The organism is Chitinivorax tropicus (genome assembly GCF_014202905.1).
GTDB classification, from domain to species: domain Bacteria; phylum Pseudomonadota; class Gammaproteobacteria; order Burkholderiales; family SCOH01; genus Chitinivorax; species Chitinivorax tropicus.
In genome coordinates, this window is sequence record NZ_JACHHY010000016.1 from 57,672 (window position 1) to 115,342 (window position 57,671).

The following is a 57,671-nucleotide window of genomic DNA, read 5'->3' on the forward strand; positions in this document are numbered from 1 at the left end:
CTCCAGCACCTCGAAAGAGTGTTTTTCCAGAGATTGGATGGAGATACGGTAGCGACGCTCCAGCCCTTGCGTAACCAAGCTTGGGGCGCTTGTCTTGGCTGGTGTACTGGGTTGGGCACCCGTTGGGGACGAGCCATCCAGGGCGTGCAATTCCGCGCAGATCGCCTGCTGGGACGCCACCTCCGGCTCACCACCCACTCGATGCGTTTCCAACATGTGCCTCAGCACATCGATTGCCTTGAGAAAGACATCCACCATCAATGCAGTCAACTGCACCTTACCATGGCGGATACGATCCAGCTGATTCTCAAGGATGTGGGTGACGTCAGCGAGGTCTTTGAAGCCAAAAGTACCGCTACCACCTTTGATGGAGTGCGCTGCACGAAAGATGGAATTCAATTCCTCGGCAGTGGGGTTGGACAGATCAATGGAAACCAGTTGCTGTTCCATGGTGTCCAGGTGTTCCGCTGATTCCTCAAAGAACACCTGGTGAAATTGACTGAGATCGATGCTCATATCGAATCAGCCATTCAGCCGAGAACACGTTTGACCACATCTACCAATTTTTGCGGATCAAACGGCTTGACCAGCCAACCCGTTGCGCCAGCCGCCCTACCCTGCGCCTTCATGCTGTCGCTGGATTCCGTTGTCAGCATCAAGATCGGCGTTGTACGGTATTCAGGCATTGCCCGAAGTGTTTTGATCAGGGTCAGGCCATCCATTTTCGGCATGTTCTGATCCGTCAGAATCAGGTCGAATTTTCCGGATTTTGCTTTGGCCACACCTTCCGCTCCATCTGATGCATCCACGACTTCATAGCCAACAGCTTTCAGCGAAAAAATGACCATCTGGCGAATCGAGGCAGAATCATCAACCGTCAATATGCGCTTGCTCATGATTAGGCATCATCTCATGTTGAATGTTTGAATTCAGAATAGCTCCACAGACCCAGAGTCCATGCTCACTTGTGCTACAGGTGATAACTTGGTGGTACTGAGCTCCATATGACGCTCATCAGATAGCTGGGCGGCTTTGTCCACCTCCTCGATCACCATCGGCAGCGACATATTGGGAACTCCTTGTAGGTGTTTGACTGGCTCCAACAAGTGCTCGACATGGATTTGGGCATGCCCCAGAAGCTGGCCCGCCAGATCCTGAAACTGCAGATTGGTCACCGCCTTGCCGACCAATATGTCAAACTGGGCTGCCGTGTCCGCCAGCTCGCGCGCCATCGCATCATTCTGCTCATTGATCTGTTTGATCACTTCCATCATATAGAACACATGTTGTTGTGCTCTCAATGAGCCGGTCATGTCATTGGAGGCAATCTTGGTCATCGATGCTTCCGCATTGCTGACCGCTTTATGCATACGATCCATCTGCTCTCGGATCTGGTGGCTGAAACCCGCTGTCCGTACAGACAAGTTCCGCACCTCGTCAGCCACCACCACAAACCCTCTCCCCGCCTCGCCAGCCCGGGCAGCTTCAATGGCCGCATTCAACGCCAGGAAATTGGTCTGCCTGGCAATGCCCTCAATCTCACCCAGAATCCCCCCAACCTGCTCGACCATTTTCCAGATCTCATCCATCTGATCGACCAAACTGACCGCCATCTTTGATGTTTCAGTGATCTGCGTCACAAAGGATTTCAAGGTGGTGCCCACTTCAGACAGAAACGCCGAAAAATTCACACCTTCAGAATTGTCAGCGGTCTTCGATTGCTGCCTTGTCCGGTCATTGGTATCCAGCAGGTCGCGTGTCAGTTGTTGTTGTCGCGACGACACGCCATTCATCTCGTGAAAGACAGAGATCAGTTGCACCCCTGCATCCGAGATCAAAGAGGCCAAGCGGCTCATCTCCTGCCCGGCGAGATCCCCTTGCTTGGCGCAATTGTTGCCCAATTCACCCAGCTTCTGGATCAACTCGTTGATCTGGTTGGGCAACAGGTCACGCTGTTGAGCGTGCTCCACAGGTTGAGCACCCGAGTGATTGAGTAGAAATGACTTTGCGGAAAAAGCGATTCCACCCGTCATCAAGACTGAAATGAGCAGGCCCACCCCCTCAAGCCACCAACCAAGACCTGCCGACAGCCCCGAAAAGAGCAATACAGACATGAATAGCCGAGGCACCGACACCACGTGTCTCCTCCTGTTTTTGGACCTGCGAATGAACAAACCCTTCCACGGGTACAGATACAGCCCGCAGTCTCTTCCGTTTTAGTTGGCACCCGATCATGGTGCAAGGCATTTCACTGGCGTATCAAACCGGCCCTGTCGTCATTTCCAGCAGGGCCGTCAGGTTCTACTTATAGTTAAATTCTGATCACTCTGCTGAATGTCTTTGTTACGAGGTGACTCCATGATCAAGAAAATCGATGCCAGTCAGCTGAAGGTTGGCATGTATATTCACGATCTGAGTTGTGATTGGATGTCACACCCGTTCGTGCGCAACCGCTTCAAGCTCAGCTCCGATACTGAAATCGAGAAAATCATCCAGGCCGGCATCCACGATGTATACATTGATACCGACCGAGGCTTGGATGTCAGTGATGCCCCAACCCAGAACGAAGTCGAAACCGCACTACAGCAGGAGATGCTGGAAATCGTCAGCCGCGCAGATCCCGTAATCATCAGGGTCAGTGCTGCGGAGGAAAGCCAACGCGCCAAGCAGATCAAGAATCAGGCGGCATCGCTGGTGCGCAATGTCATGCAGGATGTCCGGTTGGGCAAGGCCATCCAGCTCGAACAAGTCGAGCCGGTGGTCACCAACATCACCGAGTCGATTCTGAGGAATTCCGGGGCATTGATTGGGCTGATGCGAATCAAAAACAAAGACGACTATACCTTTTTACACTCTGTCAGCGTGTGCACCCTGCTGGTGGCATTCTGTCGCTCGGTCGGCATGAATGAAGAGCAGACCCGGCAAGCGGGGCTGGGCGGTCTGTTGCATGACACAGGTAAGGCATTGGTACCAGACGACATTTTGAACAAACCTGGTCGTTTGACCGATCAGGAATTTGATGTGATCAGGCGACACCCCAAGGATGGCTTTGACATATTGCTGAAAACACCGGGTGTCGGTGAAGTTCCGCTGGATATCACCCTGCACCACCACGAGCGTGTCGATGGCAGCGGCTATCCAGACAAGCAGGCAGGAGAAGGCATCAGCACCTTGGCCAAAATGGCCGCCATTGTCGACGTCTATGACGCCATCACCGCAGATCGCTGCTACCACAAGGGCATGCCCGCCACCGACGCGCTACGCAAACTGCTTGAATGGAGCAAACACCACTTTGAACCGAGACTGGTGCAGGCGTTCATGCGCTGCGTCGGTATCTATCCTGTTGGCACCCTGGTGCTGCTCAAAAGTGGCAGATTAGGGGTCGTGATGGAACAGAATGACGGTAATCTGGTATCCCCGAAAGTGAAGATTTTCTTCAGCTCAAAATCGAACACCTATATCCCGCCGCAGGAGATTGACTTATCCAAACCTATGGGAAAAGGTGGTGCCGACAAGATCGTCAGCCACGAAAACCCCACCAAATGGGGCATTGACCCCAACCGCTTCCTCACCACATGACCTGCTCCAGCCCCTCTGCCGACCTCAGACTTGATAAATCAATAGCTTCAACAGCTGGCTGACCTTCCATTCCGCATAGAAATCGACACGCGGCGTGCCGACTGGGGTTTGGCCTGTCATTTTTTTATCAGAAATTGTTCTTCGAAATAACAAAATAATCTGTTATATCAGAAATGGCAAATATATAGCCTCATTTCGCGCAATAGAGCTGTTTTTACATATTTTATCAACACGCTCAGCACCAGCCACCTAGCCGATCGTCAGGTATTCCATTGACAATAAATATTACTTATGGCAAAAAACTGTAAGAAAATTTTATTAATTGCTACATATCAAACATTACTGCTTTGTCATATTATTGACGCGAAGCACAAATCCATGTGCATAATTCGCCTTGGGAGTCATACCCAATTCAGAAAGGAGTTTCCCAATGCAAGTGTTGAAGAAGACCCTGACCGGTGCGGCCCTGGCTACCAGCTTGGTGCTCATGTCCGGTATCACCAATGCGGCCACTTACAATGTAGGCGAACTGACCAAGTACACCAACGTTGTGATCAAACCTGGTATCAACGGCGACGACACGTTTGCTGATACCTTCAAGTTCTCTGTCGGCGAAAAATTCAAGCTGGGTGCATCACTGGCTGAAATCAATGCAGCTGGCCTGCCCAACATCCTGAATCTGGATGCGCTGAGCGGCAATCTGTACAAGTTGGTGAATGGTAGCTGGACTGCCATGAACCTGGGCACCTCGCTGTCCGGCAGTGGTGTTCTGTCTGGCTCGTTCTCTTCCGGCGTGCTGGAAGCTGGTCAATACCGTCTGAACATCAGCGGCATCCTGTCTGGCGTGTTTGGTGGCGGCTATGGCCTGAGCCTGCATGCCAATGCAGTACCAGAGCCTTCCGAATACCTGATGATGCTGGCAGGTCTGGGCGTGATTGGTTACGCTGTACGCCGCAAGCGCGCGCAGTAATCGATACTGACCACATCAGGCGTTTTCAGCCTGGCGTGGTCTGGCCTTGTAGAAAGCAAACGGGCACAGCAATGTGCCCGTCTTTGCGTGGTGCTGCCCAGTACCCAGGCTTTCCAGCAGCCTAGGCAGTCGCCTGCTCAAGCCTTGTCAACCAGATCATCGCAGCCGCATCGGTTGATCCACACATGTCTGCACTTGGACGTAAGCTGCCGCATACCGCAGGGCGGCGCGGGTCACCAAACAGCTGGCATCGATTGTCCATGGTCAGTTGGGCACAACGTACACCAGCTGGCTTACCAGATGGCATGCCTGGAATGGAACTTGAAATCGATGGCGCAATACAACACGCGCCACAGCCTGGGCGACATTCCATCACGCTACCCGGTGCCATCAACTACATGCCTTTTGTTTTTTCAACCAGCTCAGACCACCGCTGTTTTTCCATAAAGCATGGTACTGCTGGCGATAGGCAGCTCCTTCCTCCGCTTGAGAATCGCCAGGCTGTGCCCGTTTGGCGCGACTTTGTATCAACATGGCGGCCAGTTGCGGGTTGGTCTGTATGCCCCGCTCCAGCACGGTGGTTGCCTGTTCTTCATTGCCCACCAGGAACAAGGCCAGCGCATGGTTGAAACACATTTCTGCATTGTCCTCGGAAAAAGCTTCTCCCAATGCAATCATCTTATCCAGCTGATTTGTTGTCAGATACTGATAACCCAAGTGGTAACGTAGCTGCTGTTCATCCGTAGGATTCAACCCCAGCACCAAGCGCTCCAGGTGCTGAAGTTGCACGTCGCCAGATTGTGTCAATGCCATGACCCCCAGCATGCGTAGCAGTGGCCGGTTTTCTGGCTTGCGCCAAGGCAATTGCACTGTCCCTTGCTGTTCACTGCTCAATAGCAAATCTGTAATGGCTTCAATCCGCACACTCAGTTGCTCCAGCACAGGCAGAACGGACTCGTCTTTTTCTTCATCCAGCATTGAAGCGAGGAAATACAACTGATCCAGAATCGTCACATTGTCAAATGCTGTTGGATTTGCCTTCAGCCAGGTCAACCATTTATCACGCTGTGCCAACACGTCCCACAATGCCTCTTCCTGCTCAGATGTGTCCCCCTGTATCGATCTCAGCACCTCTTCCCAGGTCGATTCCAGCGTCGCCAGCTCTGGTAGCGCCTGCAGCACCATCCCACCATCTTCAGCAGGTTGAAGGGTGTAGCGGGCCTGCGCAACGGGTAGCGTATCCAACAGTTGCCCCAATGGTGCAAACCAACGGTATTCCTCTTCACTGGCCATGCCCATTTCACGCTGTATTGCAGCAGGGTCAGTAATCACCTCTTCCATGAACGATAGTGGCTGTGCATACAGATGTGGGCTGATCTTTTTGTAATGCGCCCGCCAAAACGCCGCTCGCTCGACAGCTCGGGCAACATCATGGCCTGCCAGCCACAGCGTAACCTCCAAAGGGCCCAACGCTGGGTGATCCGGCGCCAGATGCTGGGCCTTGCTGAACGCCTCCATGGCCAGATCGTGTTCGCCGGCATCGGCATGGATTGCAGCCAAGCGCCGCCAAGCCACCGCTTGCAGAAACTGGCTCTGGCAGGACAACACCGCTTCCAATAATTGTGTGCGCTTCTTGGGCTTATTGAGTGCCAGATAGCTATCCATCAACACATCAAAGGCCAACTCAGCACGCTCATCCAGCAAAGCAGATTGTTTGAAAATCGGCTCAAGCAATAGCACTGCGCGCTCGTGCTGATTGCGCTCAGCCCACCCTATCGCAACGTCCGCGAGCGCCTCCAGATCCATCCGCCCCAGCGGCAGGCGCTGTAAATGGGCTTTGGGCACTGCGGCAAGCACATAGGGCAGAAGATCCTGTACTGACAACACGGGCAGCCCCGCCTCAAGCGCGGCGCAGCAGTGTTTATACTTGAGCCCCGAGCCGCAATCACAAGCTGCATTCCGCTCTGTCTTTGGCCATTTGACCGGGCGATAATCATTTTCTGGTCGTGGCAGTACATTGCAGATTGCTTTGGCCAACAGTCGCATCAGCCTGGGTGCGTGCTCCGCTGTGATGGGGCGATTGAACACTTCCGAGGCCTTGGGTGCCCAAACAGCTACCATCCATTCACTCAATCCAGCAGGATCGGGTTGCTTGATCGCATTGGCCACGGTTTCGCTCAACAATTCATCCAATGCGTCCCGCTTGGGCTCCATATTCATCTACGTCCTCATTCAATTTCATTCAGCCCAGCAGCCATCCAGCCGTGGGCAACTAATAATATTTTCACCCCACAGAGGATGAGCTTTCTATATTGGTGTTTCACGTGAAACACTCAAGCTGTCGAATCAACCTTGATGAGGGCGCTTACGGTGAAAAGTCATGGGAATTGCCTGAGCGGTTGAGGGTGGGGGGCTATTCAGAATGTGCTTTTTCATCTTACCGATGACATGCATCTCGCAAGGCTTGCAATCAAAGCGCAAGGTCAGTCGCTCGTTTCCATTGACCAGCGTCATTGGCTCAGCCCTCACCTGCCCTTGTACGCCTTTCACTCCTTTGGCCTGCTTGGGGCATAGGTTGAACGAGAAACGCAAGCAATGCTTGGTGATCATCAAGCTGACCTCGCCCCCCTCCTCATGTGCTTCGTATGCTGCATCGATCAAGCTGACGCCATGCTTTTCATAAAATGCTCTGGCCTTTTCGTTGTAGACATTGGCCAGATAGCTCAGCGACGTTTCAGGATATTGCGCAGGTGGATCGCCTTCAGCTTTACGTTGTGGACGCTGCCACGCCGCCAGCCGCACTCGCTCCAGCTCCGCAACTGCATCACGCCTTAGCTGGTTCAGCACCGAAGTCGGCACAAACCAGGGCTGGCTGATGGTCAATTGAACATCGTGAGCACGAAACAAGGTGTTACCGAGTTTTGCCAAGCCATCACGCAACGCACCTTCAGCCTTGTCAGCCTGCTGTGCAATCTGCAATGGCGCATCCAGGCTGACCTTGGCAACACAGCCATCGGCATCAGTCATATTCAGTGTCAAGCCGGTCGGGGTTTCGCCAAGCTGCATCCAAACATCGATCTTGCGCTCGGCAGATTTCTTCAGCAGCGCTTGCTCCCAGGCTTGATCACGGTTACGGCTGATTTCCGTCCCCACCTTCAAACCCAGCAGATTCGCCATCGGCTCATTCGGAAACACTCGCCATACTTGGCCGCCTTCACCCTGTCCGACCAGTTTCACCACATTGGCCTGGATACCGACCACCTCCCGCTTGCGCATGAAGTTGAGCCCATCACCATTGGCCATCGGCTCTATCGTGTCCAGCTCAAACCAATCCGGCCCGAGCTTGGTTACTGTGCCAAGGTGTACGCCAACAAACGTCGGGGAATCAAATGCGCCGATATTGTCTAGCCGCCCATTTGAAAAATAATCGGTATGGCCCCGATGGAAGCTTTTATCCACATTGGGCGTGAACAGAATCTCGGTGTGGCCGCTAGAGGCCGGTGCCAGCTCTGGCCTGCGGCTCAGGATCTCATCCAACAACAGGCGATAGTGGGCTGTGATGTTCTTCACATAACCCATCTCCTTGTAACGGCCTTCAATTTTGAACGAGCGCACACCCGCATCGATCAATGCCTCCAGGTTGGTACTCTGGTCGTTGTCCTTCATCGACAGCAGATGCTTTTCAAACGCCACTACCCGGCCTTGTGAGTCATTCAAGGTATAGGGCAGACGGCAGGCTTGTGAACAATCGCCACGGTTGGCGCTACGTCCTGTCTGCGCGTGGCTGATGTAACACTGCCCGGAATAGGCCACGCACAGTGCGCCATGGATGAAATGCTCGATGGTGGCACTGTCACCCACTGCGTCATGGATGGCACGAATCTGTTGGATTGTCAGCTCCCGCGCCAGCACGATCTGCGAGAACCCCACGTCTGCCATGAATTTGGCTTTGGCTACGCTACGGATATCACATTGAGTCGAGGCGTGCAGCTGGATGGGTGGAATATCCAGCTCCAGAATGCCCATATCCTGCACGATCAATGCATCCACACCTGCATCGTACAACTGATGGATCAACTTACGCGCTGGCTCCAGCTCTGCGTCGTGCAAAATGGTATTGAGTGTGACGAAGATACGCGCATGATAGCGGTGCGCGAATGACACCAACTCAGCGATTTCATGGATTTCATTACAGGCGTTGTGGCGTGCACCAAACGATGGGCCACCAATATAGACTGCATCCGCACCGTGCAGGATCGCCTCTCGACCAATCTCGGCAGTCTTGGCGGGCGACAATAATTCTAGCTGGTGGGGCAACAGGCTCATGCGGATCTCTCGGTGATTCAGTCAAACGGGCGGACATCGCCAACCCTCGGAAAACTCGACATTTTACCGAATTTTACTACCGACCCGCTGATGAATTCATTGCAACCAGCTACCAACCAAGTCAATTCCATGCATAGGAAACACACAACATGGCAGATTGGTCATTGTTGCCCGTCGGCGTCAGATCGCTGCCGATGATCAGCAGCACCAACCCATTCGGAAACCGGTCAGTTGCTCCCTGCATTCCATTTCCACCAACAAAGGGGCATCAGGTAGGCAATGGTGCCAGTAGCGCGGCAATGTCTTCTTCGGTGAATTTAACACTGCCACCATGATCCTCTGACAAGATCCCTGCAGCCAGCTCTGCTTTCTTGTCCTGCAGTGCCAGGATCTTGTCTTCAATACTGCCTTCCACGATCAGCTTGTAGACAAACACGGGTTTATCCTGCCCGATACGGTGCGCACGGTCAGTCGCCTGGTTTTCCACAGCTGGGTTCCACCAGGGGTCGAAGTGGATCACTGTGTCAGCAGCGGTCAGATTCAGCCCAACGCCACCCGCTTTCAAGCTGATCAGGAAGATCGGCACCTCCCCAGACTGGAAACGTCTGATCGGGGTTTCACGATCATGGGTATCGCCTTGCAACACTACATAATCGAGCTTGGCGGCTTTCAGCTCTGTTTCGATCAAGCCCAACATGGATGTAAACTGCGAGAACAACAACACCTTGCGTCCCTCGTCGATCAACTCCGGCAAGATCTGCATCAGCAGCGCAAGCTTGGCTCGCTCGGTCACCTGCTTACTGCTGTCTATTTTCACCAGACGCGGGTCGCAACATACCTGCCGCAATTTGAGCAACGCATCCAGAATCACAATCTGACTACGCGCCAATCCTTTGCTGGCGATCTCTTCGCGGATTCGGCCATCCATTGCCGTGCGTACGGTTTCGTACAGATCGCGCTGCTTACCCTCCAACACCACCTTACGCACAATCACTGTCTTGGGTGGCAATTCCTTGGCTACCTGATCCTTGCTGCGGCGGAGAATGAAGGGCTTGATGCGACGAGCCAGCAATTTGCGCCGTTCGCTGTCTCCCTGTTTTTCGATCGGCGTCCGCCAGAGTTTGGTGAAGGTTTTGCTGTCGCCAAGGAAACGCGGCATCAAGAAATCAAACAAGGCCCACAACTCGCCAAGATGGTTTTCCAATGGGGTGCCAGTGATACACAATCGATGGCGGGCTGTGATCTGACGCACGGCTTCAGCCGTCTTGCTACCTGCGTTCTTCACTGATTGCGCCTCGTCCAGCACCAGCAGGTGATAGTGGTACTGGCTGAGCGTGTCGATGTCGCGCCAAAGCAGTGGGTAGGTGGTCAGCACCACATCATGCATGGAAATCTGCTCGAATGCCTGCTTGCGTGCCATGCCCTGCAATGACAACACCCGCAGACCGGGGGTGAAGCGGCGGGCCTCGCTCTTCCAGTTGTGGACCAGTGAGGTTGGCAACACAATCAACGCAGGCTGGTCGAGCCGGCCTGCCTCTTTTTCGAGCAACAGGTGGGCCAAGGTCTGCGCTGTCTTTCCAAGCCCCATGTCATCCGCCAGAATGCCGGCCAGCGCTTGTTCACGCAAAAACTGCAACCAATTCAAACCTTCCAGCTGATAGGGACGTAGCGCCAAACCTAAGCCTTTGGGTGGCCGCATCGCCTTACGAGGTTTCGTCATTATCAACCGTTTGGCCAGCGTAGCAGCCATCTCTACGCCATCGCCAGACCAACCCGCCAGCGCCTCTGCCACACGCGGGGCATCCAGCCGGGAGACAGCCAACCCAGCTGCGTGTCCGCTGTCAAACAGGTCGATCAGTGTTCTCATCAGCGGCTTGATCCGACCTGCCGGTGCCGTCGCTCTGCCGCCATCAGGCAACACAAGCGTCACGACTTCATCATCTGGGATGAGCTTTTGTTGATTGAGATCCAGCCAACGCTTGTCATGGCGCATCAATTCGGTCAGTAATGGCGGCAGATCAATACGCTGGCCATCGATTTCGATTTGCATCGCCACATCGAACCAGCCGGCGTCACGCTCCTGCAGGGTTGCATACCAATCAGTGATCGTGCTGGCATGGTGGCGAAAATCGGTGCTGAATTCGATCAGCCAGCCTTGCTCCTTGAGCAGTGGCACACACTCCAGCATGAATACCGGCCAATCAGCTTCTTTGTCCAGCCCATACAACGGGTAGTCATGCGGCAGGCTCGGTGATGCTATCGCATAGGGTGGCACGGTCGCCAAACCCACCTCGCTCAGCGTCTTGATCCATTGTCGTTCCTTGCTGGCATTGCGCTTGAGGCACACCACTGTACCATCGGGCTGGCTCCAGTATGTCTGATCATCTTCCGGTTTCAGGCGATGACCGGCGTATTCCATTTCCACCTGTGCGGCATCGAAATAGTGCAGTGAGCGGCCTGCGCTGGTATAGACCTGCTGGTAATTGCGGTGGCGATAGATCGCCGCCACCGGATAGCTTTCCAGCACCAATACTGGCGTGGGTGAACAATCGATGGTACGAATTGCCGTTGCGTTGCTGGTCGGCACGGGCAGGTCGGGCGCCAACTCAGTCAAGGTCTGGGCGACGACCGCAGCTTCCTGTTTGGTAATCGGCGGCAACATGAGCAAATATCCCAGCAGTGCAGCATCAAATTCAAACTGCAGTGGCCCGATCAGCTTGGCAGCAAGATCCAGATACCAGGGCGTAGCCGCCAGCAATAGCTGTCCATTGTCGATCACCACCGCAGGTATGATTTTCCCATGCCCATCCAACGTCCAATGCAACGTTGCAGCTCGTGGCATACCCACCGCCAGCGGTACATAGCCGCATTTCTGACGGCTAATCAGCCTGCCGGTGGCTGCCATCTGCTTCAACATGTCATCACCTGTGCTCTGCTGTAGCGAAAATGTCCCCGGCTCGCTTGGCAGGGACGCATACAACAAGCGGATCACAGACAAGTCATCCTTGCACACGAACTTGGGCGGTTTGGAAATGGCCCGATCAATACCGCTCCATCGATCCATTATCTGAGGCAAGCCATGTGTGTCAGGTCGGCCTTTGTATAAAGTGATGCAATGCCCGTCCTCATCCAGGCAATAGAACAGCCGCTCCGTGGCCTTTTGTATAACCCCTTCTTTTTGATGTTTGCCTACCGCTTCGCGGAAACCACGCAACCAGTCATGAACTCGTTCCCGAATAGCGGGGGAGGGCTCCACCTGCTGATTGATATACGCCAACATGGTCGCGGCACCATGCTTGCACTGATAGTGCACTGGGCAGCTGCAATAGGAAACCATCTCGACATCGGCCTTCGCATATGCATTGACATGGACCATGATTCGGTAAGGCGTCTTGCTCGACCCTTTGACCTGAGCCGAGACAATGTGGTCCATTACCACCAGGCTTTTGATTTTCTGGATATATGACTGGGCTTTTTCAACTTCGTAAAAGCCAAATTCATCAATCACTTGATTGACTGTCAGTAATGGGAGCGTATCGGTTGCCATCTGGTCGGTCGTCAAACACTGCTGAAGATGCGGGCAGTGGAAGGTAGAAAAAGCAATTATACGCAAGGCCCGCCAGACGATCGTCATCCATCCAGGCCCTCTCCGCTGATCATGGCTTGTTTTGTCAGACTAGGTAAGGTGGCATTCCGTACGATTGCGGCAGGCCGAAACAAAAGCGGCCCGGGCTCAATGAGCCCAGGCCACCCTGCTTCACGTCAGATCACTCAACCACCACGGGATGAATTACACCTTGTGGTACACCTCAGCGCCTTGCTTCACGAATTCGATGGATTTGACTTCCATCCCCTTCTGCAATGCTTCGTTTTCGCTGATACCTTGTTTCTCGGCAAAGTCGCGCACATCCTGAGTGATTTTCATCGAACAGAAATGGGGGCCGCACATCGAACAGAAATGGGCCACTTTTGCACCTTGCTGCGGCAGGGTTTCGTCGTGATATTCACGCGCCCGGTCTGGGTCCAGTCCCAGGTTGAATTGATCCTCCCAGCGGAACTCGAAGCGGGCTTTCGACAAGGCATTGTCGCGAATCTGCGCACCAGGGTGGCCCTTGGCCAAGTCAGCGGCATGAGCGGCAATCTTGTAGGCAATGATGCCTTCCTTGACATCATCTTTATTCGGCAAGCCCAGATGTTCTTTGGGGGTGACATAGCACAACATCGCACAGCCATACCAACCGATCTGCGCAGCTCCGATCGCGCTGGTCAAATGGTCATAACCGGGTGCAATGTCTGTGGTCAACGGCCCCAGTGTGTAGAAAGGCGCCTCGTTGCAATGGTGCAGCTGCTCATCCATGTTTTCCTTGATCATCTGCATCGGCACGTGGCCAGGGCCTTCGATCATGGTCTGCACATCATGCTTCCAGGCAATCTGGGTCAATTCACCCAACGTGCGCAACTCACCGAACTGAGCATCGTCATTGGCATCCCACACAGAGCCGGGACGTAAGCCATCACCCAAGCTGAAGCTCACATCATAGGCCTTCATGATTTCGCAGATTTCCTCGAAGTGGGTGTAGAGGAAATTCTCCTTGTGGTGCGCCAGACACCACTTGGCCATGATGGAACCACCACGGGACACGATGCCGGTCATCCGCTTGGCAGTCAGCGGCACATAGCGCAGCAATACGCCCGCATGGATGGTGAAATAGTCCACCCCCTGCTCGGCCTGTTCGATCAAGGTATCCTTGAAAATCTCCCAGGTCAGCTCTTCTGCCTTGCCATCCACCTTTTCCAGTGCCTGATAGATCGGCACGGTGCCAATAGGTACCGGGCTGTTACGCAATATCCATTCACGGGTTTCGTGGATATTCTTACCGGTGGACAGATCCATGATAGTGTCCGCACCCCAGCGGATACCCCAGGTCATCTTGTCCACTTCCTCACTGATCGAGGAAGTCACCGCGCTGTTGCCAATATTGCCATTGATCTTCACCAGGAAGTTGCGACCAATGATCATCGGCTCCAGCTCAGGGTGATTGATGTTGGCAGGGATGATCGCCCGCCCGCGGGCCACCTCCTGGCGCACGAATTCCGGTGTGATGTCGTCAGGAATCGCCGCGCCAAATGATTGGCCCCGATGCTGGCGTAACATCAGTTCTGCCATGCGTTTACCCTTGTCGCCCATGGCTTGCAACGATGCTACATATTCCTGGCGACGCAGGCTTTCACGGATGGCAATGTACTCCATCTCAGGCGTGATGATGCCCTGACGCGCATAATGCATCTGCGACACGTTCTTGCCAGTCACCGCGCGACGCGGTTTGCGCTGCAGGTTGAAGCGCAGATGTTCAAGCTTGGGGTCTGCCTCGCGCGCTCGCCCATACTCGGAGCTCAACGCACCCAACAACTCAGTATCGTTACGCTCTTCAATCCACTTGCCACGAATGGCTGGCAAACCAGACCGCACATCGATACGCGCTGCTGGATCGGTGTAGATACCGGAGGTGTCATATACATAGATCGGCGGGTTGTTTTCACCGCCAAATGCCGTCGGTGTATCAGTTTGGCTGATTTCACGCATCGGCACCTGGATATCGGGCCGACTGCCCTCTACATAGACCTTGCGCGAGGCAGGAAAGGGTTGAATGGCGGCCTCGTCGACATGGGCCGTTTCGCGCAGGAATTGTGGGGCATTCATCAGGGAGTTCTCCAGTGCAATAAAAACGGGTAGGAGAACGCTGGAATGGCAATCCGCTTCCCTACGCCGGCATGATCCGTACAGGTTCGAAGGGTATGTCTCACTGATGCCAGTAATTGACTCGACACGGTCAATCAGACCATCAACGCAGGTACTGGCAACAGACCCCTAGCGGTCCGAATACCTGGATTCCGTTGACGTGGTTTCGTGTCAATGGAACCTGGCGGGTATCGGGACTAATTGTGTGAAGCTAAAGTAATTATGGGATAATTGCAAGTTAGACAAAATCCGGTGCCCGCCACGGGCTCAATCGTTTTCTGGAGCAAGAGCAATGAATTGGGAAGAAGCGCGTTTCAATATGGTTGAACAGCAGATCCGCCCTTGGGATGTGTTGGATCAGGAAATCTTGAGCCTGTTGTTCGAGGTGAAGCGTGAAGAATTCGTGCCCACCAACATGCACAACTTGGCCTTTGTCGATATGGAGTTACCGCTCGCCAACGGCCAGAAGATGTGGCAACCGAAACTGGAAGCGCGGGTGGTGCAAGAGTTGGCGATCAAACGCACAGACAAGGTGTTGGAGATCGGCAGTGGCAGCGGCTACCTGACCGCCCTGCTCGCCAAGCGCGCCCAGCACGTCTACAGCGTGGAGATCGATGCAGAACAAGCTGCAATCGCCAAATCCAATCTGTTGAAGGCCGGTCTCGGTAACGTCACCTTTGAGGTGGGCGATGGCGCACGTGGTTGGACCAAGCATGCACCGTATGACGTGATCGTGATCACAGGCTCCGTACCGGTGTTACCCGATGAATTCAAACAACAGCTTGCCGTGGGCGGTCGCTTGTTTGCTGTCATCGGTGATGCCCCTGTGATGTCTGGCACCTTGATCACCCATGAAAGCAGTGCTGCCTACAACACCACTAAGCTGTTCGAAACAGTTGTCACCCCGCTGATGAATGCGGTACAACCGGCACGCTTCAGCTTCTGATCATGCAGCAGATCACCGCAGTGGCGCTGGCAGAATGGCTGGCAGATCGCACCCGGCCTACACCGGTGCTGTTGGATGTTCGTGAGGATTGGGAATTCAGGCTGTGCCATATTCCCGGCTCAGTGCACATTCCCATGCACGAGATCCCGACCCGGCTGAACGACATTGAAGACGACATGGAAACCGTGGTGATCTGTCATCACGGCATGCGTTCAATGCAGGTTGCCTTGTTCCTGCAAAGAGCTGGCTTCAACCACGTCATCAATCTACAAGGAGGGGTCGATGCCTGGGCACGGGAAGTCGATCCCAATATGGCAACCTACTGAGCCAAATAGCCTGTCGAGCCAAACGCCCGTTTTCATGCGGGCGTTTTATTTTGTCGGCAAGCCAATCATTGTGGCATTGGCCATATCCCCGACCTCGACCCGGTTCCGCCCACCGCGCTTAGCCCGATACAGCGCATCATCCGCAGCACGCAGCATGGTTTCATAACGTTGGGTTTCCAGAGGGACCGCCGTACACAAGCCAATACTGATCGTGACCTGGATAGCGTGTTGTTTGAACGTGATTTTCTTATCTGCTATCCGTTTTCTGATCACCTCACACAGCTGTTGTGCGCCACGCCCTTCTGTCAAAGGCAGAATCACGACGAACTCCTCACCACCATAACGGGCCAGGAAGTCGCATGGGCGTTTCAAGCAAGATTGAACAGCTGCGGCCACCTCTTTCAGAACCTGATCACCCGCTTGATGCCCATAGGTGTCGTTGATCTTTTTGAAATGGTCGATATCCAAGATCGCCAAGGTCAAGTTATACGTCCCACGCCGCGCCCGTGACCATTCCTTGACAACACGGGCATCAAAGAATTTACGGTTACGAACCCCCGTCAATCCATCCGTGAAGTTCAAAGCTTTCAGCTGATGATTGGCCTCAGACAGCTTCCGCATTGCTTCATCCAGCGCTTTGGTCCGTTCCTGAACACGGATTTCCAGCACCGTATTCTGTTCAAGGCTGTTGCGCTTGTGGTCTTCGCTAAGCGATTTGTAACGGTGTGCCAGGGCAAATGACAGCAAGATGGCCTGCAGGCCAATACCCAATTGCAAGGCTGGGAACTGTGTCAGCCATTGTGGAAAAACGCCAATGATCTGCATAGCGTGGGTCAACATGGCCACCGAGAACACCAACCAACCCAGCAAGAAAAGCCGCGCGGGATATGCGATCTGTAATCGTGCCTTCACAGCGGCCAATACTGCCAATACAGTGGTCAACGACGTCAAGGTGAACCCAATCGACATGGTGACCGTTTGCTCACCAGTCAGGGCAATCAATGCCAGCGCTGCCGCAGACCACCATACAACCCGTGCCAACTGATCAAGTAACGGTTGGTGTTCATCCAGCAATAAAAATCGACGAATGAAATTTACTGCACCGGTCAGAGCAAGCCCTAGCAACGCTGGCACCAGTATCGGTTGCCACGGCTTGCTCTCCCAGCCGGTCAGCGTGGTCAAGACACCACTGGCGACCAGCAGCATCAACCCTGATGCACCGGTAAAGGAGACAAAGTACAAGTAACTGGTATCACGGATCGACGCAAAAATGAACAGGTTATACAGCACCAGCACCAGTAGCCCACCAAAGAGCATGCCCGCCAGAACAGAGTGATAGCGGGTTTTCTCCAGGTAGGTTTCATACGCTCTGATGTGCAATGTCCCGACATCTGATTTGCTCGGATCAAGCAAGAGATAGAACGTGGTCCGTTGCCCCGGTGGCAGAGAGACCGTGATGAAAGCTTCGTCTCGAGACAGATTTGCAGCGGAAAAAGGCATCGGTGGGGCATACTGCCAATGGCCAACCAGGTCGTCTGCCCGCATGACATATCCGTCGATCTCGCCCTTGGTAGGCAAACCAATTAGCCATTGCTGTGTATCTGATTGATTGAACACAACAAACCGATGCCACTGTCTGCCAGATACACTCGGTTGATCTACAAGGGGTCTGAATTGGGTATGGACGTCTGGGTGAGCAGCTTGTTTGATGTTGATCTGTGCGGGCAGATCAGGATGCACCATCAGGTGGTCAGCCAATGGGACAATCCACTGGGCCTGCCGTAATACCAGATCAGCATGTGCGGGCTTGGCCAATACCAAGCAGCACAATATCAACCCGACCATGCAGGCCAGCAGATGGCTCATGGCGGAATATGAACGGGCGGATGATAGCCGCATGGAACGCAAGACAAAATCAATATTCGATATTGTCAATATAGTGTATGGACCTGGCACTGTCTGACACTGCTCTATATAGGGAAAGCCATATTATATAAAGCAGTTCCGTTTTATGACATAGAAATAATATGTCGCCCGCGATCAATGTACTGTTGTTACCAGTAAAGCCAATGTACGCTGTGTGGCGCCAGCATGCAACTGAGCAAATTGCAGCGCCGATTCACGCACATCTTTCAGCAAAACCACATCATTGAGCCACTGCCGGATTTGCACCACGGCTTGTTGCATATCTGCAACTTGGCAAGCAGCGCCGGCTTCTATCGCCAAGCGGGTCACATCGGTAAAGTTGAACATATGAGGGCCTACGATCGCCGGACAGCCGGTTGCACAGGCTTCAATCAGATTCTGCCCACCAAGCGGCATGAAGCCACCGCCAATCAACGCGCAATCTGCCATGGCATAGTATGCATACAACTCCCCCATGCTATCCCCCAACCAGACCTGGAGGGATGATGAGACAGGTTGTTCACTACGCTTGGCCCATTGCATGCCGCTGGCTTCCAAAATGCCAGCCACTTCATCGAATCGTTGCGGGTGGCGCGGCACAATCACCAATAATGCATCAGGCGGGTTGTCTTGCCACGCTTTCAACAGCAATGCTTCTTCACCATCACGACTGCTGCCAAACACGACAACAGGCCTGCGCCCTAGCTGCGCCCGCCAATGCTGGCCCAGCTCCAGCTGAGCTGGTGGTAGTTGTACATCGAATTTGATATTGCCACACACCTGGACCTCACAATTGCCCAGCAAGCGTAAGCGTGCTGCATCCGCATCACTCTGCGCAGCAATGCCTCGCAGCGATTGCAATGCCGGGCGTACAAGCGATTCGATGCGTCCATATCCACGAGCAGAGCGAGCGGATAGCCGTGCATTGACCAAATACAACGGCACACCGTGTTGGCGAGCAGCATGGATCAGATTGGGCCAGATCTCGGTTTCCATCAACAAACCCAAAACCGGCTTGAAATGACGTAGAAAACGATCCACCGCACCAGGCAGATCATACGGCAGAAAGACCGCCTCCACTTTTTGACCATACATTGCCGACGCAGTATCCCGACCAGTCGGTGTCATCTGGGTCAACACGATCCGATGGCCAGGATAGGCTTCATACAACGCGTTGATCAATGGCTGTGCCGCCCGTGTTTCCCCAACTGAGACTGCGTGTAGCCAGATCACCGGCTGAGTGGGTTTCTGCTGATAAATACCAAAACGCTCTGCCCAATGCTGCCGATACCCCCGCTGCTTACGGCCTCGCCACCACAGACGAAGCAAGATCATCGGCACCAATAAGCGGAAAAGCTGGGTATACCACCACCTCATGGCGCCAAGACCTGCATGACATGCCGCCAGACATCATCAACCGAGGGGGGCATACCATTGTGCCCCAGATTCCAGCAAAGACTATCTGCCATCACACCCGTCAAACCCGGCTCGGAAGCACAAAACAACGCAATCGTCGGACACGCCACCGCCGCTGCCAGATGACTCAAACCGGTATCGACGCCTACTGTCAATCGAGCACCCGCCAACACACCCGCCGCATCGGCAAGACTCATTTGTGGAGCAACAACCGCATTGGGCATACCCCTTGCCAAGGTTGCTGCCGCCTGCTGCTCTGCTTGGCTCCCCCATGGCAAGACACAAGCCAAACCCAACTCATGCAAGCGAACTGCCAACGATTGCCATGCCGCTACCGACCATTGTTTGTCTGCTCGACTTGTCGCATGCAGCAATACAGCATAGGGCTTGTGTGGCAACCAGGAAAAAGCAACTGGCGATGGTGCCAAACCATAATCCAACGACGACGGAATCGTGTACCCCAACGCCTCAGCAGCCAATTGACGATTCCGCGTCACAGCATGTGATGTTCGGGATACGGCAAACCGGCGATCATAAAAATAACTGGCGATCGGCTCACGGATACTATGGCTATCGTAGCCAGCAACCGGTCCATTCGCCTTTGACGCAAGCCATGCACTCTTCAACAAGCCTTGCAGATCCAACACCAAATCATAGTGAGATGAAGCAAGACGATGTTTGAACGCACGCCACTCTGCTTGCACGCTACCCTTCCACCAAGCCTTACGCCACCTCCGAACTGCAACAGGGATGACATTACATACTCGTGGATGCATTTGCGGAATCCCGGCAAACGACTCTTCCACCATCCAATCTACCTGCCAAGATGGGTTCGAACCAGCAACGTCTGCCAACACCGGCAAGGCATGGATCACGTCTCCCATCGAGGACGTTTTGACAATCAATAATTTCGACATAACGGAAATTGTATCAGTGCCTTGCTACATCGTAGCGAAAAGGCGACTACCCACAACCACCCTGTCCAGTGCAAACAACATTCCCCCGGACACAAGTAGTTGAAATAAATAGAGCTATATAAGTTATCCACAGCCTACCGAAAACTAACATGCACTGTATGCCAACAATAAGCAGAAGCATGGATCTCATGAGTAATGTGGATAAAAACCAGCAGACAGGCTCAAAAAAACGGGCAAAGCCCCGTCACAAAAAGACTTTGACGCAGCATTTCGTGACATGGAAAACGTGAGGACAGATTGTGTAGTTTCCCCTGTTTCAAGCCAACACGAAATTCGTCACACATTTGTCACACATCAGAAGAACGAGTTACCCCTAGCAAAAAAATTGACGCAACATACTGAGAAACAAAGCAGAAAGTGGGTTATCCACAGAACACTGGCAACTCTATTATTTTCTTATCTATCTTCTTTATCTTATTCACATAATTGATATAGAAAAGAATACAGATGCCAAAGGAAGGTCAGCAGGTCTGGTATCCTACAAACACCTGTCATCTTTCTCTGACCACCACATGTCCACCAAGCTTTCAGCGGTGCTGATCACCCAAAATGCAGCAGAACAACTCCCTGCTTGCTTGCAATCACTACACTTCGCTGACGAAATCATTGTTGTAGACAGCGGCAGCAACGACCACACATTGGCAGTTGCTCATAAAGCAGGCGCAAAAGTGATCCATCAGGAATGGTTGGGTTTCGGCAGACAAAAGCAATTTGCGATCACACAGGCCAGCTACGATTGGGTACTGTGTATCGATAGTGATGAAAGGGTCTCCGACGAGCTGAAAAGCAGCATCCAACAAACGTTGAACAACCCAAAGCACACTGCATACCGCATGCCACGCAGCAATCGCTTCATGGGACGTTTCCTGAAGCATGGTGAAGGCTACCCAGACTGGAGCCTCAGACTATTCAACAGACGCCACGCAAAATGGTCAGATGACGCAGTACACGAGAAAGTGATTCATGAAGACAGTGTCGGTACACTGACCGGCGACCTCCTGCACGAATCAGGAGAAGACATCGCACGTTACTTCGACAAACAAAACCGATACACTACTTTACAAGCACAACAATTGTTCAAACGGGGCAAACAGTGTAGTCTCGCGCAACTTGTACTGAGCCCACTTTTCCGTTTCATACGTTTCTATCTGTTCAAACGCGGCTTTATGGATGGGGTACCTGGTTTGGTCCACATCCTGATTGGCTGTTTCAACAGTTTCAGCAAATATGCCAAACTGATAGAACTCCACCGACTACATAAACAGCCATGACCATTCTTGTCACCGGTGCAGCCGGATTCATCGGAATGCACGTCTGTCGTGCTTTATTACTACAGGGTAGACACGTTGTTGGCCTGGACAATTTCAACGATTACTACTCGCCATCACTGAAATTCGACCGCATCAAAGCACTGAATGAATGTTCACCTACTTTTGTATGTGAACAAGTCGACATCGCCAATGCAGTGCAGCTCGATGAGGTATTCAAAAAACATCAGGTTCAATATGTCATACACTTGGCAGCCCAGGCTGGTGTCAGATATTCACTGAAGAACCCAAGGGCGTACAGCAACAGCAACCTGACCGGGTTTACCAATATTCTGGAGTCATGCCGACAACACCAGATCAAGCACTTGGTCTTTGCCAGCAGCTCAAGTGTCTACGGCTCCAATGTCAAAATTCCATTTGACGAAAGTGACAACGTAGACCACCCCATCAGCTTGTATGCGGCCACCAAAAAGGCTAACGAGGTGATGGCTCATAGCTATGCGCATCTGTTCGATCTACCATGTACTGGGCTGAGATTCTTTACCGTATATGGGCCATGGGGCCGTCCCGATATGGCGACATGGTTGTTCACTGATGCCATTTTGCAGGGTAAGCCAATCAACGTATTCAACAATGGCGATCTGAAACGGGATTTCACTTATGTTGATGATATCGTTGAAGGTGTCATCAGGGTGCTTGACCATATTCCAGCCACCAACCCAGACTTCGACAAGTGGCATCCAGATCCTGCATCCAGCTTTGCGCCCTATCGTCTTTACAATATCGGCAACCATCAGCCTGTGGCGCTGGAAACCTTCATATCAACACTTGAAGCAGCACTGGGAAAGCCGGCGATCAGAAACAATATGCCGATGCAGGATGGAGACGTGTATGCGACCTATGCGAACACCGACCGTCTACGACAAGCGGTCGGGTTCTCGCCAAATACAGAGTTGAAGGTGGGGTTACAACACTTCGTCGATTGGTATCTTGCATACCATCGACTCTCATAATGGAAATTATCTAAATAAATCAGATAATTGATGAGAATTTGCCAATGGATCGATTGCATCGAACAATGCGGAGATCATGGCAATGGCATCTGCGCCTGCTTGGATAACCTGCAGTGCATTTACAGATGTGATTCCCCCAATGGCAACAACTGGCACAGGGATGATCTTTGCCTGCTGGAACAGGCTGAGTGGTGCATTTACAGCATCGGGTTTGGTAGATGAACTGAAAACAGCACCAAACGCAACGTAGCTTGCACCTTCATCAGCAGCTTTTCGCGCCAAGGACAGCTGGTTGTAACACGATATGCCGACAACTGCAGTGGAACCTAGCTCAGATCGGGCGTTGGCCAGGGCCCGATCATCTTTACCAAGATGCACACCAGCTGCGCCAACTTCCGCTGCCAGTGAAATATCGTCATTAATGATCAATGGAATGGAAAATTCATCACACAAGGCTTTGAGTGATGAAGCCTGTTCAAGACGTAATGCTTGATCACGATGTTTGTTTCGGTATTGCAAAACAGAAACCCCGCCGGTTAGCACCAAGCGGGATTTGTTTATCAACGTTTCTGTATCCATCGTGTCCGGTGTGATGGCATATACACCGCGGATCTCATGTTTCATCATTGTTCTCGGTATTACGAGCCCAGAACAGACGATCAGGAATGTATTGCCCCATGCCAGGTCGGATGGCGTTTTTCAAGGTCTGCCAAGTGTATTCCTGCGCTTCTTTGACGGCTTCCGGTACATCCAGCCCAGTTGCAATCAAGCCAGCAATGGCGGATGCCAATGTGCAACCGGACCCATGATAGCTTCCTGGCAAACGAGCCCAACTATCAGCACGCACTTTGCCACCACGGTTGTACAAGGTATTGACGACATTGGGTGTATTTTCATGGGTGCCCGTGATCAGCACATATTCACAACCCATGGCACGGATACGCTTGGCACACTCCTCAAGCGAATAGTCATCATCTGGATCATCCACCAATCGACGGGCTTCGATGCTGTTTGGCGTGATGACAACTGTGTGTGGAATCAACAGTTCCCGCATTGCGGAAATCAAATCCTCCGTTGCAAATTCATCGCCTGCACCGGATGCCAGGACTGGGTCCAGTACCAGCGGGATATCGGGGTAATCTGCTGCGATTTCAGCAATGGCGGCAACATTTTCAGTGCTGCCGATCACGCCAACCTTGAACGCAGCGACCTGCATGTCTTCAAGAATGAAACGGGCTTGATCAATCACCAGCTCAGGGTCCATAGCCTGTAGATCATCCACACCAGCACTATCTTGCACGGTAATGCCTGTCACGACGGACAGTGGATGGCAACCCAGACTGGCCAATGTCAAAATGTCGGCTTGTAAACCTGCACCGCTGGAAGGGTCTGTTGCGGCAAAGGTCAAGACGATAGGAAGCGGATTTGCATGCATGAAAAGAGAGGCTTTCTGAATTGCGTTAGAATAGTCGTTTTCTGAGTGTGCGCCGGAAATGGGCGGCTGCACATGATTTCATTGTAACTGAATCATGGAAACTCGCATGAACCGCTATATGTGCCTGATTTGTGGATTTATTTATGACGAAGCTGAAGGTCGTCCTGAAGACGGGATCGCTGCAGGCACCCGTTGGAACGATGTTCCAATGAATTGGACCTGCCCAGATTGCGGAGCCCGTAAAGAAGACTTCGAGATGGTTCAACTCTAAACCTGGAACTGCCGATAGGCTGTCTGGTTCCAAGTGGATGATTCGGTCAAACAGGAGGTTGATGATGCGAAAGTTATTAGGTACAGCAGCCCTGTCTGCATTACTCCTGGTCACAGGTTGTGAAACGGTTCAAACCACACGTGGTGGGGTGGTTGGAGTCGAGCGCAAGCAAAGCATGCTGATGGGCATCAGCACCAACGAAGCCAATCAGATGGCGGCAAAGCAATATGCCGCAGAGCTCAATGCTGCGAAGCAAAAAGGTAAGCTCAATACAGATGCCAAGACGCTGGAACGGTTACGCATGATTGCGAACCGGCTGATTCCTCAGACTGGCGAATTCAGACCCGATGCACTGAAGTGGGACTGGGAAGTCAATCTGGAATCATCCGACGAGTTGAACGCCTACTGTGCGCCTGGTGGGAAGATCATGTTCTATTCAGGGCTGATCAACCGCTTGAAACTGAACAACGATGAAATTGCTGCGATCATGGGCCATGAAATGGCGCATGCTCTGCGCGAACATGGTCGCGAAGCAATGTCCCGTGCCTACACTCAGCAACTGGGGCTGAGCGTGGTTGCCTTGACTGGTAAAGTCAGTGATCAGGCACTCCAATTGGCCAATTCAGCGGTAACCGTCGCTTGGCAATTGCCCAATAGCCGGGAAAACGAAACCGAAGCAGATCGCATTGGCCTGGAGCTGGCAGCCCGTGCAGGTTATGACCCCAGAGCTGCCGTCACCGTCTGGAAGAAAATGACATCCGCCAGCGAGGGCCAACCGCCCCAATGGATGTCAACCCACCCATCTCATGGGACGCGGATCCGCGATCTGGAGGACAAGATTCCACTGGTTATGCCACTTTACGAGGCCGCAAAAAAACCATAAGCCATGAGCTATATCTACCTCAAAACGCTTCACATCATATTTGTCATCAGCTGGTTTGCGGGGTTGTTTTATCTACCTCGCCTGTTCGTCAACCATGCCATGGTGACAGATTCGGCTACGCAAGCTCAATTGAGCCTCATGGAGCATAAGCTGTATCGCTTCATGACCCTGCTAGGCGTCCTTGCACTGGGGTTTGGTTGCTGGTTATGGTTAGGTTACAGCATCAAGGGTGGTTGGCTACATGCCAAGCTGGTGCTGGTCCTGATCCTGGTCGCATTCCATCTGTATTGCGGCAGACTGATCAAGCAATTCGCTGCGGGTGCCAACAAACATGATCACAAGTGGTATCGCATGTTCAATGAAATTCCAACGGTGACCATGTTCATCATTGTGTTTCTGGTTGTGGCCAAGCCGTTTTAACAAAGCCTTTTTATTCTGGATAACGAAGATGTCGTCAAACAATGAATTGTTATTTCAACGTGCTCAAACACATATTCCTGGCGGAGTGAATTCTCCTGTTCGCGCGTTTGGATCTGTTGGCGGTGTGCCTCGTTTTTTCAAGGAAGGCAAAGGAGCGTATCTATGGGACGCCGATGATAAGCGCTATATCGACTATGTCGGCTCCTGGGGACCGGCGATTCTGGGCCATGCAGATCCAGACGTCATCCACGCCGTAAAAACCGCCGCTGAGCACGGCTTGTCATTCGGTGCACCTACCGAGGCAGAAATCGAAATGGCCGATCTGCTATGTGGTTTATTGCCAGGAATGGATCAGGTGCGCTTGGTCAGCTCTGGCACAGAAGCCACCATGAGTGCAATTCGTCTAGCCCGTGGTTTTACCGGGCGTGACAAATTCATCAAGTTCGAGGGGTGTTACCACGGGCACGCTGATGCATTGCTTGTCAAAGCGGGCTCTGGCTTGTTGACCTTCGGCAACCCAAGCTCAGCAGGCGTGCCCGCAGCTGTGGCTGCAGACACGCTGGTGCTGGGTTACAACGATGTGGAACAGTTGGAACAAACCTTTTCCAAGCTCGGTACACAAATTGCTGCAGTGATTCTGGAGCCTGTTGCAGGCAATATGAATCTGATCAGGCCCACAGAAGCATTCCTGAGCGCACTACGCCGCTTGTGTACTGAATATGGTGCGGTATTGATTTTCGATGAAGTGATGACCGGTTTCCGCGTCGGCCCCACCTGTGCACAAGGCTTGTTTGGCATTCAACCCGACCTGACGACCTTGGGTAAGGTAGTCGGTGGGGGCATGCCCTTGGCAGCATTCGGTGGTCGTGCCGATATCATGTCCAACATTGCGCCTTTGGGGCCAGTCTACCAAGCTGGTACATTGTCCGGTAACCCAATTGCTGTGGCAGCAGGTCTGGTCACCCTTAAGAAGGTGACGGCGCCCGGCTTCTTCACCGCACTGACAGCTCACACCCAGGCACTGGTCGAAGGCCTCACCACCGTTGCACAAGCCGCAGGGGTTTCCTTTACAGCGCAATCCGTGGGGGGAATGTTTGGGCTCTATTTCGCTGACAAGTGCCCAAATAGCTATGCAGAAGTGATGGCCTGCGATAAAGCGGCGTTCAATCGCTTTTTCCATGCCATGTTGGCAGAGGGCGTATACCTCGCACCCTCTGCTTTTGAAGCTGGATTTGTTTCCGCAGCCCATACCGAAGAAGATATTCGGCAAACAGTGAAAGCAGCTGAGAGAGTATTCAGCCGATGGCAATGATTTTTATGAAATTTTCATGAAAAAGCGGGTTGCCCCCGCTTTTTTTTATGCATTTTGTTGAATTGATTAAAGTAATTGATTGAATTGACGTTATAAATTGTATTGAATCTGTTTTATGAAGTAGTTGTATGCGCACCGATCAAACACTATTGGGGCATTTGCTGGCGATCACCACTAAGGCCCCACAATCTATCAACAATGCCGGGTCGGCCAGCGATCGTTCTTCGGGCTCATCAGCCCAGGTCATCGAGCGTGAGCCACCAACTCCTCCGATCAAGCACCAGCCCAATTCGACCGGGTTTGACCGTAGAACAGGCCAAGATCGGCGGCAGGGTGGTGATCGACGTGAAAATCAAGATAGTGGACTGTTCAACACTCGTTCTGGGCAAGAGCGGCGAAAGATGGGTAGGCGGCATCGTGACTACACAGAGACAATTTCGGTTAAAGTCTAGATTTTTTACCGATGACAACACCTCATTTGACCCAGATCCGTGTCCGTGGCTATCACCTTGATGTCTATCAACACGTCAATAATGCACGCTACCTTGAATTCATTGAAGAAGCCCGCTGGGCCTACTTCGAAGAAAATGGGGTGCTGACAAAGTGCGTAGCGCAAGGCTTGTCCTTCATCGTCGCCAATATCAACATCAATTATCGTCGGCCTGCACTGCTGAATGAAGCACTGGAGATCCGAACTGGGATCAAGGCGCTGAATCGTCGAAGCGGTGTGCTATCCCAAGTGATTTATCTGCAAGGAACCGAAAAGCTGATTGCCGATGCGGAAGTGACATTCGTGCTTTATGATGTCAAGCAGGAAAAAGCGATACCAATCGATGGGGAATTGCTGGAGAGCCTGACGCCATATGTGCTGACTGCATAGGCTGGATCGATATAGAAGGGCATGCAGCACATGCCCTTTTGCTTTTCAGAGCCCAATAAGCAGGCCGTATAGGTGTCGGCTGTATATGGATGAGGCTTGCGGCAGTAGAAAACAACAAAGGCCGAACAAGTCGGCCTTTGTGTTGAAACTGGTTGCGGGAGCAGGATTTGAACCTGCGACCTTCGGGTTATGAGCCCGACGAGCTGCCAGACTGCTCCATCCCGCGTCTGAAGAAGTGCAATATTATCGTATGAGAAAAGACACGTCAATAGATTTCTTAAATTATATTGGTTTGACCGTGATTTTCTGGTGCGGACAAACCATGAAATACATGGAAAGATATTGATATATATGTAATTTGTTGAATTTATAATTGTGCAGCGACGAAGCGTACCAACGGTGCGCTCTATCTACTGTGTCTGATCAAATGTTGTGCAGCCCTTGCCGGCGACGATAGATCAGGCAGGTTTCCACCAGTAATTCGTTGCTGTCTATTCTTTCATGAGGCGTTCCAGCGAATACTCTTTCAAAATCATAGTATTGGCTGTCATTCTTGACCCAGGCATAAATGGGTTTGCCTTGATAGGTTCCGAGCAAGGCATCCACTGCTTTGTCTTCCAGGGCTTCGAGTGAAAGGCTGTCCTGCACGGGCGATTGCTCAATTTCGTCCTCTATCGGCATGGGCGGTGCTGGCTTGGCAATCAGCTGCAGATAGAACCGGAATAGCCACATGGGCAGCATGACCCGGAGCACTCGCTTATCTTCTGTGATCAGACATGCCACAGGAAACTGGCGGCGGCATGCAGGGCATTCCGCTTCGGCGGCCAAGGCAATCTGTGCTTTGACGGAGGTGGCGATGCCATGCATGTGTTCTGCGGTGACGATATGGCCACAATGGGTACATTTTTTGGAGAACTTTGAAACCCGGTCCCCATCGCCCAGTGGTAAAGGCAGGAAACGGTTGATTCGATCTGTCTTGCGCATTGACGACATACTCTCTGCCAGCCTCTAAGGCTGGGCGATGCTTACGATTGAAAAAACAACTTGCCATCATACCTGAAAATGGCGCTGTTTTCCTGGGCGACTTCGCAGGAAATTCATTTAATTTATTGTTTTAAATATGAAAAAGATTGGGCTTGGTCAGTGGTCTGCTGACAGGATCAGGTTTAGATCATGTGGTAGGAGGTGGCACAAGGCTGATGACGCGGTTTCTACCTTGGCGCTTTGCCTGATACAACCCTTCGTCCGCTTCTCCCATCAAGTCATCGAATTGGATGGGTTGATCCAATAAGGAGGTTGCGATGCCAATGCTGATGGTGACTTTCAGGGTTTCTGAAGATTGAGGTGTCTGGTGTTTGATGGGGTTGTTTTCAATTGCTTGTCTGATGTGCTCCGCAACTTTGAATGCGCCTGCGAGATTGGTATCCGGCAACAGTACGACGAATTCTTCCCCGCCGAAGCGTGAAACCAGATCGACGGCTCGAACGCTTTGCTGAAGTTTTTCCGCGACCATGCGTAGGCAATGATCTCCAAACAGATGGCCGAAGCGGTCATTGATGGATTTGAAATGGTCGATATCGGCAACCAAGAGACTCAAGTGATTGCGGTTGCGGTGTGCTCGATCAACTTCCAATTCGAATCGATCGAGTAGACGATAGCGATTCGCCAAGTGGGTCAAAGGGTCTTCCCAGGCCATGCGTTCAAGCTCTGATCGGGCTTGGGTCAGTTCGGTGATATCGACATCTACGCCACGGAAGCCAATGAACTTATCCATGTCGTCATAGAGCGGATGACCATTCGATGAGACCCAGACTATTCCACCGTCTTTTCGTTGGTAGCGGAGCTCACCATTTTTGTAGGCTCGACGCCGCTTCATGTCAGATAGGACGGCGTTGCTTTCTATGCCTTGCTCTGGCGCAAGGAAGCTGGATAGCGGATTGCCGATCATTTCCTCGGCTTGGTAGCCTAGGATTTTTTCTCCTCCTTTGATGAATACGAAGCAGCCATCTGCATCCAGCTCCCAAATATAGGTGGGCGAGTAGCTGATGGCATCTTCCATCAATGCGTTGGCATGTCTGACGGCGGCTTCTGCTCGTTTGTATGGGGTGATGTCGGTATAGGTGCTGATGAATCCGACTACTTGTCCATCGACATCCATGGGTTTGCCGACGATTTCCAGCTCGGTACCATCTGGCCGGGTTCGGTTGAATTTGTGGGGTTGGAACTGCATGGCCAAGCTGATGCGTTGGGCAACTTGGGCTGCGGGGTCTCCTGGGCCATATTCGCCCCGGTTGGCATTGACCCATAATAGTTCTTCGAAGGTGACGCCTGGTCTGTCTAATGATTCGGGTAGGGCCAGCACCTCGAAAAAGGCTTTGTTCCAAAGCACCATGTTCAGGTGCTCATCAATGACGCTGATTCCTTGCGGCAATGACTCGATTACTGTGCGTAGATAGGCTGCATATCGCTTGGAATCCTCAATTGCCTGATTCCGTTGCGTAATGTCGTTATAGATGGAGACAAACCCGCCACCAGTCAATGGGATGCCTCGTATTTCAAGCCTGATGCCATTGGGGCGGCTTCGCTCAAAGACATGGGGGCGATGCTCGTTGGCCAGCTGTACCCATTCAGCCACAATTCGATCTGGGTCACCCTCTCCATATTCGCCGCGTTCGGCATTGAATCGAATGATCTGTTCAAAGCTGGGGGGACCGGTTTCAAACAATGTGCTGGGAAGGCCCAGTAGCTGGCGGCATCGTTGGTTGCATATCAGCACGTGCATGGTGTCATTGATGACAGTCAACCCACATGGCAGGTGCTCTGCCATGAGCGCAAGCGATGGCAAGCTGCTGGCATCCAGGGTGAGCAGCGGTGCCAGGTCGTTGGCGAAGATAGGGAAGCTGGTCATGTTGACTGTGCTGTCCATTGGTGTGGGCGCCGGCGCGTCCATGTATATCCCATGCTGATTGAAGGTCCTCTTCAGCATAGCTAACCTGGATTGGCTTTGCATGGCACCAATTGGTTTCTGTCGATGTGATTTCAAGCCCTCTGCTGCTGCTTGCCAGCGGTGTCTTGGGCCACTACAAGAAAAAAGCCCGCCAAAGCGGGCCTGATGGGTTCAGCAGGGATGGATCAACCGCTATTGCGTAGACCCGCCGCAATACCATTGATGGTCAGATGAATGCCGTGCTGGATGTCTTCCCCGCCCTCGCCTGCACGGAAACGGCGTAACAGTTCGACTTGCAAGTGATTGAGCGGATCAAGGTAGGGCAGGCGGTTTTTCAGGCTGCGGGCCAGTGCACGGTTGTTGCCAAGCAGTTCGCTGCCCCCGGTGATGGCCAGCACCATTTCCACAGCGCGATGCCACTCAGTGGTGATCTGGCTGAAAACACGTTGTGCCAGTGCCTGGTCACCGACCAGCTCGGCGTAGCGGGATGCAATGCTGAGGTCTGTCTTGGCCAAGACCATTTCCAAATTGGAAAGCACAGTCTGTAGGAAAGGCCAGTTGGCATGCATAGCACGCAGCTTTGCCAGCCCGTCTTCGCCGGTCTGGTCAAGGTAGGCTTTGACGGCGCTGCCAAACCCGTACCAACCTGGCAACATCACGCGACATTGCGACCACGAAAACACCCATGGAATGGCGCGTAGATCGGCAATCGACCCCCCTGCCTTTCGCTTCGCTGGCCGGCTGCCTATGTTGAGCTTGGCGATTTCATTGATGACTGTGGCCTCTTGGAAATAGGTGATGAATTCAGGATTGCCATAGACCAATGCCCGGTAGGACTCGAACGCCGACTGGGACAATGTCTCCATTAGGTGGTAATAGGCAGGAGCTTCGTCGTCGATGTCGTTGTGATCGACAAAGCTGGCCTCCAACATGGCAGCGGTCAGAGTCTCCAGGTTGCGGCGACCGATTTCCGGGTTGGTGTACTTCGAGGCGATCACCTCCCCTTGCTCTGTGATGCGGATCTGGCCGGCAACAGAGCCAAAGGGTTGCGCGATGATGGCCTCGTAGCTGGGGCCCCCGCCCCGCCCGACAGAGCCGCCACGGCCATGGAACAAGCGTAAGCGGATGCCTGCCTGTTCAAACAACCTGACTAGCGTGATCTCTGCCTTGTAAAGCTCCCAGTTGGAGGTCAGATAACCGCCGTCTTTGTTGCTGTCGGAATAGCCAAGCATCACCTCTTGAATGTGTTGGCGAGAGGCCAGCCATTGTTTCCATTGCGGAATGGTAAACAGCCGTTGCATCACATCGCCGCACGCACGCAAATCACCGATGGTCTCGAACAATGGAATGATATTGATGGCCAATTGCTGGTCTTGGCTGAGCAGCCCTACTTCCTTCAGCAGCAGTGCGACTTCTAACATATCGCTGACATCACCACAGTTTGAGATGATGTAGTTCGGAATGGCGTCCGCACCATAATCTCTGTGGATTTGCGCCGCCATGTTGACAATGGCGAGCTCCTTGGCCGTTTCATCGCTATAGGCCAGGAAAGGCGAGCGGAGCAGCCTTGGGTGCCGCAGCTCTCGCAGCAACGCGTCGATACGTGCGGATTCATCCAATGCACGGTAGTCTTCCAGTCCTGCCCGCTCAAACAGCTCTGCAACTACGCTCTCGTGAATGCCGGAGTGCTGGCGCATATCGAGTGGTGCCAGATGGAAACCGAATACATCCACCGCCCTGCGCAATCTGCGTAAGCGTCCATCGGCCACCAACTTACTGCCGTGGTGGATCAGGGATTCTGCAAGCGTAGCCAGATCTTTTGCCAGCTCTTCCTTGCTGCCATAAGCGGGCAATGAAGCTGTGGCTGGGGGCGTGGTCAGAAACAGGCACAACTTGGACGAAGTGGCGTTCAGGCGGGCTTCGATATAGGACAATGCGCGCCGATAAGGCTCTTCGGCACGGCTGATGGCATTCTCCGGGGACTGATCCGCCAAGGTGAGCAATGCTGGGGTGGCCTTGATCCAACGGCTGCTTTGGCTAAGTTCGTTGGTCAGCTTGGTCAGCTGCTCCAGATAGAATCCTATCGAGATGGCCGAGTGGCGGCGCATCGCGTGCAGCATCATGTCCGCATCGACGAAGGGGTTGCCATCGCGATCCCCACCGATCCATGACCCGATCCTGAAGAACGAGGGAAGCTCGAAAGGTTTGCCATCGTTGAAATCACGGCTGATCCAATCCTCCAGATCGTTATACAGACGCGGCAATTGTCGCAGAAAGGTATAGCGATAGTAGGCCAGTCCATTCTCGATCTCATCTTTGACAGTCAATTTGAATGAGCGGATTTCGCTGGATTGCCATAGCGTCAGGATGATGCGCTTCAGACCCTTATCGACCTCAACCAGCTCCTCGGGTGTGAAATCGGCACGGGAGCGGCGGTTCATCAAATTGGCAAGCGCACGATGGCAATCCAGAATCGACTTGCGCTGTACTTCAGTCGGGTGAGCAGTGAGCACAGGAGAGAGCAGTGCGTAGCTGAATAAGGACTGGAGCTGCTCCGCGCCGACTGCATGAGATTTGAGGCGCTGCAAGGCAGCAGCAATCGAGCTTGGTTGGGGTGCTGCACCCGCACGCTGGTAGGCGCGGCGGCGGCGGCTGTGATGCAGATCTTCAGCGATATTGAACAGATGCGAGAAATAGCTGAAGGCCCGCACCAAAGCAATGGTGTTTTCGTGGCTCAGGTCATTGAGTGTGGCTTCGAGCTGCTCCCGAGCCTGCGAATCTGCTTCGTGTACAAAGCGGACTGCAGTTTTACGGATGGTTTCGATGCGCTCAAAAGTGGCTTCGCCTTCTTGCTCTTTCAGCACTTCGCCCAGTAAGCGGCCTAGCAGTCGCAAATCTTCTCTGAGCGGTTCGTCTTTTTCCTGTGAAGTATCCTGTACCACGTATTGCACCACACTCTCCTAATCGCGAGTTGGCTGCATGCAGGTGCTGCCTTTGGGAGACAAGCATTTGTTTGGGCAGCCGTGTTTCTTGGAATTTTCGGTTTGTAGTGCCGTATTTTTCGGCAATTTGTTGTTTAACTACGTACTTTAAAGCGGGCGTTTACACCCTTGTATCAGTAATAACCCTAATGTGGGTGTTGGGCGTCTTGCGTGGGTGAGCAAGGGCAATTCCATTTTAGAAAGAAGGAACTTAGCCAAATGGTAAAGTCAGGAAGCCTTGTTTGATACCATGGAGCGGAGTATTTGAAGCTGTACTTTGATAAGTAAAATTACATGATTGGACTACATGTGTGAGCAAGCAACTATATGTACCTGTTGGCGTTGTGGTCAGCGTGTGGGATGAAGGTGTGGAGAATGTAGGGGAGATTGGTGCCCGGGTTTCGGACCCACCGGGCCGAGGTCACGCTTGGTGTGGAACCTATCCCCATGCATTCGTCAGTGCATGGGGATAGGCTCTGGAGCGACAAGACAGCCACATCGGCAGTCTAATCACGTCCATTTGATCTGCGTGGCGCGGAATGTAGCAGGCCAAGATGACAACACAGTGACTTATTGGGCAACAGATGCCTGGGCCAAGTCCAGTAGTTGTTTTTCCATGATGCCCGAAGACACGCAGCGAGTTGGTGCACGAGCAAAGGCGGCCCCACGACCGGATCTGAACATCAGTGCATCCTTGACCTTGATCGGGTCGCTGTCAGGGGCTGTGGCGATCTGCTCGCGTGACAAGCGATAGGTGATACGCACCGAGACGGTCGTAGTTGCGTTGCTACGGGGGGTCAAACTGATGACGGCTTCGCCCCGGCCATTCAGCTTGCGGGTGACCTCGTAGGTGCGGCCTTTGACATTGAGTTGATACTGCTGCTGCGGGCTTGCACCCGGGAAGCGCAATGTATCGCCATCCAAACCGGGCACCTCGATCTGGCCGCAATCGATATAGTGGCTGGGGTCTGCGAAAGGTAGGATCAATGCAATGCGATTGGCCGCTGTCTGTTTGACGTTTTTATAGCTTTTCTCACGATTGAGGCTGATCAACATCTGTTTCATGACCGTTGTCGGCGGCGCCTTGACTGCGCGTGCTGTGACAACAGGAATGCTGGCCGGGCCCTGGTTGGTGGGTGGGGCGGGCTGTGGGGGAGGTTCTTTTTCCTCGATGGTGACCGAGGGTGGAGGAACGGGCGTGCTACATGCCGACAGCAACAGGGCTGCCAGTACAAGGGTTATTGAAATCTTGTAAGACATTGGGGCTTTAACCTGCGTAAAAGGGGCTTACGCCACGAGTCATGAACATGCAATAGGCATCGATTGTACTTGAATGCGGATGACATGGGGCATTTCAGGCCAACCGTTTTTACGCCGTACCTGCTTTATACAATAGTGTGCTAATTTGTTTTTGACAGCGACGTTGCAAAGGGCATGATGATGGAACGCTTTTCCAGTTTCACCACGTTTTATCCGTACTATTTGAATGAGCACCGCCATCCGACCTGCCGTCGCCTGCATTTCATTGGCAGTACGCTGGTGCTGTTGGCGGTACTCTGCGCAGTATGCACCGGTAACATGGGGTGGTTGATGTGGGCCCCGGTTATGGGTTATGGCTTTGCCTGGTTAGGCCATTTTGGCTTCGAGAAGAATCGACCGGCTACGTTCCGGTTTCCACTGTACAGCCTCATGGGGGACTGGGTGATGTATTGGCAGATGTTGACTGGGCGGATACCGTTCTGACAACGGTTGTGTCCCACCCATGCAAAAAGGGGCCATTGCGGCCCCTTGTCATTTTCAGTCTGTCTGCGATCACAGCACGTAACGGGCCAGATCCTCACTTTGTGACAACACCCCTAGCCGTTCGTTGACATAGTGGGCATCGATATCGACAGTGCCATTGATATGATTGCCTGCTTCGAATGAGATCTGTTCCAGCAACTTTTCGATGACGGTATACAGACGCCGTGCCCCGATGTTTTCCGTCTTCTCGTTGACGGTGTAGGCAATCTCGGCCAAACGATGAATGGCATCATCGGTAAAGTTCAAGATGACATTCTCGGTGGCCAGCAATGCTTCATATTGCTTGGTCAGACACGCATCCGTGCTGGTTAGGATCTGCTTGAAATCCTCAACAGACAACGAATTCAGCTCGACCCGAATCGGGAAGCGGCCTTGCAGCTCGGGGATCAGGTCGGATGGCTTGGAGAGATGGAAAGCACCACTGGCGATGAACAGGATGTGATCGGTTTTGATCATGCCGTATTTGGTTGAGATGGTCGTGCCCTCAACCAGCGGCAGCAAATCACGTTGCACGCCTTGGCGTGATACTTCACCACTTTGACCTTCACTGCGACTGGTGATTTTGTCGATCTCGTCCAGAAAGACAATGCCGTTCTGCTCGACACTTTGTAAGGCGCGGGTCTTGATTTCCTCTTCATTGACCAGCTTCAACGCTTCTTCGTCCGTCAGCAGTTTCATGGCCTCGGGAATCTTCAGCTTGCGAGTCTTCTTCCGCTGATTGCCCATGTTCTGGAACATGCCCTGGATCTGGCTGGTCAGCTCTTCCATACCAGGTGGGGCGAAGATTTCCATATTGGCGGCGGGCAGTGCGACTTCTATTTCGATTTCCTTGTCATCCAGCTTGCCTTCCCGCAGCATTTTGCGGAATTTCTGACGGGTTGCGGAATCTTCGCTGGGCTCGGTATTGGTGGCTTCTCCGCCAAAACCAAATGGGCGCGCAGGTGGCAACAACGCATCCAGCACACGTTCCTCGGCCAGATCCTCGGCGCGGTGGCGGACTTTCTTGGCATCTGCTTCACGGGTCTGCTTGATGGAAATCTCGATCAGATCACGAATGATGGAATCGACATCCCGGCCCACGTAGCCGACTTCAGTGAATTTGGTGGCTTCCACCTTGATGAAGGGCGCGTCGGCCAGCTTGGCCAACCGGCGGGCGATCTCGGTTTTGCCTACGCCAGTCGGCCCGATCATGAGGATATTCTTGGGCGTGATCTCCTGCCGGAGCGGATCAGCAACCTGTTGTCGGCGCCAACGGTTGCGTAGCGCGATTGCAACGGCTTTCTTGGCGTCTTGCTGGCCAATGATGTGCTTATCCAGCTCGTGAACGATTTCTTGCGGCGTCATTTGGGTCATGCTGCGTTTCCCGTGCAATGTGTAACGTGCTGAAGGCCCAATCAGCCCAGCGTCTCGATCAGATGATTGTGGTTGGTGTAGATGCAGATATCACCTGCGATCGTCAGTGATTTCTTGACGATGTCTGCCGGGGGCAACTCGGTGTTCTGATACAACGCGAGTGCGGCAGCCTGTGCAAAGGCACCACCACTGCCGATGGCAGCAATGCCCTGCTCTGGCTCAAGCACATCGCCGTTGCCGGTGATGACCAAGGTGCTATGGATATCGGCCACAATAAGCATGGCTTCCAGGCGTCGGAGCATACGATCTGTCCGCCAGTCTTTGGCCAATTCGACGGCGCTACGAACCAGATGGCCCTGATGCTTTTCCAGTTTCGCTTCAAAACGTTCAAACAGTGTGAATGCGTCTGCTGTGCCGCCAGCAAAGCCTGCCAGCACCTTTTCCTGATACAGGCGACGTACTTTACGTGCGGTGGCTTTGATGACGATGTTGCCCAGGGTAACCTGGCCATCACCACCCAGTGCGACCTGATTGCCACGGCGAACCGAAACGATGGTGGTGCCGTCGAATTGTTGCATGTTGCTTTCCTTGTACTCAGGCCCGGTTCGTCCGGGCGAATAAACAGGAAATGGGGTGAATTTCAGGCATTACAAGCCCCCTTTTATACAAAACGGAGCTGGGGAGATGGAGGAAAGTGCAGGAGAAGGACCAGACAGGTGTGCAGCCTGCCCGATCAAATATCGATCATTTACGACGCCGGACCATGACCAGGTCATTGATGCCCATAATGCGGAACAATGCGAATACCAGTGCGTTGACATGGTCGAACACAACCGGCTTACCTGCAGATACCATGGGAATCAACGTGTTCAGCAGATTGCCCGCAGAGATGAAATCGACTCGACTCAAATCAGTGGCGTCGACCAGCACTTGACTGTGGGCGTGCGCAAAATCCGCCAACTCGCGTAGTTGACCTGCATGGCGGTCTGTCAGGGCACCATGCATATAAAACACATCCGCGGACTGTTGTACGGCGGGCTCTGGCACCGCTTCTTCTTCCGCTTCTTCCAGCGTCATGCCCGGCAGTGATGAGCCTTCCCATGAGGGGGGGGAGACTTCATAGGTCACAGCGTAGTCCACAGCCAGATTCTCGAAGGTTTCCTGCTGACCTTGCGCCAGATAGATTTCCAGCAACAGCAGCCAATAAGGGACTTCGTCATCGATCTTCCGCATCATTTCGATATGTTGATGCAACCACTCTGTCAATCTGCTGCCACCGACCAGTTGAACCGGGACATTCTTCTTGCGGCAGGCTTGTAGGCATTTCAGCAGCTGTTGTGCAGAGCCTGGTTCCAAAGACCCAAACTTGCCGAAATCAAGGCGGATTTTTTCACCCTTGCCGATAAGACCTTCCAATTCGACAACGTGAGCACTGCACGCCTCGGTATGACCCGAAAAAGGTACATAGTTGCTGCGGGTGGGCTCGGCTGGTTTGGTTGGCGTGGGTGCTTGGGCTTCTCGCCAGATCGGGGCTGTGCGTTCGAAACGGATGACGTACTTGATTGCCAACTCGTCGAATTCAGTCCGGAGGCCGCATTGCTGATAGAGCTCGAACAGAAGCAGCCAGGGTTCTTCAGTCTGAGCCTGTGGGTGGTTGCCGAGATAGTTTTCCAGCAAGTCAACCGCTGTATCTGTCTGTTCATTGGCGTACAGAATGGCAGCTTCTTCCACCTCGGGCTGTATATCAGCGCCGCTGTCGTTGACCTCGATGACGGCTGAGCCAAGCGTATGGCCATCCATCGTATCAGGCCCCGGATCAGCAATGGGTTTTTCCCCTGCCGGTTGCGCACCTGCGGGTTGTTTATAGGTGGGCTGCTGTTGCAGCTCTTCAGCTTGGTCTTTTTTCTTGAAGAAAGAAAATACCACGGGGCGACGCTCAAAAAGTGGGTTGTACGTCAGCTATCACAGGGCTGATACGTAGGTATCAATCAAGGTATAGCTCAACATCTCGATACCGATCAACTTTCGGTTTGGCCAGATGAACGGTTTATTCATTTGGGATTGTACGCGATGCCACGGTTATCGCACAGCCCCAACCGGCATGGCGGTTTGATTTTGCCATATATACTTGAGAGAAATAGGACAAATGGTCATCCAAAGCTGCCGCTTTCCATTTCGACTTGGCTGCACAGGCGAAGCAGAAACCAAGCTGACGGTGTCACTTGTCAGCTTGGCTAGGGATGATGGCTTTACTTGGTTACAGCGGTGGCATCAACCAGACGGTAGAACATCCCCATAGGGTCGTCTTTGAGCAGTGTCAATTTGCCAGTGATGATGACTGGATCGTAACTGAATTTGACAGGCTTGCTGGCTTTGACCTCAATGATCGAGTCTGGCCCGCCGGGCAAATGATATGCGCAGGTTGGTGGGGTTGAGCTCAATATGAAGTGTGATTGTTTTTCGTTCATGTCGAGTGGCAACATGAAGCCCTGCAATTTCACAACTTTGTTATTGAGGTCGGTGATCTGTTTGTCGAACACCGGGATAACCTTGTCGCCTTGTTGCTTTTGCTCAATCTTGGCCAGGGTTTTCCAGCTGACCACGCCATCGATTTCCTTCAGCTGCTGCAGATTGGTCGGCTGGCCGGGTAGCGGGGCATGGGCGCCACTCTGAGCATCTGGTGGTGGCGCAGCCATGGCGCAGGTGGCCGATAAACCTACTATGGCCAATGAGAGTCGGATAGCTTTCAACATGTTCACCTCTGCGTGTTTCATTTCCTTGCAAGCGTACGCGTTCGGCGTGAGTTGAACAAGGCCCTTATGCATATGGAATTATTTGCGTGGTTCCAATGTCATTGGATCGAGTGTCAGCTCAAAACGCTTGCCATCTTTGCTTTTACCACGGAATTCGTAGCATTTGTGGTGTACTTCAGCAGCTTTGATGGTATTGCCCATGTCTTCGACTTTTTTGGCGGCAGCAGAGAAAGGCTGCCACTTGCTCTCCGGCTCTTTGGTGCAGGGTGTGTGATCATGATCCGCAGCAAGGGTGATTTGCATGGGAATGATCATGGTTGCGATGGCGAGAACGACTTTCATATTGAGGCTTCTCCTAAGAATAAAAAAAAGCCTGCTCAAGAAGAGCAGGCTCAAAGGGGCTAGCTGTCTGTTAGAGTGCGAGCCACATCTGTTCTGTATGCTGCAATTGCGGGGATGATGGCGGCCAATGTGCCTACCCCCAGTGCGCCGGCGATCAACAACCATTCCGCGTGGAGCCAGATATGGCCGGTCAGGCCCAGGCTTTGTGCTGGGCCGAGCCAGGTTGCCAATCCTTCTGTCAAGCCATGGCCCAAGCCCAGCCCGACCAACGCCGCCAGCCCTGCCAGCAGTAAGCCTTCCAGTAGGACGACCCAAAGCAGGCTGAATCGACCGGCACCTAGCATACGCATGACCGCAAGGTCATAGCGACGCTCACGCAAGGTGTTATAGAAGGCGACAAAGACCGATAAGGTGGCTGCGATGATCAATACCAGCGCGTTGGCCCGGTAGGCATCCAGGCCAAAGCCGATCAGGCTCCATAGGCGGGCAGATTCCATGGCAGGGGCTGCAGCCTGCATCGAACTCTGGCTATTGATCACGCGGGGCATGATGGCGGCGGCCATCGGGCTTCGGTACTTGATCAGCAACGCGGTGATTTCCTTGCCCGCATCTTCCTCGTCGTTGTCCTCGGTCGTGGCGGTGCTGCTTCCTTCGTGGGTATCCCAAACGCTTTGCACCGGGGTCAGAATCAGCTTATCCAGCACTGTCCCGGTCTTTTGCAGGATACCAACGACCTGAAACGGGTTGTCATCATGTAAATCACCACCGGGTGCCAAACCGTGCGAGCTGGCGAATTCCTGATCGAGTTTCAAACCGGTGGCTGCGGCAGCATCGGCCCCGACCACTACTTCCATCGAGGTTTTCCAGATGCGGCCTTGTGCGACCTTGGCTCCATAGAGATCCAGATAGGATGGGTCAGTGCCGACAATGCGGATGCCGTGATAACTATCCCCCAGGGCAAGCGGGACGGCTTTGGCAACCATGGGGTTTTTGCGGAGCTTGTTTGCTTCGGTCAACGGAATGTTGCCGTTGGGCACGTCAGCATGATAGACGCTCGACAAAATCAGCTGCAGCGGGCTGCCTTTGGCCCCGACAACCAGGTCGATTCCAGAGGCATCGGCCTGCAGACGTTGTTCCAGCTGAGATGAAAACAGCAACATCGCACTGATGGTGCCGATACCCAATGCCAACAGCAGCAGGTTGAGTATGGTCGTGAGCGGGCGGCCAACCAGATTGCGCCAGGCAAGATGCAGCAGGCTCATGATTGCACCCCCAGTGTCAGCTGGTTGGCGATACGATGTTTGACCCGGCTGTCATGCGTGGCGATCACCAGTGTGGCGGCACAAGCCCGGGCCGCATCCAGCAGCACATCCAGCGCGGCTTCTGCGGCTTGATCATCTAGATTGGCAGTGGGCTCATCGGCCAGTAGCAGTTTGGGGGTATTCACCGTTGCCCGCGCAATGGCGGCACGCTGTTTCTGCCCTTGGCTGAGCGCACCCGGGCGACGATTGGCGAGCGCCTCGATACCCAGTGATTTCAGTACATGATCGATGCGGACATCGTCCCGCTTTTGGCCTGCAAGCGTTTGGGCCAATCGCAGGTTTTCGCGCACGGAAAGCAAGGGCAGCAGATGCAATTGTTGAGGGACAAAACCGATATGACGACCACGGAAATGATCCAGTGCGTGACCAGACAATTGTTGTAACACCTGCCCGGCAATGCCGATCGTTCCTGCCCTGGGGGTGAGCAAACCCGCCAGCATGGCAACCAATGTGCTTTTCCCGCTACCTGAAGGGCCTAACAGTAAGGCGATATCTCCTTGTGATAATTGCCAATCTGGAAAACGAATAGGGCGTCCACCTGGATAGGTGAATTCGAGTTGTTGAATACTGAGCAAAGCAATGTTCTCCTCATCGATCCGGTTTCATAGCATGTGGCAAGCTGAATGCGGAGTCTAGCTCAGTTCAGTTTCTGCTTCATTGATGGTGTGCCATGCAGGGAACGGGTCGGGGAAGTGACACCAGCCACCCACCCCCAATGCCATTTCGGCCTCTGTCAACAGACAATCATCCAGCCGTTGGCGAATCGCTGATTCGTCCAACCCGATTCCAATGAACACCAGCTCCTGCCGCCGATCTCCGTAAGGCGTTTGCCAGCTGGCCTCAATCATGCACATATACTCCGGGTCTTCCGGCCAATCCGCCCGATCGACGGCAGCCCACCAAAGACCAGCGGCACCGTAACGCATGGCGCCACCTGCCTGGGACCAATTACCTGCAAAATCTGGCCGGTTGGCCAGCCAGAAAAAACCTTTGGAGCGTAAAACACCATCCCACTCCTGATGCAAACAGGCCCAGAAACGCTGTGGGTGAAACGGTCTGCGGGCCGTATAGCTGAAACTACTGATGCCATAAACCGTTGTTTCCGGCACATGCTCACCCCGTAACGCTTTCAGCCAACCTGGCGCCTGCGCAGCCCGGTCAAAGTCAAAACGCCCTGTATTCAAAAGCACATTGAGTGGCACTTGGCCAAATTGGCTTGGCACGATATGTGCGTCTGGATTCAACGTTCGCAGGATGGCGGTCAGGCGTGCTTGCTCATCGGCTGTCATCAGGTCCGTTTTGTTCAGAACCAGCACATCACAGAACTCGATCTGTTCGATCAGCAGCTCGACAATGCCACGCTCGTCCTCCTCGCCCATCGACTCGCCACGATCCGCCAACATGTCGGTACTGGTGTAATCCTTGAGGAAATTGTATCCATCAACCACCGTGACCATGGTATCCAGCCGCGCCATATCGGACAAACAGACACCCTGAGCATCACGGAAGGTGAACGTCTCGGCCACCGGCATCGGTTCTGAAATCCCAGTGGATTCGATCAGCAGATAATCAAACCGCCCTGCAGTTGCCAGTGTGCGTACTTCTTGGAGCAGATCCTCACGTAAGGTGCAGCAGATACAGCCGTTGCTCATTGCCACCATGCGTTCATCAGTACGGGACAATTGCGCCCCACCCTCTTGCACCAGCGCGGCATCAATGTTGATCTCAGACATGTCGTTGACGATGACGGCCACACGCAAACCTTCACGATTGTTCAATACATGATTCAAGAGCGTGGTTTTACCGGCGCCCAAGAAGCCAGACAGCACGGTGACGGGCAGTTGTTTTGGCAAGGACATAGTGAGCCTCTTTTTGCAACATGGTTGCATTATGCCAATGAAAAGCTGTTAGATGCAACTATGTTGCAAAAATGAAATAGGGATAAATGGCACTGTTGGCTTTTGCCATAGTAGAGCTGGAAATGAGGACGGCTCTAAAGGGGGCAGGTAGGAGGACAGGCTTCGTACCCGAAACGAGGGCGGCGATGTGGGGTAATGTTGATCGCAGCTTTGCTGCCCCTTCTGGGGCAGGGCTAGACGTAACGTGGGGCGTGAATGTCAATCAAGCTTGCGCATCAATCGACGATATCAACCAAGGCGTGGGATAGGCTTTTCTTGAAGTGCTGGGCGGCTTGCTCGTGCTTGCCGATGTGTTCGAGCAATTGGGCCAGCTCAATATGGGCAACCACCGAAGGTGAGACAGCCAGGCTGGCTTCCAGATAGCTTTGTGCCTTGCCCCATAGCTGCTGGGCGTGACAAAGCCGGCCCAAGGTGAGTAGCAGGGCGGCGTCTTTGGGGTGTTGCGGTAACCACGACTCGGCTTGTTGAATCAACTTGAGCAGGTTGTCGTTGCCTTGTGGGTGGTTGTGGTGCAAGTTGCCGAACAGCTCGATCAACTCAGTATCCCAGTCTTGTTCCAGTGCGTTGATCAGCACATCGGTAGCCAGCTCGATATCACCCAATTGTAATAGCTTCCGCGCTGCGGCAGCGGCCAAGCGGGGTTGCAGGCGGTCATGTTTGTCCAACCTGCTCCACCATTCCCGCAGGCTGCGGGCGTTCATGGGCTCGTGTTTGAGGATGTGCAGGTGTGAAGCCAGGCGGATGGTCTGTGCGGTGGCGGTGTCAATGGCATCGCTCTTTTGCAGTTGTTCCAATATTCGCAGCACGGCTTCGGGCTCGCCCCGTTGCTGGCGAATCTTTAGCTCCAGGCGCAGGGCATTGGTCAATTTGGGTGCGATGCTCTTGGCTTCTTCTAGGGCATCAAGTGCGGCGGTGGTTTCGCGTTGATCAGCCAACAGCTCTGCTTGGGTGATGTAACGTGCCAGGCGGACATGTTGATCAGCAATGCCAGCTTGGGAGAGATGGTGATCGCGCTTGTCGAAATCGCGCACGATATGGGCGGAACGGGCGGCCAGCAAGGCGGCCAATGCCTTGCCTCGTGGATCTTCTTCAAGATCGAACATTTTGCTGGCTTCTCGCTCGGCACGGTTGTATCGGCCTTCGAAGAAGGCTTCCAGTGCGTCGAGCATGGCCGTACGTGCTGCTTCTTGGTTGCGTTTGCGATGGTAGGCCTTGACTTGCTTGGGCAGCTCCAGGGCGCTGAAGGTCAGCCGGAACAGCCCATAGACGATGATGAACGCGGTAATGATCATGATGATCAACGCGTTCAGTGAGATGTCCAGACGGTAAGGCGGCACCACAAACAGCGCGTAGCCGTCGTTGACACCGGCCAACATGGTCACGGCAACGGCTGCCGTGAAGATGGCGATCAGCCAGAGCAGCAGTTTCACTCGTTGCTCCCGACAGGTCTCAATTTGGCATCTCGAACGGCATTCAAACTGGCTTGCAGGTTGGGTGGTTCGCTGCCGATTTCAAGCTGCGCAAGTTGTAGCAGGCCTTGTTGGAAGCCCTTGGTTTGTGCGGCTTGGGTATCGAAATACCGTTCGACATATTGCCGGGCCAATTGTAGATCGCTTTGAAAAGTCATGCCGTCACGTTGCAGATTGGCCATGCGGGCATCCAGCAGACGTAATTTGAGGTTTTCGCGCAGGAAGAATGCTTGTTCGGGTGATAGCAGCAGCGGCTCTTGTTTATCCAGCCGACGCACGCGGATTAGGTCCTTGATCTCACCCCACAATTCGCTCCATAGCCGTTGAACGACGTTGGCGTCGGCTTGTGCGGGCGTGGGTGGGGATTTGGGCTGGGGTTGCTCGACGACCAAAGGCATGCTGTCAATGGCAGTCAACAGGCCATTGATCTTCACAGCGGTGCCGACGGTATCGATGAAGGGGAAGCGTTTCAGCGATTCCATGTCTTTCGCCAGTGCGCTTCTGACAGCCAACCACTGTGGCTCATTTTGCCCTTGTAGGCGTTGATCGATGTTCTGTAATGAGATCAGCGCGAGTTTCACGTTGCCAGCCAGCTGCAGGTGCTGGTTGGCCAACATCAAGGCTTGTTCGATATCAGCGAGCGACGCTTCGTCACGGCTGCGCGACAATTCCTGATACATCGATTCCAGCGCGACTTGCTGATTCTGCGATTCGGTCAGCTTGTTTTCCAAGATGGCCAGACGTGTTTGCATCTGTGTGACGTTGTCTGCGCTTTTCTCGGCCAGCTGGCGGCTGGTCTGGTTGAATGTGCCTGCCTCAAGCTGTAGTTTTTGCATTTTGTGGTTGTTGGTCAGCCAGTGGGTGGTGACCAGCACCAGCGCGACGGCGCCCAATGCTATGCCCCAATTGAAGCGAGGCTTGTCTGGCGCGGGCGACATGGCATGGCTTGTCGGCGCCATGTGTGGTGGCGGAGTCTGTGCCGATGCGCTTGTATCTTGCGAGGCCGTGGCGGCGGGGGGCGCGGTGTCGTGTGGCGCCGTATCCATCTTGTCTTCCATTCGGTGGTTGAACCAATCGCAGAGGCCCACGAGCATACCGTTATCGCCGGGGCTTGTCACAACGATGCGGGAAAATCCCAATTCTGCAGCGCGGGCCGCAATGCGTTGATGGGAAACGAATAGCGGTGACGATTGTAACTGCTTGCTGTAGCTTTCTCCAGCCAGCTGGTGCAAATGCTCCAGCGCTTCGGTGCTGCTGATAGCCCAGGCTGGTTGCGGATCGCCTGTGAGGATGGGGCCGATGGCGTGTTGGATACGGGTGCGTTGATAAGCTTGGACGTATTCGACATGGGCACCACGTTGAATCAGGGTATCGGCCAACAACTCCCGTCCGCCATCACCTCGAAAGATCAAAACGCGTTGGCCATGCATATGTTGCAGACGAGGGAGGTCCAGTAGTCCTTCGCTGTCGAAACGCTCGGATGGCACCAGGGGCTCTGGCGTATCGAATGCAGCCAGTGCGTCAGCGCTGCTTTGGCCAACGACGACCGGTGTGACCGTGCTGGGCCAGCCACCGGTTTCCATGATTTTAGGCAGCACCTTGGAGATGGCTGTCGGGCTGACCAGCACGGCGAAATCGAACTCACATAGACGGGCAATGGCTTGACTCAGCTCGTCAGGGTTGGCGGGCTCATCGATGGCCAACAGAGGTAGTGCGATTGGCTGCCCGCCTGCTTCGCGGATGGCGGCCAAAAGCTTCTTGGCTTGCTCGGCGGGCCGGGTGACAACTATGCGGGCATGGGCGGGCAGTCGTGGCATGCGATCCTCAGCAAAGGGTGCTTGGGGGACGAAATCCATGATTCAACAGCTGACGAAGCTGACCTGTAGATGGCGGTGCCATGGCAGGCTGCGTGATCGACAGTTGTTTTGCTGCCAGATGACGCAACGGCGTTGTCACTTGGCATGGGGCCGTTCAGAAGGATATTGCCAGCCGAACGAAGGAGAACAATCCCGCTGATACGTGGCCGCCTGTCAGACTACCGTGTAGGCAGACAGTTCATCCACAATTATTGATGATTTCCTGGCAACCTGAAACTGGTGTGAGTGCATCAGGTTGCCGACGTGGGCAGTGATCAGCCCGGATGGGCGTCGTCCAAGGCGGCCATAATGTTGGCCGCTCCTTGTTGCAATAATGCATCAGCCGCCCGCTGGCCCAGCATTTCGGGCTCATCAACCGGGCCATGTAGCGTGATCTGCAGCATATTGCTGCCATCAGGCATGGCGATGAAGGCGCGCAGCTGCAGTTGCCCTGCGACCACCTCTGCAAAGCCGCCCAATGGCACCTGACAGCTGCCGCCCAATACGCGGCTCATGGCGCGCTCTGCACGGACACAGGCTGCAGTTTCCGGGTGATTCAAGGGGGCCAACAGGGCGAGCAGGTCTTCACGATCGGCCCGGCACTCGATGGCCAATGCGCCCTGCCCGACAGCGGGCAGGCTGGCCTCGGTCGGTAACAGGCTGGTGATGCGCTCGGTGAGCGCCAATCTGCGCAGGCCGGCTGCTGCCAGGATGATGGCGTCGTATTGGCCTTCATCCAGCTTTCTCAGGCGAGTCTGCACATTGCCACGTAAAGGCTTGACCACCAGCTGCGGAAAACGGCTGCGGATCTGGCATTCCCTTCTCAGGCTGGAGGTGCCGACCACGGCACCGGCTGGCAATGCAGTCAGGTCTGCGTAGCGATTCGAGACGAATGCATCGCGCGGGTCTTCACGCTCGCCAATCGCGGCCAGGGTGAATCCCGCTGGCAATTGCATGGGCACGTCTTTGCTGGAGTGCACGGCAAAGTCGGCCTGGCCCGCTTCCATCGCGATTTCCAGCTCTTTGACGAACAACCCTTTGCCGCCGATTTTGTTCAAGGTGACATCGAGAATGCGATCCCCCTGTGTGGTCATGCCCAGGATCTCGACTACCAGACCTGGATAGAGCTGTTGCAGACGGGCCTGGACATGTTTGGCCTGCCACATGGCCAGCAGGCTTTCGCGGGATGCGATGACGACTTTTTCGGGTAAGGTTGGTTTCGACACGATGGGAGGCATTCAAGTCAGGATAGGTGTGGATTTTAACATGCCGATGTCGATCGATTCTTGATCAAGATCGGGCTGAAGGCTTTGATGGAAACGGTAACTTGATCGCCGGGTTGCAGGTCGGCCAGCTCGTCACCATCACCGATCACATCAATCACATCTTGTCCGACCAACAGGGTCACCACCTGGACGACATCCTCTTGCCGGATGGCCAGAACATCGGCAGGCAGATTGAATTTGCCCTGGGTTTTGGGGCCAAGCAAAACGGTCTGGGGAGGGCCTTGGGCTACGATCCGGCCTTGCTGGATATGCCAGACCCGATTCGCCATTTTGATGACCTCGGCCAGATCATGGCTGACCAACAGCGTGGTGATGCCGAGGGTGCGCTGCCAAGTGATGAGATCAAGTTGCAATTGGTGGCGGGTGGTGCGGTCGAGCGCGGCTAAGGCTTCATCCAACAGTAACAGCTTGGGGCGGCGGGCCAAGGCGCGGGCAACGGCAACGCGCTGGCGCTGGCCGCCCGAGAGGGTGTCTGGGGGGCGATCCGCCAGTGCCTGCAGGCCGACCATCGCCAACAATTGCATGGCCGCTTGCGGGGTGGCACCGGCAAATGTCAGGTTGTCTTGTACAGTCATGTTCGGGAACAGCGCGTAGTCCTGAAACACGTAGCCGATTGAGCGCCGCTGCGGCGGCAGATGGATACGGCGGGTGGCGTCGAACCAGACTTCGCCATCGACTACCAAACGACCGGCATCGGGTTGGATCAAGCCGGCCAGCATGCGTAACAGCGTGGTTTTGCCCGCACCAGATGGGCCGAAGATAGCCAGGCATTCACCAGGCTGGATCACGCCCTCCAGAGACAGCTCCAGTGCGCCATGCGGACTGCGCATCCTGCGTTGCAGGCTCAGTTCGATCATGTTTGCCTCGCCCGCGCCTGCCGACGATTCAAGCCGTACACCAGCAATACAATGGCAAAGCTGACCACGAATAACACGGCTGCGTAGGCGTGCGCCGCTGCATAGTTCAGGCTTTCCACTTCATCGTAGATGGCGATGGAGGCAACTTTGGTCACGCCTGGGATGTTACCGCCAATCATCAGCACCACCCCAAATTCACCCACGGTATGGGCAAAGGTCATCACACAGCCAGAGAGCAAGGCGGGCTTGATATTGGGCAACAGCACCCGAGCCAAGGTGGTGAGCCGTGATTTGCCCAAGGTATAGGCTGCCTCGCGTAGGCTGACTGGCAAGGCTTGCAGTGCAGATTGCAGCGGGTGCACCATGAATGGCAGGCTGAACAACACCGAGCCGATCACCAGCCCGGCAAAGCTGAATGCTAGATGCAGATCGAAACGTTCTGCCAGCCATTGGCCCAGTGCCTGGTTGGGGCTGAACAGCAACAAGAGGTAAAAACCGAGCACCGAGGGGGGCAGCACCAATGGCATGCTGACCAGCGTTTCGATGACGGGTTTGATGCGACGTTGGGTAAAAGCCAGCCAGCAGGCCAGGGGCAAACCCAGCAGAAACAGGATGACAGTCGTGATCGCGGCCAATTTGGCAGTCAGCCAGAGGGGTTGCCAGTCCATTTCGGTTTATTCCAATATGGCCATTTCGTTGGCTTTGATCAGCGCCTCAATCCGATCCCCTGCTTGCAGATCCAGGTGGTGGGCCGCCCGTGTGGTGATCACTGCAAACAATGGGTGCCCAGCCAAGTGTAATTTCACCCGGGTCAGCACCTTGCCATGGTCGATCGATTCAACCGTGACCGGGAAGCGGTTGCGCAGGCTGATGCGTCCGCTCAGCGATTTCGCCAGCGATACCTCCGTATCTTTGAATGCCAAGGTGACCTGCTGTCCTACTTGCCAGATCGATTCGAATGAAGTTACCAACAGCGTGAGGCTGACAGTGTGTCCCAGCGCATCCGCCTCCAGCAAGGTGATGGCACCCTCTCGTTCAATGGCGGTCAGGGTGGCAGGTAGGCGGTTCATGGCAACAGGTACCCATATCGTTGCAAAATGGCTCGGGCAGTCGGCCCATACAGAAAGTCCATCCACGCTTGGCTGGCGATCGGCTGTTTGGCCGCGCCATGTTTCAATATCACGGCGCCTTGTGGAATCGGCTGGTAAAGCGATTTGGGCAGATCGACCCAGCGGCCCTTGCCCGCCATTTCGGGGGATACCACCACGGATTTGGCCGTGATGCCGATATCGGCAACACGGTTGGCAATGTACTGATTGGTCTGGGCGATGCTCTCGCCAAATACCAGCTTGGTCTTGATGACCTCGTCGAGTTTGGACTGGGCCAGGGCTTTCATGGCCTCTTGTCCGTATGGCGCTGTTTTGGGGTTGGCTACGGCAATCTTTCTGACGGTCGGTTGCTGCATGACAGTCTGCCAATTGGCCGGATCGAGATCCGGGTGCAATGTCCACACCACCAACCCCCCATACGCATAGGGTTTGGGGGCGGCAGTGGCCAGCCCTTGCTGGTGAAGCTTTTCCGGAAATGTCATGTCCGCTGAGATAAACACATCAAATGGTGCGCCAGCCATGATCTGGGCGACGAATTTGCCTGACGAATTGAAACTGGCTTTGGCATCATGCCCGGTTTCGGCTTTGAACGCGCTCGCGAGATCATCAAATGCATATTGCACATTGGCGGCAACCGCGATGGTCAAAGTATCCGCCACAGCGGCGCTGGTGCTGGTAATGAAGCACAGGCAGGTCAACAAGCGGTGTGTTTTCATCGGGAGCTTTCCATGGACTGCAATGCGTGTCTAATTGGGCAAACCCAGCATGATATGGGCAGGCTGCACCAGTGCAGTGGCTGACAGGCCGGGTTGCAGCACCAGTGCATCGGCGCTGTCGTTGGTGATGATGGCGACTATGGTCTGTCCGCCGGGCAGGGCCAGTACGACTTCGCAGTTGACTGCACCACGATGCAGCGTGCTGATGGTGCCCGTCAGTTGATTGGGCGTGGACAGCCCGACAACCTGGCCGACAGCCAGCATGACCCAGGAGGCCTTGATCAAGGCCACGACCTCGCTGCCACTCTGCAAGGCAAGCTGCTCGGTGCTTTCATGGGTGATGGTGGCGACCAGCTCACCACCACCCGGCAGCCGCAGAATAATCTCATCGTTGACCGCACCCTGCCGGATCTGGTGGACATGGCCGAATAACTGGTTACGCGCGCTGGTTTTCATATTCAAACGTTGCAATATCGGTAGCGCCTCATCACTGTTTGCCAGAATGGGTGGCAGGCTGTCCAGAAAGCGCAGGTGCGCCGCTTCCAGACGTTGAAAGGTGGCGAGCAGCTGTTGCCCGCGTGGCGTGAGCTGCGTGCCCCCGCCCCCCTTCCCTCCTACACTACGCTGCACCAACGCCTCTCCAGCCAGATTGTTGATGGCATCGATGGCATCCCACGCTGCTTTGTAGCTGAGCCCGACCTGCTTCGCCGCCTGAGAAATCGACCCACTCAGAGCGATGGCCTGCAGAAGACGGATGCGTGCGCTGCTCAAGCTGTGCTGATTGTCGAAGGCCAGAGCCAGCGAGGCGTGCAGTTTCATGGCTTACTCAAAAGGGGCTCGTTATATAGTCAATTATATAGCGATGGTGTTCAAGCGCTGCTTGCGTTATATCAAGGCTTGGAAAAAGCGGGGCAAGCCCCGCTAAACTCAATGACTTTCACCACGGGCCAGATTGTCGTCAGTTTTTTCCACCCTGGGTGGGAAGAAGAACTCGCCAGGGCGGGTCAGGAGGCGTTTCAATACGGCACGACCAAGCGGGCGGGCCATATCAAAGCGGATGCGCCTGGAACGCAATGCCACCCAGAGTGCCAGGCTGAAGCTGACGGTCAGGTTGGTCATGCCGATCAGCCAGATACCAGCAATCGACCACAGCACAGTCTGCCAGGGCATCTGGTTTTCCAGGCCCACCAAAGAATAGGCGAAATTGGCGGCTGAGAATGTGATGTGGCGGATATCGATCGGTAAGCCGACCAATGCGCCTATCGTGCCGATGGTGCCCAGCATGAAGCCAAAATAGAAATTGCCCGACAGACCACCCAGATTGTTCCGGATATAGTTGGCAAAGCGCCCCAGGCGCTCGTTACCCAACAGGCGCTGTAACAAGGGCCTTTGCTGCAGGCGCTCTGGAATCTGGTCGTAGACCACCTTGTTGTCGTAATAGCCCGATATCAACCCCGCCAGGAACAGGCAAACACCGGCAATGGCGGCATGAAACAGGGCAAGGCTTTGCACTGGATTGATGTCATGTAACAGTCGCTGCACCTTGGGCGGGTCAACCAGATGGCTGCCTGTTCCCCAGTACCAGAGCCAGCCGATGGCATAAGCGGTGGGGATGGCGAGAAAGACATTGCCGATGATGGCAACAAACTGGCTACGAGCCACACGCACAACCAGCTCGGTCAGATTGTCCAGCGCGGTCTTACCATTGCCGTCTTGTATGGCCGCAGCGATGTGGGCGGCAGTCATGGCGGGCTGTTTGGTGGCAATGGTGAAATGCAGGCGGTGTACCAACATGAAACCCAGTGCGTAGTTCATGCTGAACAGAAAAGCCTCGATCAGCGGGGGCGCATGCAGCTTGGTAGCCAGGATCTTGATCAAAGCCATGAAACCAACAATGAAACCCGCCCCGGCGGCGGATCGCAGCATGAACCAGTAATCCCGGCGGCCATGGGTGACATAGTGCTCACCAGTTCGGCTGGCGTGCTCGGTGACTTGGCGGGCGACCAGCTCCACATTGTCGCGAAAGAAATCACGGATATTCAGCTTGCGATTGTCCGCCCACAACAGCTCCTTGAATAATGCCAACGCCAGGGCTTGTTTTTGCGCCAGGTCGCCCGGCTCAATCAGTTGCAACAGGGTGCGCAGACGTTGCAGGCTTTGTTGTAGTCGGACGAGCAGATAGGTCAGGCTGACACTGGCGCCCGACACCGCAGCCTGTTTGCGGATCTTGGCCATCACCAATTCGCACTGATCCAGCAGCACCAACGCATGGCGATGGTCTTCCCTTGGCTGGCCCTGGTCGATCAGCCAGTTGCGATGACGATTGATGTAATCGACGATCTCGACGTTCTGCTTCAGAAAGGGCGACTCGAAGCGCTCGATATCCGGGTGGTTGCGCACCAGCTCGGGCTCCAGGCCCATGCTGGAAATACGATAGGACAGCACCTGTGCCGCATCCAGCATTTCACCGATGATGAAGCGTCGTTGATGGCCCTCGATACGATCACCGCGCAAGGTGTCGAACAGGGTCTGCCAGACATCATCCGGTACAGCGCTGACCCAGACATGATCATCCCGCTGGTTGAAGATTTCACCAAACATGTCCCGCAAGTAGTCTGGATTGACTGCGGGTGGCAGGAGCTTGGCCGCCAGCTTGTTCCGCAATTCGGAAAAGAAGCCCGCATTGGGCAAGATGCCAACGTCTGCATACAGATGCAATTGCTTGCGGGACGCCAGGCAGGCCAATAGGTATAGCCGTAATGCATCACGATAGGCTGGGCGCAGTTGCAGCAACAGGATGAGTGCCCGCAGATTATTGACAGCTATTTCGCCATCGTTGGCACGTTGCGGGCGGATGCTGGCAACCAGCGCTTCAAGGGGGCCGATATCAGTGGTGGAGGGATGGGCGGCAAGTTGCTGGAGGATCAACTCCATGGGCTCTCCTTGACTGGATTGATCAAGTGAAATGGGTGGGGCGACGACACGGCATGTCTGCCAGGCATACATTACAGCGCCAGATGCAGCCCCTATGTGGCACATGCACCAAGCCGGCAAAGCCCAACAGATATGTCATCCATCATGTTGAATACAGATATCGGCAACGGCGCTGCTGGAATAGGGCAGGCAACCGCGCCAGATGAAATCGGGACACTACCAGTTTGTTGTTACTGAATGAAAGGTGGCGATGGCCGAATAAATAACAGACTGTTAGTCAGTTATACAGGCGGTTTGGTTCAATGCCACCATCAGGGCGACGGCGTGAAACATGTTTCACGTGAAACGTATGGTCAGCCATGTGTGTCATCGACAACCCATCAACCGGCACCTAGTCTGTCGGCTAGCCCAGTGGTGCGGGTAGGGGCATGTTCGATGGCGGCCCTCAAGCTGGCCCCGATTCCCCACAACTCCGCAAACTGTTTGGCACGGGTGATGCCAGTGTAGATGAGATTGCGGGTCAATACGGGCAACGGGGCATCGGGTAGCACCAGTGCAATCTGGTCGAATTCAGAGCCCTGTGATTTATGGACGGTCATGCAATATGCTGTGTCATGGGGTGGTAGCCGAGCAGGCGTGATCGACCGCAGCCCCCCTTCTGCTTCAAACCACACACGCAATCCCTGCGGCGAGTCCAGTGCGATGCCGACATCACCGTTGAACAGCTTCAGATTGTAATCGTTACTGGTGATCATCACCGGGCGGCCATGGTACCAGCCTGGGCTTTGATTTCCGCGTAGTACCTGCTCGCTGAGGCGGTTGAGTTGATGCATGCCAGCCTCGCCTTCGCGTGTGGCGGCCAGTAGCCGAAACCGATTGAATGCAGCCATGACCACGGCGGCACTCTGCCCGGTCTGTACCGCCTGCCAAAATGGCCCAAAGCCTTCTCGTATGCGGGTTTCCAGGCGGTTGGCGAGCTGCGCCATATTGCCCTCCTGCCAGCGAATATCAGCAAACTGGTTGCCCTGCAACAGCGCCATGGCTGCAACGGCTTCGCCTTGATTGGCCAAGCGAGCCAATTCACCAATGCCACTACGCCCGTCAAAACGGTAACTGTGGGTGAGTAACATCACGCTACGTCCAATTGGGCCTGCCTCACGTGCGCTGGGCGGCACGGCTACCCCGGCCAGTGCTGCCAGGGCGTCGCAGGTGGTCTGGTCCAGCGCACGTAAGCTGCATAGATCGCCAAATACCGCCCCGGCCTCGACTGACGCCAGCTGGTCTTTATCGCCCAGCAGAATCAAGCGGGAGTGAGCAGGCAAGGCATCGACCAGCTTGGCCATCAAGGCCAGATCAATCATCGAGGCTTCATCCAGCACCAGTACATCACAGGGTAAAGGGTTGCCGGCGTGATGCCTGAAATAGATGGATTCAGGCCGTGGGCCCAGCAGGCGGTGAATGGTCTGTGCTTGCTCTGGAAGGGTATCAATGATCGCTGGTGGCAATGGTAGCTGGTGTTTACGTGCGCGGATCGCCTCTGCCATGCGCGCAGCCGCCTTGCCCGTCGGCGCGGCGAGTTGGATGATCAGCTGGCCATCGTGCAAAGCCTGCAAGGCGCCTAGGATATTGACGACGGTCGAGGTCTTGCCTGTGCCCGGGCCGCCGGAAATCACCGTCAGCCGGTTGATCAATGCCGCCGCTGCTGCTGCCTTCTGCCAGTCAGGTTGTTGTTGATTGTTTGTAAACAGCTGATCCAAGACAGCCCGTGCCGGTGCGTGATCAAGCGTGGTGGGTGGGCCTGCCAATTGCCCCAATTGCTTGGCCAGCTGCGACTCGTAATGCCAGTAGCGCGCCAGATAGAGTCGGCCAAGGTCGAGAATCAAGGGTTGAAACGCCCCGGCCCGGCCACAGATGCCGCTGCTTAGCAGCTGGTCGGCCAATTCGACGGCGTCGTCACGTGGTAACAGATCCAGACAGACGTGGCCCTGCGATGTGGCCTGCATCAGTTGCGCGACCACTGCAGTCACCTCGCCTGGCAGCGGCCCGATTCGACGGTGCAGTACGCGCAGGAATTCGCTGGCCAGCGCGGACGGAGAGGTGTTCGACATGCGGTTTGGTGCGCCTTGTTATAGAGAGGTGGAGGAAGTGGTATTCAAATAAAGCCCGGCCCGCTTTTCCAGTAAGGTGATCAGTGCTGGCTGCATGAATTGATAGTTATCGGGGATGTCCAGGCAAACAATCCGCTTGTCTTGTAGCTGCTTGCCGAAACGGCTGGTCAGGATGCGGCGGTGACGTTTTTCCATGACAAAGATGTGGGTGGCCCATTGGATCTGTTCTGGTTCCAAGAGGGTTTCCGCATCGTCAGCCAGCCCTGCCGAGTCCGTTTCAACACCAGGCCAGCCAGCAAAAACCTGCTCGGCAGTCGGGCTGCGCAGGCGGTTTCGGCTACAGATGAATAAGGCGCGTTTCATACCTGTGTTATCTCATTTACCACAAAGATTTTCATCAGCGCATTGCAGATCGTTCACTCTGCACGATGGTGCTGGGTTTGAATGCCGCCATGTGATGGGGCGGTCGGCGGTGTGACAGCCATGGCGGTCACGGCAGTGTTGGAAAACATGGTACGCGATCTGGTGCCATCTTATCAGATGCGCGCAGTTACTCTTGTCGCATCCAGTGATCCAGCGCTTCGATCAGTGCCTCGCCGGGTCGGTCTTGAAACACCCCCAGTCTGCCATCAGGGGTGACACCTCGTAGGAAAAGGTAATACACGCCACCAAAGTGGGTTTCGTATTGATAGCCGGCGATGCGTTGGCCAAGAAAGCGGTGCAAGGCCACGGTGTAGATCAGGTATTGTAAATAGTAGTGGTGCTGGGCCATGGCCTGAAGCAGCCGGTCTGCGGTGTAGTCGGCCAGGCGCGGCCCAAGCCAGTTCGATTTCCAGTCCAAAATGTAGTAGCGGCCATCCTGCTCGAACACCAGATCCATGAAGCCTTTCATGTAGCCTTCCACCTGTTGGAAGCTGAGTCTGTTCAGGGCATCGATGAATACCTTGGGCAGTTTATGGCTTTTCTCGCGCAGCACTCCGCGTAAGCCCGCCATGTCGAACCGGCGCAGATGATAGGTGAATTCCAGTTCCGCCATCCGCCTGTTGGGTGTAATGGTGTGCAGGCGAATGCTGCCCGGTGTATCCAGCATCAAGCCCAATTGAGGAATGGTGCCTTGCATGGGGCTGTCAGGCGGGGGCAGGCAGGCATTCAGCACGGTGTGCACCATGTCGCATACAGCGGCTGTCCAGCCCGTATCAATGCCGTGGGCCGTCAGTTGCGTGCTGACATGCTCGGCCAGCGCCGCATCATCTTGCCGGGTGAATTCCCAATGCTCGAAAACCGCATGCAAACATGTGCCAGGCACCGCCCCGCGTGGAAAGTCGGCCATCGGATGGTCACTGACCGGTCGCACCAATGGCTCGACAACAGGTGATACGGCATCGTGATCGGGGGCCTCGTGTGCAATCACTGGCCCATGGCTGGCAATCGCGGAAAAGCTGGACACTCGCCAGCGGGCAGCCAAGGCCCGCTTCAGGGTGGCTGCCTGTAAAGCAATGGCTGGGCTGGGGGCGGGCTGGTAGCGGGCGTCGTTGATATCTGCGGTCAGGATGTCGGTTGCACCATCTGTCCGCGCAGCAAAACGCTCGACATCCAGCAGAATCTGCTCACGGCTGATGCCCGCCAGGCGTTCACGGATGCGGGCCAGCAAGACCGGCCCAGGCGCCTTGCCAATATCGGTGGGTGGGTGCAGCAGCCAAGCCAGCGCCGAGGTATGTAAACCCTCGCTGGGTTTGTCGTCATTGCTGGTGGCAGAGGGCGTGTCGATCTGCCCCCAAACCACGTAACAGCGGTGCTTGGCACGGGTCAGCGCTACATAGAGCAGGCGTAGTTTTTCCGCCAAACGCTCCCGACTGGCCATGCGTTTGTGCTGGTCGATGTCGCCCAGCCCGAAATTGAGCCGCGCCCTGCCTTGCTCATCGTGAAAGGCGATGGCGCTCTCGTTGGGGTGCATCAGCTTGCCATCCCATAAAAATGGACAGAAGACGATGGGGTATTCCAAACCCTTGCTGGTATGGATAGTGACAATGCGCACCCGGTCGGCATCGCTCTCCAGCCGCATCAACTTCTCTTCACTTTTTTCAGGCTGGGCGCATTGCTGCTCAAACCAGGCCAGGACGCTGTCCAAGCCCGCCCGTCGGCGGTTCTCGACCTGGGTCAGCTCTGCCAGATGCAGCAGATTGGTCAGTCGACGTTCACCATCGAAAAAGGCCAGGACGCGTTGCGACACGTTGTATTGATCCGGCCCT

50 protein-coding genes, 1 tRNA gene and 1 riboswitch (2 of these 52 cut by a window edge) are annotated in these 57,671 nt (G+C 54.3%); of the genes, 12 read left to right on the forward strand and 39 right to left on the reverse strand.

What is annotated here, in order from left to right:
* The 3 genes in view from HNQ59_RS12970 to HNQ59_RS12980 are tightly spaced (at most 33 nt apart) and all read right to left on the reverse strand, a layout consistent with a single transcriptional unit that may run on beyond the window.
* Positions 1–516: the 5' end (the start) of a chemotaxis protein CheW gene (locus HNQ59_RS12970; RefSeq protein ID WP_184040098.1), read on the reverse strand. Its footprint begins 1,698 nt before the window's first position; 516 of the gene's 2,214 nt are visible here — the first part of the coding sequence; the start codon lies at positions 514–516; its stop codon lies off the left edge, out of view.
* A 14-nt stretch (positions 517–530) separates the two neighbouring features.
* Positions 531–896 (reverse strand): response regulator, encoded by a 366-nt coding sequence (locus tag HNQ59_RS12975; protein ID WP_184040101.1) that lies wholly within the window; start codon positions 894–896, stop codon positions 531–533.
* 33 nt (positions 897–929) lie between these two features.
* Positions 930–2,114, reverse strand: a complete 1,185-nt coding sequence (locus HNQ59_RS12980) for a methyl-accepting chemotaxis protein (RefSeq protein ID WP_184040104.1) — start codon at positions 2,112–2,114, stop codon at positions 930–932.
* Positions 2,115–2,358: 244 nt separating this feature from the next.
* Between HNQ59_RS12980 and HNQ59_RS12985 the strand changes: the two genes are divergently transcribed.
* On the forward strand, positions 2,359–3,579 hold the full coding sequence (locus HNQ59_RS12985) for a cyclic di-GMP phosphodiesterase (RefSeq protein WP_184040107.1): 1,221 nt from the start codon (positions 2,359–2,361) through the stop codon (positions 3,577–3,579).
* A gap of 430 nt (positions 3,580–4,009) precedes the next feature.
* Positions 4,010–4,549 (forward strand): FxDxF family PEP-CTERM protein, encoded by a 540-nt coding sequence (locus tag HNQ59_RS12990; protein ID WP_184040110.1) that lies wholly within the window; start codon positions 4,010–4,012, stop codon positions 4,547–4,549.
* 121 nt (positions 4,550–4,670) lie between these two features.
* Here HNQ59_RS12990 and HNQ59_RS19700 read toward each other — a convergent pair whose 3' ends face one another.
* From HNQ59_RS19700 to thiC, 6 genes are all read right to left on the reverse strand, one after another.
* The gene (locus tag HNQ59_RS19700) at positions 4,671–4,922 is read right to left on the reverse strand and encodes a YkgJ family cysteine cluster protein (RefSeq protein WP_246490992.1); all 252 of its coding nucleotides are present in this window, start codon (positions 4,920–4,922) and stop codon (positions 4,671–4,673) included.
* A gap of 17 nt (positions 4,923–4,939) precedes the next feature.
* A complete protein-coding gene (locus tag HNQ59_RS12995; RefSeq protein ID WP_184040113.1) occupies positions 4,940–6,769 on the reverse strand; it encodes an SEC-C metal-binding domain-containing protein in 1,830 nt (609 codons plus the stop codon).
* Between the two features lie 126 nt (positions 6,770–6,895).
* Positions 6,896–8,875, reverse strand: coding sequence for a peptidase U32 family protein (locus HNQ59_RS13000; protein ID WP_184040116.1), 1,980 nt, complete (start codon positions 8,873–8,875; stop codon positions 6,896–6,898).
* A gap of 121 nt (positions 8,876–8,996) precedes the next feature.
* The gene (locus HNQ59_RS19860) at positions 8,997–9,119 is read right to left on the reverse strand and encodes a hypothetical protein (RefSeq protein WP_281397219.1); all 123 of its coding nucleotides are present in this window, start codon (positions 9,117–9,119) and stop codon (positions 8,997–8,999) included.
* A 24-nt stretch (positions 9,120–9,143) separates the two neighbouring features.
* Entirely contained in the window at positions 9,144–12,422 is a 3,279-nt protein-coding gene (locus tag HNQ59_RS13005) for a DEAD/DEAH box helicase (RefSeq protein WP_184040119.1), read from the reverse strand.
* 243 nt (positions 12,423–12,665) lie between these two features.
* On the reverse strand, positions 12,666–14,576 hold the full coding sequence (gene thiC / locus HNQ59_RS13010) for a phosphomethylpyrimidine synthase ThiC (RefSeq protein ID WP_184040122.1): 1,911 nt from the start codon (positions 14,574–14,576) through the stop codon (positions 12,666–12,668).
* A 41-nt stretch (positions 14,577–14,617) separates the two neighbouring features.
* A riboswitch (TPP riboswitch) is annotated at positions 14,618–14,756 on the reverse strand.
* A 151-nt stretch (positions 14,757–14,907) separates the two neighbouring features.
* Between thiC and HNQ59_RS13015 the strand changes: the two genes are divergently transcribed.
* The gene (locus HNQ59_RS13015; RefSeq protein ID WP_184040124.1) at positions 14,908–15,561 is read left to right on the forward strand and encodes a protein-L-isoaspartate O-methyltransferase family protein; all 654 of its coding nucleotides are present in this window, start codon (positions 14,908–14,910) and stop codon (positions 15,559–15,561) included.
* Between the two features lie 2 nt (positions 15,562–15,563).
* Positions 15,564–15,887 (forward strand): rhodanese-like domain-containing protein, encoded by a 324-nt coding sequence (locus tag HNQ59_RS13020; protein ID WP_184040127.1) that lies wholly within the window; start codon positions 15,564–15,566, stop codon positions 15,885–15,887.
* 45 nt (positions 15,888–15,932) lie between these two features.
* On the opposite strand, the gene HNQ59_RS13025 is transcribed toward HNQ59_RS13020, so the two are convergent.
* The 3 genes from HNQ59_RS13025 to waaC all read right to left on the reverse strand — a co-directional run bounded on the left by HNQ59_RS13025 (position 15,933) and on the right by waaC (position 20,125).
* Positions 15,933–17,753 (reverse strand): GGDEF domain-containing protein, encoded by a 1,821-nt coding sequence (locus tag HNQ59_RS13025; protein ID WP_184040130.1) that lies wholly within the window; start codon positions 17,751–17,753, stop codon positions 15,933–15,935.
* 174 nt (positions 17,754–17,927) lie between these two features.
* Positions 17,928–19,169 carry a lipid IV(A) 3-deoxy-D-manno-octulosonic acid transferase gene (gene waaA, locus HNQ59_RS13030; protein WP_184040133.1) on the reverse strand — a complete coding sequence of 414 codons (1,242 nt, stop codon included), beginning with the start codon at positions 19,167–19,169 and terminating at the stop codon, positions 17,928–17,930.
* Positions 19,166–20,125: a lipopolysaccharide heptosyltransferase I gene (waaC, locus tag HNQ59_RS13035; protein WP_184040136.1), complete on the reverse strand. Its 960-nt coding sequence runs from the start codon at positions 20,123–20,125 to the stop codon at positions 19,166–19,168. Before waaC ends, waaA begins: the two co-directional genes overlap by 4 nt.
* A gap of 572 nt (positions 20,126–20,697) precedes the next feature.
* On the opposite strand from waaC, the gene HNQ59_RS13040 reads away from it, so the two are divergent.
* On the forward strand, positions 20,698–21,456 hold the full coding sequence (locus HNQ59_RS13040; protein ID WP_184040139.1) for a glycosyltransferase family 2 protein: 759 nt from the start codon (positions 20,698–20,700) through the stop codon (positions 21,454–21,456).
* Positions 21,453–22,466: an NAD-dependent epimerase gene (locus HNQ59_RS13045; protein ID WP_184040141.1), complete on the forward strand. Its 1,014-nt coding sequence runs from the start codon at positions 21,453–21,455 to the stop codon at positions 22,464–22,466. The genes HNQ59_RS13040 and HNQ59_RS13045 overlap by 4 nt, the downstream gene beginning before the upstream one ends.
* A 6-nt stretch (positions 22,467–22,472) precedes the next feature.
* Here HNQ59_RS13045 and thiE read toward each other — a convergent pair whose 3' ends face one another.
* Together thiE and thiD are read right to left on the reverse strand one after the other, a co-directional pair.
* Positions 22,473–23,093 (reverse strand): thiamine phosphate synthase, encoded by a 621-nt coding sequence (gene thiE / locus HNQ59_RS13050; protein WP_184040144.1) that lies wholly within the window; start codon positions 23,091–23,093, stop codon positions 22,473–22,475.
* Entirely contained in the window at positions 23,080–23,901 is an 822-nt protein-coding gene (gene thiD, locus HNQ59_RS13055) for a bifunctional hydroxymethylpyrimidine kinase/phosphomethylpyrimidine kinase (RefSeq protein ID WP_184040146.1), read from the reverse strand. The genes thiE and thiD overlap by 14 nt, the downstream gene beginning before the upstream one ends.
* Positions 23,902–24,007: 106 nt before the next feature.
* Between thiD and HNQ59_RS13060 the strand changes: the two genes are divergently transcribed.
* From HNQ59_RS13060 to HNQ59_RS13080, 5 genes are all read left to right on the forward strand, one after another.
* Complete coding sequence (locus HNQ59_RS13060) at positions 24,008–24,172, forward strand: rubredoxin (protein WP_184040149.1); 165 nt, start codon at positions 24,008–24,010, stop codon at positions 24,170–24,172.
* Between the two features lie 64 nt (positions 24,173–24,236).
* Positions 24,237–25,055, forward strand: coding sequence for a M48 family metallopeptidase (locus HNQ59_RS13065; protein WP_184040152.1), 819 nt, complete (start codon positions 24,237–24,239; stop codon positions 25,053–25,055).
* 3 nt (positions 25,056–25,058) lie between these two features.
* Complete coding sequence (locus HNQ59_RS13070; RefSeq protein WP_184040154.1) at positions 25,059–25,475, forward strand: CopD family protein; 417 nt, start codon at positions 25,059–25,061, stop codon at positions 25,473–25,475.
* A gap of 28 nt (positions 25,476–25,503) precedes the next feature.
* Complete coding sequence (hemL, locus tag HNQ59_RS13075; protein ID WP_184040157.1) at positions 25,504–26,787, forward strand: glutamate-1-semialdehyde 2,1-aminomutase; 1,284 nt, start codon at positions 25,504–25,506, stop codon at positions 26,785–26,787.
* Between the two features lie 463 nt (positions 26,788–27,250).
* A complete protein-coding gene (locus tag HNQ59_RS13080; protein WP_184040160.1) occupies positions 27,251–27,667 on the forward strand; it encodes an acyl-CoA thioesterase in 417 nt (138 codons plus the stop codon).
* Positions 27,668–27,816: 149 nt separating this feature from the next.
* On the opposite strand, the gene HNQ59_RS13085 is transcribed toward HNQ59_RS13080, so the two are convergent.
* The 5 genes from HNQ59_RS13085 to HNQ59_RS13105 all read right to left on the reverse strand — a co-directional run bounded on the left by HNQ59_RS13085 (position 27,817) and on the right by HNQ59_RS13105 (position 34,855).
* Positions 27,817–27,893 (reverse strand) — tRNA-Met (locus HNQ59_RS13085).
* A 197-nt stretch (positions 27,894–28,090) separates the two neighbouring features.
* Entirely contained in the window at positions 28,091–28,660 is a 570-nt protein-coding gene (locus HNQ59_RS13090) for a hypothetical protein (protein ID WP_184040163.1), read from the reverse strand.
* Between the two features lie 178 nt (positions 28,661–28,838).
* Positions 28,839–30,575: a PAS-domain containing protein gene (locus HNQ59_RS13095; protein WP_184040166.1), complete on the reverse strand. Its 1,737-nt coding sequence runs from the start codon at positions 30,573–30,575 to the stop codon at positions 28,839–28,841.
* Between the two features lie 224 nt (positions 30,576–30,799).
* Complete coding sequence (gene ppc / locus HNQ59_RS13100; protein WP_343074277.1) at positions 30,800–33,565, reverse strand: phosphoenolpyruvate carboxylase; 2,766 nt, start codon at positions 33,563–33,565, stop codon at positions 30,800–30,802.
* Positions 33,566–34,165: 600 nt separating this feature from the next.
* Positions 34,166–34,855 (reverse strand): hypothetical protein, encoded by a 690-nt coding sequence (locus HNQ59_RS13105; protein WP_184040172.1) that lies wholly within the window; start codon positions 34,853–34,855, stop codon positions 34,166–34,168.
* 180 nt (positions 34,856–35,035) lie between these two features.
* Between HNQ59_RS13105 and HNQ59_RS13110 the strand changes: the two genes are divergently transcribed.
* Positions 35,036–35,338 carry an Mpo1-like protein gene (locus tag HNQ59_RS13110; RefSeq protein WP_184040258.1) on the forward strand — a complete coding sequence of 101 codons (303 nt, stop codon included), beginning with the start codon at positions 35,036–35,038 and terminating at the stop codon, positions 35,336–35,338.
* Between the two features lie 69 nt (positions 35,339–35,407).
* Here the strand turns inward: HNQ59_RS13110 and hslU are convergent, their stop codons facing one another.
* From hslU to recB, 20 genes are all read right to left on the reverse strand, one after another.
* Positions 35,408–36,751 carry an ATP-dependent protease ATPase subunit HslU gene (hslU, locus tag HNQ59_RS13115; RefSeq protein ID WP_184040175.1) on the reverse strand — a complete coding sequence of 448 codons (1,344 nt, stop codon included), beginning with the start codon at positions 36,749–36,751 and terminating at the stop codon, positions 35,408–35,410.
* A 41-nt stretch (positions 36,752–36,792) separates the two neighbouring features.
* Positions 36,793–37,329, reverse strand: a complete 537-nt coding sequence (gene hslV, locus HNQ59_RS13120) for an ATP-dependent protease subunit HslV (protein ID WP_184040178.1) — start codon at positions 37,327–37,329, stop codon at positions 36,793–36,795.
* A gap of 166 nt (positions 37,330–37,495) precedes the next feature.
* Entirely contained in the window at positions 37,496–38,677 is a 1,182-nt protein-coding gene (locus tag HNQ59_RS19920; RefSeq protein ID WP_184040181.1) for an STAS domain-containing protein, read from the reverse strand.
* Between the two features lie 323 nt (positions 38,678–39,000).
* The gene (locus HNQ59_RS13130; RefSeq protein ID WP_184040184.1) at positions 39,001–39,504 is read right to left on the reverse strand and encodes a DUF3299 domain-containing protein; all 504 of its coding nucleotides are present in this window, start codon (positions 39,502–39,504) and stop codon (positions 39,001–39,003) included.
* A gap of 78 nt (positions 39,505–39,582) precedes the next feature.
* Entirely contained in the window at positions 39,583–39,846 is a 264-nt protein-coding gene (locus HNQ59_RS13135; protein WP_184040188.1) for a PepSY domain-containing protein, read from the reverse strand.
* Positions 39,847–39,905: 59 nt separating this feature from the next.
* A complete protein-coding gene (locus HNQ59_RS13140; RefSeq protein ID WP_184040190.1) occupies positions 39,906–41,108 on the reverse strand; it encodes an ABC transporter permease in 1,203 nt (400 codons plus the stop codon).
* A complete protein-coding gene (locus tag HNQ59_RS13145) occupies positions 41,105–41,743 on the reverse strand; it encodes an ABC transporter ATP-binding protein (protein ID WP_184040192.1) in 639 nt (212 codons plus the stop codon). Before HNQ59_RS13145 ends, HNQ59_RS13140 begins: the two co-directional genes overlap by 4 nt.
* A gap of 57 nt (positions 41,744–41,800) precedes the next feature.
* Entirely contained in the window at positions 41,801–43,027 is a 1,227-nt protein-coding gene (zigA, locus tag HNQ59_RS13150) for a zinc metallochaperone GTPase ZigA (RefSeq protein WP_184040194.1), read from the reverse strand.
* 275 nt (positions 43,028–43,302) lie between these two features.
* Positions 43,303–44,517 carry a heme biosynthesis HemY N-terminal domain-containing protein gene (locus tag HNQ59_RS13155; RefSeq protein WP_184040196.1) on the reverse strand — a complete coding sequence of 405 codons (1,215 nt, stop codon included), beginning with the start codon at positions 44,515–44,517 and terminating at the stop codon, positions 43,303–43,305.
* Complete coding sequence (gene hemDX / locus HNQ59_RS13160; RefSeq protein ID WP_184040198.1) at positions 44,514–46,412, reverse strand: fused uroporphyrinogen-III synthase HemD/membrane protein HemX; 1,899 nt, start codon at positions 46,410–46,412, stop codon at positions 44,514–44,516. Before hemDX ends, HNQ59_RS13155 begins: the two co-directional genes overlap by 4 nt.
* 275 nt (positions 46,413–46,687) lie before the next feature.
* On the reverse strand, positions 46,688–47,650 hold the full coding sequence (hemC, locus tag HNQ59_RS13165) for a hydroxymethylbilane synthase (protein ID WP_184040200.1): 963 nt from the start codon (positions 47,648–47,650) through the stop codon (positions 46,688–46,690).
* 23 nt (positions 47,651–47,673) lie between these two features.
* Entirely contained in the window at positions 47,674–48,555 is an 882-nt protein-coding gene (locus HNQ59_RS13170; RefSeq protein WP_184040202.1) for an ABC transporter ATP-binding protein, read from the reverse strand.
* Positions 48,552–49,223, reverse strand: a complete 672-nt coding sequence (gene modB / locus HNQ59_RS13175) for a molybdate ABC transporter permease subunit (RefSeq protein ID WP_184040205.1) — start codon at positions 49,221–49,223, stop codon at positions 48,552–48,554. Before modB ends, HNQ59_RS13170 begins: the two co-directional genes overlap by 4 nt.
* A 6-nt stretch (positions 49,224–49,229) precedes the next feature.
* A complete protein-coding gene (locus HNQ59_RS13180; RefSeq protein ID WP_184040208.1) occupies positions 49,230–49,625 on the reverse strand; it encodes a TOBE domain-containing protein in 396 nt (131 codons plus the stop codon).
* Entirely contained in the window at positions 49,622–50,380 is a 759-nt protein-coding gene (gene modA / locus HNQ59_RS13185; RefSeq protein WP_184040211.1) for a molybdate ABC transporter substrate-binding protein, read from the reverse strand. The genes HNQ59_RS13180 and modA overlap by 4 nt, the downstream gene beginning before the upstream one ends.
* Before the next feature lie 30 nt (positions 50,381–50,410).
* On the reverse strand, positions 50,411–51,199 hold the full coding sequence (locus HNQ59_RS13190) for a TOBE domain-containing protein (protein WP_184040214.1): 789 nt from the start codon (positions 51,197–51,199) through the stop codon (positions 50,411–50,413).
* A 108-nt stretch (positions 51,200–51,307) separates the two neighbouring features.
* Positions 51,308–53,314: a site-specific recombinase gene (locus HNQ59_RS13195; protein WP_184040217.1), complete on the reverse strand. Its 2,007-nt coding sequence runs from the start codon at positions 53,312–53,314 to the stop codon at positions 51,308–51,310.
* Between the two features lie 380 nt (positions 53,315–53,694).
* Positions 53,695–55,422 carry an exodeoxyribonuclease V subunit alpha gene (recD, locus tag HNQ59_RS13200; RefSeq protein ID WP_184040220.1) on the reverse strand — a complete coding sequence of 576 codons (1,728 nt, stop codon included), beginning with the start codon at positions 55,420–55,422 and terminating at the stop codon, positions 53,695–53,697.
* Between the two features lie 18 nt (positions 55,423–55,440).
* Positions 55,441–55,785: a low molecular weight protein tyrosine phosphatase family protein gene (locus HNQ59_RS13205; protein WP_184040223.1), complete on the reverse strand. Its 345-nt coding sequence runs from the start codon at positions 55,783–55,785 to the stop codon at positions 55,441–55,443.
* Between the two features lie 187 nt (positions 55,786–55,972).
* Positions 55,973–57,671: the final stretch of an exodeoxyribonuclease V subunit beta gene (gene recB / locus HNQ59_RS13210; RefSeq protein ID WP_184040226.1), read on the reverse strand. The gene runs 2,048 nt beyond the window's last position; only the last 1,699 of its 3,747 coding nucleotides appear in the window; the start codon falls outside the window, past its right edge — the gene reads right to left on this strand; the stop codon is at positions 55,973–55,975.

Bases quoted from the DNA above. Each gene is read 5' to 3' on its own strand.
- HNQ59_RS12975 (WP_184040101.1), bottom strand. From the start codon at position 896: ATGAGCAAGCGCATATTGACGGTTGATGATTCTGCCTCGATTCGCCAG.
- HNQ59_RS12980 (WP_184040104.1), bottom strand. From the start codon at position 2,114: ATGTCTGTATTGCTCTTTTCGGGGCTGTCGGCAGGTCTTGGTTGGTGG.
- HNQ59_RS12985 (WP_184040107.1), top strand. From the start codon at position 2,359: ATGATCAAGAAAATCGATGCCAGTCAGCTGAAGGTTGGCATGTATATT.
- HNQ59_RS12990 (WP_184040110.1), top strand. From the start codon at position 4,010: ATGCAAGTGTTGAAGAAGACCCTGACCGGTGCGGCCCTGGCTACCAGC.
- HNQ59_RS19700 (WP_246490992.1), bottom strand. From the start codon at position 4,922: ATGGAATGTCGCCCAGGCTGTGGCGCGTGTTGTATTGCGCCATCGATT.
- HNQ59_RS12995 (WP_184040113.1), bottom strand. From the start codon at position 6,769: ATGAATATGGAGCCCAAGCGGGACGCATTGGATGAATTGTTGAGCGAA.
- HNQ59_RS13000 (WP_184040116.1), bottom strand. From the start codon at position 8,875: ATGAGCCTGTTGCCCCACCAGCTAGAATTATTGTCGCCCGCCAAGACT.
- HNQ59_RS19860 (WP_281397219.1), bottom strand. From the start codon at position 9,119: ATGCAGGGAGCAACTGACCGGTTTCCGAATGGGTTGGTGCTGCTGATC.
- HNQ59_RS13005 (WP_184040119.1), bottom strand. From the start codon at position 12,422: ATGGCAACCGATACGCTCCCATTACTGACAGTCAATCAAGTGATTGAT.
- thiC (WP_184040122.1), bottom strand. From the start codon at position 14,576: ATGAATGCCCCACAATTCCTGCGCGAAACGGCCCATGTCGACGAGGCC.
- HNQ59_RS13015 (WP_184040124.1), top strand. From the start codon at position 14,908: ATGAATTGGGAAGAAGCGCGTTTCAATATGGTTGAACAGCAGATCCGC.
- HNQ59_RS13020 (WP_184040127.1), top strand. From the start codon at position 15,564: ATGCAGCAGATCACCGCAGTGGCGCTGGCAGAATGGCTGGCAGATCGC.
- HNQ59_RS13025 (WP_184040130.1), bottom strand. From the start codon at position 17,753: ATGAGCCATCTGCTGGCCTGCATGGTCGGGTTGATATTGTGCTGCTTG.
- waaA (WP_184040133.1), bottom strand. From the start codon at position 19,169: ATGAGGTGGTGGTATACCCAGCTTTTCCGCTTATTGGTGCCGATGATC.
- waaC (WP_184040136.1), bottom strand. From the start codon at position 20,125: ATGTCGAAATTATTGATTGTCAAAACGTCCTCGATGGGAGACGTGATC.
- HNQ59_RS13040 (WP_184040139.1), top strand. From the start codon at position 20,698: ATGTCCACCAAGCTTTCAGCGGTGCTGATCACCCAAAATGCAGCAGAA.
- HNQ59_RS13045 (WP_184040141.1), top strand. From the start codon at position 21,453: ATGACCATTCTTGTCACCGGTGCAGCCGGATTCATCGGAATGCACGTC.
- thiE (WP_184040144.1), bottom strand. From the start codon at position 23,093: ATGATGAAACATGAGATCCGCGGTGTATATGCCATCACACCGGACACG.
- thiD (WP_184040146.1), bottom strand. From the start codon at position 23,901: ATGCATGCAAATCCGCTTCCTATCGTCTTGACCTTTGCCGCAACAGAC.
- HNQ59_RS13060 (WP_184040149.1), top strand. From the start codon at position 24,008: ATGAACCGCTATATGTGCCTGATTTGTGGATTTATTTATGACGAAGCT.
- HNQ59_RS13065 (WP_184040152.1), top strand. From the start codon at position 24,237: ATGCGAAAGTTATTAGGTACAGCAGCCCTGTCTGCATTACTCCTGGTC.
- HNQ59_RS13070 (WP_184040154.1), top strand. From the start codon at position 25,059: ATGAGCTATATCTACCTCAAAACGCTTCACATCATATTTGTCATCAGC.
- hemL (WP_184040157.1), top strand. From the start codon at position 25,504: ATGTCGTCAAACAATGAATTGTTATTTCAACGTGCTCAAACACATATT.
- HNQ59_RS13080 (WP_184040160.1), top strand. From the start codon at position 27,251: ATGACAACACCTCATTTGACCCAGATCCGTGTCCGTGGCTATCACCTT.
- HNQ59_RS13090 (WP_184040163.1), bottom strand. From the start codon at position 28,660: ATGTCGTCAATGCGCAAGACAGATCGAATCAACCGTTTCCTGCCTTTA.
- HNQ59_RS13095 (WP_184040166.1), bottom strand. From the start codon at position 30,575: ATGACCAGCTTCCCTATCTTCGCCAACGACCTGGCACCGCTGCTCACC.
- HNQ59_RS13105 (WP_184040172.1), bottom strand. From the start codon at position 34,855: ATGTCTTACAAGATTTCAATAACCCTTGTACTGGCAGCCCTGTTGCTG.
- HNQ59_RS13110 (WP_184040258.1), top strand. From the start codon at position 35,036: ATGGAACGCTTTTCCAGTTTCACCACGTTTTATCCGTACTATTTGAAT.
- hslU (WP_184040175.1), bottom strand. From the start codon at position 36,751: ATGACCCAAATGACGCCGCAAGAAATCGTTCACGAGCTGGATAAGCAC.
- hslV (WP_184040178.1), bottom strand. From the start codon at position 37,329: ATGCAACAATTCGACGGCACCACCATCGTTTCGGTTCGCCGTGGCAAT.
- HNQ59_RS13130 (WP_184040184.1), bottom strand. From the start codon at position 39,504: ATGTTGAAAGCTATCCGACTCTCATTGGCCATAGTAGGTTTATCGGCC.
- HNQ59_RS13135 (WP_184040188.1), bottom strand. From the start codon at position 39,846: ATGAAAGTCGTTCTCGCCATCGCAACCATGATCATTCCCATGCAAATC.
- HNQ59_RS13140 (WP_184040190.1), bottom strand. From the start codon at position 41,108: ATGAGCCTGCTGCATCTTGCCTGGCGCAATCTGGTTGGCCGCCCGCTC.
- zigA (WP_184040194.1), bottom strand. From the start codon at position 43,027: ATGTCCTTGCCAAAACAACTGCCCGTCACCGTGCTGTCTGGCTTCTTG.
- hemDX (WP_184040198.1), bottom strand. From the start codon at position 46,412: ATGGATTTCGTCCCCCAAGCACCCTTTGCTGAGGATCGCATGCCACGA.
- hemC (WP_184040200.1), bottom strand. From the start codon at position 47,650: ATGCCTCCCATCGTGTCGAAACCAACCTTACCCGAAAAAGTCGTCATC.
- HNQ59_RS13170 (WP_184040202.1), bottom strand. From the start codon at position 48,555: ATGATCGAACTGAGCCTGCAACGCAGGATGCGCAGTCCGCATGGCGCA.
- modB (WP_184040205.1), bottom strand. From the start codon at position 49,223: ATGGACTGGCAACCCCTCTGGCTGACTGCCAAATTGGCCGCGATCACG.
- HNQ59_RS13180 (WP_184040208.1), bottom strand. From the start codon at position 49,625: ATGAACCGCCTACCTGCCACCCTGACCGCCATTGAACGAGAGGGTGCC.
- modA (WP_184040211.1), bottom strand. From the start codon at position 50,380: ATGAAAACACACCGCTTGTTGACCTGCCTGTGCTTCATTACCAGCACC.
- HNQ59_RS13190 (WP_184040214.1), bottom strand. From the start codon at position 51,199: ATGAAACTGCACGCCTCGCTGGCTCTGGCCTTCGACAATCAGCACAGC.
- HNQ59_RS13195 (WP_184040217.1), bottom strand. From the start codon at position 53,314: ATGGAGTTGATCCTCCAGCAACTTGCCGCCCATCCCTCCACCACTGAT.
- recD (WP_184040220.1), bottom strand. From the start codon at position 55,422: ATGTCGAACACCTCTCCGTCCGCGCTGGCCAGCGAATTCCTGCGCGTA.
- HNQ59_RS13205 (WP_184040223.1), bottom strand. From the start codon at position 55,785: ATGAAACGCGCCTTATTCATCTGTAGCCGAAACCGCCTGCGCAGCCCG.